General features: G+C 56.0%; 59 protein-coding genes (2 of these 59 cut by a window edge). 46 read left to right on the top strand and 13 right to left on the bottom strand.

Features of this window, described 5'->3' with window-relative positions:
• From ACAM27_RS15030 to ACAM27_RS15020, 3 genes are all read left to right on the top strand, one after another.
• Positions 1-623: the 3' portion of a hypothetical protein gene (locus tag ACAM27_RS15030; protein ID WP_369612239.1), read on the top strand. The gene continues 394 nt to the left of window position 1, outside the view; 623 of the gene's 1,017 nt are visible here — the last part of the coding sequence; its start codon lies off the left edge, out of view; the stop codon is at positions 621-623.
• Positions 624-778: 155 nt separating this feature from the next.
• Positions 779-1,315 carry a DUF3592 domain-containing protein gene (locus tag ACAM27_RS15025; protein ID WP_369612238.1) on the top strand — a complete coding sequence of 179 codons (537 nt, stop codon included), beginning with the start codon at positions 779-781 and terminating at the stop codon, positions 1,313-1,315.
• A 128-nt stretch (positions 1,316-1,443) separates the two neighbouring features.
• Complete coding sequence (locus ACAM27_RS15020; protein WP_369612237.1) at positions 1,444-2,142, top strand: DUF3592 domain-containing protein; 699 nt, start codon at positions 1,444-1,446, stop codon at positions 2,140-2,142.
• 12 nt (positions 2,143-2,154) lie between these two features.
• Here ACAM27_RS15020 and ACAM27_RS15015 read toward each other — a convergent pair whose 3' ends face one another.
• On the bottom strand, positions 2,155-2,541 hold the full coding sequence (locus ACAM27_RS15015) for a thiol-disulfide oxidoreductase DCC family protein (RefSeq protein ID WP_011785615.1): 387 nt from the start codon (positions 2,539-2,541) through the stop codon (positions 2,155-2,157).
• A gap of 201 nt (positions 2,542-2,742) precedes the next feature.
• Between ACAM27_RS15015 and ACAM27_RS15010 the strand changes: the two genes are divergently transcribed.
• The 5 genes from ACAM27_RS15010 (at position 2,743) to ACAM27_RS14990 (ending at position 10,578) form a co-directional block, all read left to right on the top strand.
• Positions 2,743-3,843, top strand: a complete 1,101-nt coding sequence (locus tag ACAM27_RS15010; RefSeq protein WP_369612236.1) for an AI-2E family transporter — start codon at positions 2,743-2,745, stop codon at positions 3,841-3,843.
• A 105-nt stretch (positions 3,844-3,948) separates the two neighbouring features.
• Positions 3,949-5,091, top strand: coding sequence for a zinc-binding dehydrogenase (locus ACAM27_RS15005; protein WP_369612235.1), 1,143 nt, complete (start codon positions 3,949-3,951; stop codon positions 5,089-5,091).
• Positions 5,091-6,164, top strand: coding sequence for a proline racemase family protein (locus ACAM27_RS15000; RefSeq protein ID WP_369612234.1), 1,074 nt, complete (start codon positions 5,091-5,093; stop codon positions 6,162-6,164). The genes ACAM27_RS15005 and ACAM27_RS15000 overlap by 1 nt, the downstream gene beginning before the upstream one ends.
• A 119-nt stretch (positions 6,165-6,283) precedes the next feature.
• The gene (locus ACAM27_RS14995) at positions 6,284-7,465 is read left to right on the top strand and encodes an efflux RND transporter periplasmic adaptor subunit (RefSeq protein WP_369612233.1); all 1,182 of its coding nucleotides are present in this window, start codon (positions 6,284-6,286) and stop codon (positions 7,463-7,465) included.
• Complete coding sequence (locus tag ACAM27_RS14990) at positions 7,462-10,578, top strand: efflux RND transporter permease subunit (protein WP_369612232.1); 3,117 nt, start codon at positions 7,462-7,464, stop codon at positions 10,576-10,578. Before ACAM27_RS14995 ends, ACAM27_RS14990 begins: the two co-directional genes overlap by 4 nt.
• A 17-nt stretch (positions 10,579-10,595) precedes the next feature.
• Here the strand turns inward: ACAM27_RS14990 and ACAM27_RS14985 are convergent, their stop codons facing one another.
• The 9 genes from ACAM27_RS14985 to ACAM27_RS14945 all read right to left on the bottom strand — a co-directional run bounded on the left by ACAM27_RS14985 (position 10,596) and on the right by ACAM27_RS14945 (position 18,212).
• Entirely contained in the window at positions 10,596-11,414 is an 819-nt protein-coding gene (locus tag ACAM27_RS14985) for an ABC transporter permease subunit (protein WP_011785609.1), read from the bottom strand.
• A complete protein-coding gene (locus tag ACAM27_RS14980; protein ID WP_206856332.1) occupies positions 11,407-12,336 on the bottom strand; it encodes an ABC transporter permease subunit in 930 nt (309 codons plus the stop codon). Before ACAM27_RS14980 ends, ACAM27_RS14985 begins: the two co-directional genes overlap by 8 nt.
• Before the next feature lie 4 nt (positions 12,337-12,340).
• Complete coding sequence (gene potA / locus ACAM27_RS14975) at positions 12,341-13,453, bottom strand: polyamine ABC transporter ATP-binding protein (RefSeq protein WP_374730290.1); 1,113 nt, start codon at positions 13,451-13,453, stop codon at positions 12,341-12,343.
• An 8-nt stretch (positions 13,454-13,461) separates the two neighbouring features.
• Positions 13,462-14,568 carry a polyamine ABC transporter substrate-binding protein gene (locus ACAM27_RS14970; protein ID WP_014420855.1) on the bottom strand — a complete coding sequence of 369 codons (1,107 nt, stop codon included), beginning with the start codon at positions 14,566-14,568 and terminating at the stop codon, positions 13,462-13,464.
• Between the two features lie 310 nt (positions 14,569-14,878).
• Complete coding sequence (locus tag ACAM27_RS14965; protein ID WP_014420857.1) at positions 14,879-15,310, bottom strand: hypothetical protein; 432 nt, start codon at positions 15,308-15,310, stop codon at positions 14,879-14,881.
• Positions 15,311-15,417: 107 nt separating this feature from the next.
• A complete protein-coding gene (locus ACAM27_RS14960) occupies positions 15,418-16,146 on the bottom strand; it encodes an anti-sigma factor domain-containing protein (RefSeq protein ID WP_369612230.1) in 729 nt (242 codons plus the stop codon).
• A complete protein-coding gene (locus tag ACAM27_RS14955) occupies positions 16,143-16,688 on the bottom strand; it encodes a sigma-70 family RNA polymerase sigma factor (RefSeq protein ID WP_369612229.1) in 546 nt (181 codons plus the stop codon). Before ACAM27_RS14955 ends, ACAM27_RS14960 begins: the two co-directional genes overlap by 4 nt.
• 8 nt (positions 16,689-16,696) lie before the next feature.
• A complete protein-coding gene (locus ACAM27_RS14950) occupies positions 16,697-17,230 on the bottom strand; it encodes a hypothetical protein (RefSeq protein WP_369612228.1) in 534 nt (177 codons plus the stop codon).
• A 79-nt stretch (positions 17,231-17,309) separates the two neighbouring features.
• Entirely contained in the window at positions 17,310-18,212 is a 903-nt protein-coding gene (locus ACAM27_RS14945; RefSeq protein WP_022993493.1) for an AraC family transcriptional regulator, read from the bottom strand.
• Between the two features lie 143 nt (positions 18,213-18,355).
• Here ACAM27_RS14945 and ACAM27_RS14940 point away from each other — a divergent pair, with 143 nt between their 5' ends.
• The 12 genes from ACAM27_RS14940 (at position 18,356) to ACAM27_RS14885 (ending at position 31,025) form a co-directional block, all read left to right on the top strand.
• The gene (locus tag ACAM27_RS14940; RefSeq protein ID WP_369612227.1) at positions 18,356-19,849 is read left to right on the top strand and encodes a CoA-acylating methylmalonate-semialdehyde dehydrogenase; all 1,494 of its coding nucleotides are present in this window, start codon (positions 18,356-18,358) and stop codon (positions 19,847-19,849) included.
• Between the two features lie 99 nt (positions 19,850-19,948).
• Complete coding sequence (locus ACAM27_RS14935) at positions 19,949-21,115, top strand: acyl-CoA dehydrogenase family protein (protein WP_369612226.1); 1,167 nt, start codon at positions 19,949-19,951, stop codon at positions 21,113-21,115.
• Between the two features lie 28 nt (positions 21,116-21,143).
• A complete protein-coding gene (locus ACAM27_RS14930) occupies positions 21,144-21,923 on the top strand; it encodes an enoyl-CoA hydratase (protein ID WP_153741622.1) in 780 nt (259 codons plus the stop codon).
• Between the two features lie 12 nt (positions 21,924-21,935).
• The gene (locus ACAM27_RS14925; protein WP_369612225.1) at positions 21,936-23,009 is read left to right on the top strand and encodes an enoyl-CoA hydratase/isomerase family protein; all 1,074 of its coding nucleotides are present in this window, start codon (positions 21,936-21,938) and stop codon (positions 23,007-23,009) included.
• 47 nt (positions 23,010-23,056) lie between these two features.
• Positions 23,057-23,944 carry a 3-hydroxyisobutyrate dehydrogenase gene (gene mmsB, locus ACAM27_RS14920; RefSeq protein WP_023012162.1) on the top strand — a complete coding sequence of 296 codons (888 nt, stop codon included), beginning with the start codon at positions 23,057-23,059 and terminating at the stop codon, positions 23,942-23,944.
• Between the two features lie 126 nt (positions 23,945-24,070).
• Positions 24,071-25,720: an AMP-binding protein gene (locus ACAM27_RS14915; RefSeq protein ID WP_369612224.1), complete on the top strand. Its 1,650-nt coding sequence runs from the start codon at positions 24,071-24,073 to the stop codon at positions 25,718-25,720.
• Positions 25,717-26,142, top strand: coding sequence for a PaaI family thioesterase (locus ACAM27_RS14910; RefSeq protein WP_022993499.1), 426 nt, complete (start codon positions 25,717-25,719; stop codon positions 26,140-26,142). The genes ACAM27_RS14915 and ACAM27_RS14910 overlap by 4 nt, the downstream gene beginning before the upstream one ends.
• A gap of 79 nt (positions 26,143-26,221) precedes the next feature.
• Entirely contained in the window at positions 26,222-27,028 is an 807-nt protein-coding gene (locus ACAM27_RS14905; protein WP_369612223.1) for an ABC transporter ATP-binding protein, read from the top strand.
• On the top strand, positions 27,025-27,747 hold the full coding sequence (locus ACAM27_RS14900) for an ABC transporter ATP-binding protein (protein WP_014420871.1): 723 nt from the start codon (positions 27,025-27,027) through the stop codon (positions 27,745-27,747). The genes ACAM27_RS14905 and ACAM27_RS14900 overlap by 4 nt, the downstream gene beginning before the upstream one ends.
• A 72-nt stretch (positions 27,748-27,819) precedes the next feature.
• On the top strand, positions 27,820-29,028 hold the full coding sequence (locus ACAM27_RS14895) for an ABC transporter substrate-binding protein (RefSeq protein WP_369612222.1): 1,209 nt from the start codon (positions 27,820-27,822) through the stop codon (positions 29,026-29,028).
• A 111-nt stretch (positions 29,029-29,139) separates the two neighbouring features.
• Positions 29,140-30,027, top strand: a complete 888-nt coding sequence (locus tag ACAM27_RS14890; protein ID WP_014420873.1) for a branched-chain amino acid ABC transporter permease — start codon at positions 29,140-29,142, stop codon at positions 30,025-30,027.
• A 2-nt stretch (positions 30,028-30,029) separates the two neighbouring features.
• A complete protein-coding gene (locus ACAM27_RS14885) occupies positions 30,030-31,025 on the top strand; it encodes a branched-chain amino acid ABC transporter permease (RefSeq protein WP_014420874.1) in 996 nt (331 codons plus the stop codon).
• A gap of 1 nt (position 31,026) precedes the next feature.
• Here the strand turns inward: ACAM27_RS14885 and ACAM27_RS14880 are convergent, their stop codons facing one another.
• On the bottom strand, positions 31,027-31,749 hold the full coding sequence (locus ACAM27_RS14880; protein WP_369612221.1) for an SGNH/GDSL hydrolase family protein: 723 nt from the start codon (positions 31,747-31,749) through the stop codon (positions 31,027-31,029).
• Positions 31,750-32,220: 471 nt separating this feature from the next.
• Here ACAM27_RS14880 and ACAM27_RS14875 point away from each other — a divergent pair, with 471 nt between their 5' ends.
• The 21 genes from ACAM27_RS14875 to ACAM27_RS14775 all read left to right on the top strand — a co-directional run bounded on the left by ACAM27_RS14875 (position 32,221) and on the right by ACAM27_RS14775 (position 48,395).
• Positions 32,221-33,072, top strand: a complete 852-nt coding sequence (locus ACAM27_RS14875; protein WP_369612220.1) for a tyrosine-type recombinase/integrase — start codon at positions 32,221-32,223, stop codon at positions 33,070-33,072.
• Positions 33,072-34,196: an IS91 family transposase gene (locus tag ACAM27_RS14870; protein WP_369612219.1), complete on the top strand. Its 1,125-nt coding sequence runs from the start codon at positions 33,072-33,074 to the stop codon at positions 34,194-34,196. The genes ACAM27_RS14875 and ACAM27_RS14870 overlap by 1 nt, the downstream gene beginning before the upstream one ends.
• 340 nt (positions 34,197-34,536) lie before the next feature.
• On the top strand, positions 34,537-34,941 hold the full coding sequence (locus ACAM27_RS14865; protein ID WP_127560380.1) for a hypothetical protein: 405 nt from the start codon (positions 34,537-34,539) through the stop codon (positions 34,939-34,941).
• A 92-nt stretch (positions 34,942-35,033) separates the two neighbouring features.
• Positions 35,034-35,648 (top strand): DUF4145 domain-containing protein, encoded by a 615-nt coding sequence (locus ACAM27_RS14860; RefSeq protein WP_369612218.1) that lies wholly within the window; start codon positions 35,034-35,036, stop codon positions 35,646-35,648.
• Between the two features lie 187 nt (positions 35,649-35,835).
• Positions 35,836-36,069: a hypothetical protein gene (locus ACAM27_RS14855; RefSeq protein WP_369612217.1), complete on the top strand. Its 234-nt coding sequence runs from the start codon at positions 35,836-35,838 to the stop codon at positions 36,067-36,069.
• Between the two features lie 97 nt (positions 36,070-36,166).
• Positions 36,167-37,347 (top strand): IS3 family transposase gene (locus ACAM27_RS14850; RefSeq protein WP_369612216.1). Its coding sequence is split into 2 segments (ribosomal slippage): positions 36,167-36,463 and positions 36,466-37,347, totalling 1,179 coding nucleotides; the frame shifts between segments, so codons are not numbered across the junction.
• Positions 37,348-37,435: 88 nt separating this feature from the next.
• Positions 37,436-38,038, top strand: a complete 603-nt coding sequence (locus ACAM27_RS14845) for a hypothetical protein (protein ID WP_369612215.1) — start codon at positions 37,436-37,438, stop codon at positions 38,036-38,038.
• An 89-nt stretch (positions 38,039-38,127) separates the two neighbouring features.
• Positions 38,128-38,565 (top strand): hypothetical protein, encoded by a 438-nt coding sequence (locus tag ACAM27_RS14840; RefSeq protein WP_369612214.1) that lies wholly within the window; start codon positions 38,128-38,130, stop codon positions 38,563-38,565.
• A gap of 122 nt (positions 38,566-38,687) precedes the next feature.
• The gene (locus ACAM27_RS14835) at positions 38,688-39,434 is read left to right on the top strand and encodes a hypothetical protein (RefSeq protein WP_369612213.1); all 747 of its coding nucleotides are present in this window, start codon (positions 38,688-38,690) and stop codon (positions 39,432-39,434) included.
• Positions 39,434-40,921, top strand: coding sequence for a helix-hairpin-helix domain-containing protein (locus ACAM27_RS14830; RefSeq protein WP_369612212.1), 1,488 nt, complete (start codon positions 39,434-39,436; stop codon positions 40,919-40,921). The genes ACAM27_RS14835 and ACAM27_RS14830 overlap by 1 nt, the downstream gene beginning before the upstream one ends.
• Before the next feature lie 115 nt (positions 40,922-41,036).
• On the top strand, positions 41,037-41,447 hold the full coding sequence (locus tag ACAM27_RS14825) for a hypothetical protein (RefSeq protein WP_369612211.1): 411 nt from the start codon (positions 41,037-41,039) through the stop codon (positions 41,445-41,447).
• A 102-nt stretch (positions 41,448-41,549) separates the two neighbouring features.
• On the top strand, positions 41,550-42,473 hold the full coding sequence (locus tag ACAM27_RS14820) for a hypothetical protein (RefSeq protein WP_369612210.1): 924 nt from the start codon (positions 41,550-41,552) through the stop codon (positions 42,471-42,473).
• A gap of 157 nt (positions 42,474-42,630) precedes the next feature.
• Complete coding sequence (locus ACAM27_RS14815) at positions 42,631-42,987, top strand: hypothetical protein (protein WP_369612209.1); 357 nt, start codon at positions 42,631-42,633, stop codon at positions 42,985-42,987.
• 122 nt (positions 42,988-43,109) lie between these two features.
• Positions 43,110-43,739 carry a LysE family translocator gene (locus ACAM27_RS14810; RefSeq protein WP_369612208.1) on the top strand — a complete coding sequence of 210 codons (630 nt, stop codon included), beginning with the start codon at positions 43,110-43,112 and terminating at the stop codon, positions 43,737-43,739.
• 409 nt (positions 43,740-44,148) lie between these two features.
• Positions 44,149-44,745: a glutathione S-transferase family protein gene (locus tag ACAM27_RS14805; protein WP_369612207.1), complete on the top strand. Its 597-nt coding sequence runs from the start codon at positions 44,149-44,151 to the stop codon at positions 44,743-44,745.
• A gap of 69 nt (positions 44,746-44,814) precedes the next feature.
• Positions 44,815-45,723 (top strand): alpha/beta fold hydrolase, encoded by a 909-nt coding sequence (locus ACAM27_RS14800; protein ID WP_369612206.1) that lies wholly within the window; start codon positions 44,815-44,817, stop codon positions 45,721-45,723.
• A gap of 41 nt (positions 45,724-45,764) precedes the next feature.
• A complete protein-coding gene (locus tag ACAM27_RS14795; RefSeq protein ID WP_369612205.1) occupies positions 45,765-46,433 on the top strand; it encodes a class I SAM-dependent methyltransferase in 669 nt (222 codons plus the stop codon).
• A gap of 99 nt (positions 46,434-46,532) precedes the next feature.
• On the top strand, positions 46,533-46,880 hold the full coding sequence (locus ACAM27_RS14790; protein WP_222448274.1) for a hypothetical protein: 348 nt from the start codon (positions 46,533-46,535) through the stop codon (positions 46,878-46,880).
• A gap of 3 nt (positions 46,881-46,883) precedes the next feature.
• Positions 46,884-47,303, top strand: coding sequence for a GFA family protein (locus ACAM27_RS14785; RefSeq protein ID WP_081698837.1), 420 nt, complete (start codon positions 46,884-46,886; stop codon positions 47,301-47,303).
• 194 nt (positions 47,304-47,497) lie between these two features.
• On the top strand, positions 47,498-47,995 hold the full coding sequence (locus ACAM27_RS14780; protein WP_023010739.1) for a PH domain-containing protein: 498 nt from the start codon (positions 47,498-47,500) through the stop codon (positions 47,993-47,995).
• Between the two features lie 103 nt (positions 47,996-48,098).
• Positions 48,099-48,395, top strand: coding sequence for an antibiotic biosynthesis monooxygenase (locus tag ACAM27_RS14775; protein ID WP_014420910.1), 297 nt, complete (start codon positions 48,099-48,101; stop codon positions 48,393-48,395).
• Between the two features lie 72 nt (positions 48,396-48,467).
• Here the strand turns inward: ACAM27_RS14775 and ACAM27_RS14770 are convergent, their stop codons facing one another.
• Together ACAM27_RS14770 and ACAM27_RS14765 are read right to left on the bottom strand one after the other, a co-directional pair.
• On the bottom strand, positions 48,468-48,950 hold the full coding sequence (locus tag ACAM27_RS14770; RefSeq protein ID WP_369612204.1) for a VOC family protein: 483 nt from the start codon (positions 48,948-48,950) through the stop codon (positions 48,468-48,470).
• Positions 48,951-49,024: 74 nt separating this feature from the next.
• Complete coding sequence (locus tag ACAM27_RS14765; RefSeq protein WP_369612203.1) at positions 49,025-49,981, bottom strand: helix-turn-helix transcriptional regulator; 957 nt, start codon at positions 49,979-49,981, stop codon at positions 49,025-49,027.
• A 146-nt stretch (positions 49,982-50,127) separates the two neighbouring features.
• On the opposite strand from ACAM27_RS14765, the gene ACAM27_RS14760 reads away from it, so the two are divergent.
• From ACAM27_RS14760 to ACAM27_RS14740, 5 genes are all read left to right on the top strand, one after another.
• Positions 50,128-50,763, top strand: coding sequence for a glutathione S-transferase family protein (locus ACAM27_RS14760; RefSeq protein WP_014420913.1), 636 nt, complete (start codon positions 50,128-50,130; stop codon positions 50,761-50,763).
• Between the two features lie 229 nt (positions 50,764-50,992).
• Positions 50,993-53,422, top strand: coding sequence for a metallophosphoesterase (locus ACAM27_RS14755; RefSeq protein ID WP_369612202.1), 2,430 nt, complete (start codon positions 50,993-50,995; stop codon positions 53,420-53,422).
• A 176-nt stretch (positions 53,423-53,598) separates the two neighbouring features.
• Positions 53,599-54,327, top strand: a complete 729-nt coding sequence (locus ACAM27_RS14750) for a UTRA domain-containing protein (protein WP_141067544.1) — start codon at positions 53,599-53,601, stop codon at positions 54,325-54,327.
• Between the two features lie 98 nt (positions 54,328-54,425).
• Positions 54,426-55,658 carry an NAD(P)/FAD-dependent oxidoreductase gene (locus ACAM27_RS14745; RefSeq protein ID WP_369612201.1) on the top strand — a complete coding sequence of 411 codons (1,233 nt, stop codon included), beginning with the start codon at positions 54,426-54,428 and terminating at the stop codon, positions 55,656-55,658.
• A 17-nt stretch (positions 55,659-55,675) separates the two neighbouring features.
• Positions 55,676-56,345 carry the 5' portion of a 2-aminoethylphosphonate--pyruvate transaminase gene (locus ACAM27_RS14740; protein ID WP_014420917.1) on the top strand. The gene runs 482 nt beyond the window's last position, so only the first 670 of its 1,152 coding nucleotides appear in the window; its start codon is at positions 55,676-55,678; its stop codon lies off the right edge, out of view.

Raw genomic sequence — 56,345 nt, 5'->3', positions numbered from 1 at the left:
GGGACCTTTATCATGCTAATTGGGATGGTATTGAGGCGGTTGCCTACGAATACAAGATTATAAATCAGTATTCGGGATCGATAGTCCACGGTAATTTGGAAATCATTCTCCAAAAATTTGGCGCACCGGACGAACGGATCGTATTGAATCTGTCAGGTGTGCCGGCAGGCAAACGTTTGCCTGCCTTGATTGGCATTTGGGAGTATTTACGATGCTTTATGACGGTCGGCCCTTGGTTTGATGAAGCGGGCAGGAAAACAGAATCCCGGAACACCTTTATAGAAAAGAGTTTGAAGTCTGGCAGAGTTTCATTTCTTGATCAGTTGCTTCAGGGGAGAAAATTTATTGGCGAAGAGCGTAAAGAAGGAAACGGCATTTCTGGAAGCGCCTTCTTATACTGGTTAGATTCTTATCTTCTCTTCCCATTTGCCTTCGGGATGGAATGTGTCCAGAAAATCGATAGGATGAGAAGCCGAAAGCACTGGCCAGACGTGGTACAGGAACGCCTGGATCCTAACGGCCCAACATCCCGACTGATCGATATCGAAGAAGACTACATGGCGCAAAAGCAGAAGGAGCTGGACGAGCTTCATGAAAGAATGCGCAAAACTCTTCCCCGGTAGGTCTTTTCTCAGCAGAGCCAATCGTTCGCTGCGTTGATAACCAGCCTCAACCCATTAACTAACCTCCCAGCGCCAGAAAAATGCTCAGAAAAAACCACATTGATTGGCCGCTCCTGTGGTCAGCAATAAAAGCTGACCTAGGCATTATGCTAACCATGCTGTGCGTAGGAATAATCACCACCGCTGTGGGTGGTGGCATTTTCTACGTCGACTTTGGCGACTGGGGTGCCATGATTGCGGGAGGTTTCTTCGCATTGATGGGCGCTGGGTTGGTTCTGCTTGCTATCGTCATGACTTACTCGGGTACCAGCTACCTCTACGGCCAGGCCTTGCTACGGAAGCACGGTGTAGAGGTGGACGGCGTACTGACCAAAAAAGAAGCGGATTGTCAGTTTCATCAGGAATACGACCATCGAAATGAGCCACAGGGGGAAGGGCATTATCAGTGTAACCTTCTGATTGAGTTTGATTTTCAGTTTGATGGCCAAAATCACAGCGGGGCCTTCTATCTGAGTAAGCTGGCAACATTCGACAAGTTGCGGGAGGGTGACCCCGTGCCCCTCAAGGTACTCAGGTTTGATCCCTCCGTTCACAAGGTACGAGAGCGGCGTCTGGCAAATATCTTGAAGGGGCGTGAGCCCCAAATGCCTTCTCTCGTTCCCGAAGGCGCCGAAATCAGTCAACTGGTATAAGGAAAGAGAACCCTCCCTTCCTAGCCCAGTAAAGCACCGAAGCCCGTCGATGGCATAGTTCTCAATGGTTCTATAAAATCCCGGCCAACACCTCCCAGGGAAGAACCCAAAACACAAGGATTGAACCATTGAAAACCCTGAATATCCTCAAATACGTCTTCACACTCATTGGCGCCGGTATGCTTGTTGGTGCGGTGATGAGTTACAGCAGTACAGTGTCATTTATCGAGCGAGCTACGGAAGCCACGGGCACGGTCATTGATCTGGAGCGCTCTCGCTCCAGCGATTCGACTACCTATTATCCGGTGGTCGTTTTCGAGGATCTCCGTGGTCGGGAGATCGAGTTCCGGTCGCGCTCCGGCTCAAATCCGCCGTCGTTCAGTCGCGGCGAGCGTGTGTCTGTGTTTTACGAGCCGTCGACTCCGGAGAGTGCTCGAATCAACAGTTTCTTCTCCCTGTGGGGGCTGCCCATGATTCTTGGAGGTATGGGGCTCGTGTTTGGCGCCATTGGCGGCGGGATGCTGTTGTTTGGTTGGAAGAAGAGCCGCTCACAGGCTTACCTGAAAGATCACGGCACCGAGGTGCTCGCAACATTTTCGTCGGTTGAGCAAAACACCAGTCTGACCGTGAACGGTCGTAACCCGTTCCGCATTGTCTGCCATTGGCAGCACCCGCAAACCGGTGAGCTTCACGTATTCCGAAGCGATAACCTGTGGTTCGATCCGAGCAATCATATTCAACAGGAAACAGTGCCCGTGCTGGTCGATGAGGCCAATCTCAAGCGCTATTGGGTGGATACCTCATTCCTGCCCAAGCTGGCCAGCTAGCAGTCTTTTGCCTCAGGTTCCCGGTGGGCACGAGTTTTCGTGGCCCATCGCACAAGCGTATTTACGCCCATACCGTTTGTCGGCCCAGGTTTCATAAATCCGGCTGGCAATCGGGTGAATCACCGGCCATAGCAGTGGCTTGAACAACCAGCCAAAACGGGTGTGGGACCAGGCTCGCACATTGGCGTGCAATCCCGTTACCCACTCCCCGTTCCAGCTCATCAGATGCAATCGCCGAAGCAGTTGCTCCCGGGAAGGGAGTTGCTGGTTGCTCGGGTTTTGTTCGTGAATATCCGCAAAGATCAGGTTGCCGGTCTGCAATCTTCGCAGGGTGCGTATCTCACGCGCGCACAGGGGGCAGGAGCCATCGTAGAACAGGGTATCGTAACGCGGTGCCATGGGTTCTCCGCTGTCAGCTAGTTATTCTGGAGGTATACGGTGTGCTGTGCGTGGATGGTTCAGTTTCCTCAAATGCACTTGGTAATTGTTTGATAATGCGGGTGCTTCCTGTAAACGCTACACTGTGTTGCTAATCGCCAGATTGTTGAGCTGGCGAAACTCCTGTGTCCTGAGCGGCACTCCGACAAGGTAAAACAGCCCATGGATGACCAGAATACAGAATCCCCGCAAACGAATGGCACAGGTTCGCGATCGTTCGCGGATCTCTCCACGCCAATCTACGGGTTGTTCATCCTTGGTATTCTGTACACCCTGTATATTGCTCATCAGATTGTTCTCCCGATCATCCTGGCGGTACTGACCAGCCTGTTACTGGCGCCTCTGGTTAAAAAGGCTTACTTGCGCTGGCATTTACCGCGTGTGGTATCCGCATTGGTTCTGGTGCTGGCGGTCCTTGCCGGAATTCTGGGGCTGGGTGCCGCGGTCGCCACGCCAGCTCTGGAGTGGGCCCAGAAAGCACCGGAGGGGCTGTCTCGCCTGTTGGTGGGGGAAAGTGAGATCATGCGCCAGATCGACAAGGTCAGTCAGTCTGCCGAGCAGGTCGAAAAATCGGTTGAAGAGCTTTCCAAAGATCAGGGCACCAAACCCACCACGGTGGTTCTGCAAACCGACTCCTGGCGCAGTCAGTTGATGTCCAAGGCTCGGAACGGCATTGCCGGGCTGGCGCTGGCACTGGCATTAACCTATTTCCTTTTGGTCAGCGGCGACCGGTTGATTCGCAACTTCGTCAAGCAGTTGCCCCGGTCCCAGCGCAAGACAGTGCTGAGGATCACCCACGATTCCCAGCATCAGATTGCGCAGTATCTGGCGGTGCTGGGGTTGTCCAACACGTCTGTTGGCGTGTTGACCGGCCTGATCTGTTGGGCCATCGGCCTGCCAGACCCGGCCGTCTGGGGCCTGATTGCAGGCCTTGCGCGGTTTATTCCGTACCTTGGTAACATGCTTACCATCACCCTGTTGGCCATAGTCTCCGCCATTTCCCTGGACGTGCTCTGGATGATGGTGCTTGCTCCGATCAGCTTCATTGTGCTCACCACGATTGTCGGATTTTTCCTTGAGCCCTGGATTCATGGTTTCCGGATGGCGATCAACCCCGTGATCATCTTTGTTTCGATCTTCTTCTGGGGCTGGTTGTGGGGGCCAGTGGGGGTTCTCCTTGCTGTGCCCTTGATGACGGTTATCCAGGTGGTTCTCAAGCAGATTCCGCGGTTAAGGCCGGTTTATCGGGTAATCGCTCGGTAAACCGTTTGAGTCTAATGGATATCCGTAACAGGCCCTGACACACCCGGTGATCTTTCCTATTCTGTCTGAGTAGTTTATTCACCAGAACAGGAGGGTCTGTTGCCGATGATCCCATCCTCAATGAAGGCGATGGTTCTGAAAGGCCATGGCGGAATTGATCAGCTCATGTATCAGGATGTACCGGTACCTCAGCCGAGGGAAGGCGAGGTGCTGGTTCAGGTAACTGCCACCGCCAAGAACAACACAGACCGCAAAGCCCGTGAGGGGCTATACCCCACTAAAAAAGGGGAAATGACGTCGTTCCAGATGGGCGGCAAACCTACGCTCACCTTCCCGCGCATTCAGGGGGCCGATATTGTCGGTCGTATTGTTGCTGTGGGCGCGGGTGTCAGTGAACAGCGTATCGGCGAACGCGGCTTGTTGGACTTCAATATCTATGCGGACAACCGCACAGACATCAATCTCACGCCGGATTATTACGGGCATGGCGCAGATGGCGGATACGCCGAGTACGTCGCTTTACCGTCCGATCAGTTCCATCACATTCCCAATCCTGACCTGGCCGACGCCGAGCTCGCTTCCATGGGTATGTGTTCTTATCAGACCGCCTACCACATGCTCACCTCCGCCAATATTCAGGCTGGTGAACGTGTGCTGGTTACCGGTGCCAGCGGTGGCGTGGGTACGGCACTGATTCAGCTCTGCCGGATTATCGGTGCCATTCCCTACGCTCTGAGCCAGAAGGACAAGGCTGATCCATTGCTGAAGCTTGGCGCCGAGGCCGTTCTCGACAGAACCGACATGGATAGCTTTGTCGATCGAGTGAAGGCGGAAACCGGAGGCAAGCCTCTGGACGCGGTCATGGACCTGGTGGGCGGCGACATGACGGACCGTTTCATCGACGCCATGATTTTTGACATGAATGCCCGGAGCACCTATCCGAGGCTGAGTATTGCCGGGGCCAGTGGCGGCAACATCAGCGAAATTCTCTGGACCCGCATCTATCTGTACCAGGTGCAGATTTTCGGTGTGTCCCATGGTACCCGGGAAGAGGCAGAGCAGCTTATGAGATGGATCCGGAGCGGTGATTTGAAGCCGGTACTGCACGGTGCTTTCCGGTTGTCCGAGCTGCACCACGCGGAGGAGTACTTCGTGAACCGAGGCAGCAATTACCTGGGAAAAATCGTGATTGTTCCCGATGCCCAGTGGCAGGAGCACGGGCAACCCTACGAGGTGGAGGCGGACTGATGAAACCGGAACTGACCATTCAGTTGATGGACACTCACGCCGGTGGTGATGTCAGCCGCATTGTTACCGGCGGCATTGACCTGTTGCCCGGCGACACCGTGCGGGCGCAGATGGAGTACCTCCGGGACGATGCTGACGGCTTGCGCAAACTCCTGCTGGAGGAGCCCTATGGCATTCCCGAAATGTCCGTGGATTTGCTGGTCCCCGCCACCGATCCCAGGGCGGCGGCTGGATACATTATTATGGAGGTGATGGGATATCCCATCTATTCGGGTTCCAACACCATATGTACGGCGACGGCGGTCCTCGAGGCTGGCATAGTGCCAAAGCAGGAGGGCAAGCAACATTTCATGCTGGAATCGCCGGCGGGTCTCGTGAACATTGAGGCTATTGTTCATGACGGCGTGGTAGAAGCGGTCACCTGCGAGGGCTTGCCGAGCTACATACACACCTACAATGCCAGTATTAACGTGCCGGGCATTGGCGAGGTTGGCTACAGTGTGGCCTATAGTGGCGGTTTCTACGCCCTGGTGGATGCCAAATCACTGGGCTTTGACCTGACCCTTGATGAGGAACGGGAGCTGGCCCGCACCGCGCATGCCATTGTCGAGGCCATTCAGGCTGCCCGTGGATTCTCCCACTACACCTTGGGTGATGTCGGGCCTCTGCCATTTCTGCACTTTATGGGGCCGGAAGAAAAAGTGGCCGATGGCTATTTCCGCTCACGATCGGCCACCTACGTCCACCCCGGCGTGATCTGTCGTAGCACTACCGGTACCGGCACCTCGGCCAGGCTTGCGTTGATGAACTACGAAGGCCGAATCCAGCCGGGCGACAAGCTGGAAACCGTTTCCCTTCGTGATACCGGGTTCATCGGTGAATTCACCACGGTAGAAACCGAAGGCGACTATCAGGTCGTCAAGAACAGTATTACCGGAAAGGGCTATGTGATTGCCCATTCGGACATCGTCGTGAACTGCGACGACCCCATGGTCGACTGTGATGGTCTGCACCACATTCTCTCAAGTCGCCATCCACAGCGCCCTGCAACCTCGACGGACGCCACCGCCTGAAGCAATGGCTGCATGCACCATCAGCGACTAAGATTGATTCAGTAACTCAATCAGTCGCTATGCGTCGTTAATGGGCAGGCTCCGGCAGGGCCTTGCCCAAGATACAGGGAATGGTGTCCATGCAGCTTCTTGAGATGTTTTATAAAGAGCGACTCCGTGCACTCGGATGGTCGTTGGTGTTGTCTTTGCTGGTGGGGTGCTCCGAGTCTGCGGAGTCGCCATCGCCTCAGCCCGTTGCGGTGTCGGTGGTGGAGCTCAAAACCTCGGAGGTTCGACCTTCCCGGGAATTCGTTGCCCGCACCTCAGCGTCCGCCCGGGCAGACATCACGGCCCGGATCGAGGCCGAAATCCGTGAGGTGCTGTTCAGAGAGGGCGCACGGGTGGAGCAGGGGCAGGTGTTGCTGCGCCTGGAAGATACGCGCGCCAATGCCGATCTGCAGCAGGCTGAAGCGGAGCTGGCTGCAGCACGTGCCGAGCTGGACTCCGCGCGCCGGAATCTGGACCGGGGAGAGGATGTTGCGGGTAAAGGCTTTCTGTCGGCGGCAGATCTCGACAAACTCAAGGACCGGTTCAGCGCTGCACAAAGCCGCCTTCAGACCGCAGAAGCGGCACTTCAGAAGGCTCGCACCAACCTTGAGTACGCGGAACTCAAGGCTCCCTTCAACGGCTGGGTAGGCCGCCTGAATTATGATGTCGGCGCGGTGGTCGGGCCGGCTACTGGTCCCATTACGTCGGTACTGGTGACGGACCCGATGTACGTGGAGTTTCAGGTCAACGAGGCCGAATTCATTGCGTTTCGCCGGGCGGGTGCCGAATCCGCGCAGGCAGTCGCGAAGAGTCTGGACCTTTCACTGACCTTGTCCGATGGTGAAGTCTACGCCCAGCCGGGCACGCTCGACTTCGCCGATGTCCAGACCGACGCCAGTACCGGTACCGTGGCAATTCGTGCCGTGTTCCCGAATCCGGATGCGGTCCTGGTGCCTGGTCTTTACGTCACGCTGAAAGTCTCCGGACATACCGGAGAGGCCCGTGTCCTGGTACCGCAGGTGGCGATTCAGGAGACCATTGAAGGCAAGTTTGTCCTGCTGGTGGATGACCAGAATCAGGTGGCCCAGCGATTCATTAAAACCGGCGCCCGTGACGGAGCATTACTGGTCGTGGAATCCGGCCTGGAGGCCGGGGACCAGGTCATTGTTGAAGGGCTGCAGAAGGTTCGTGCCGGCGTCGCGGTGAATCCGGTCCGCAAAGACATCGATCCAGACACCGGCGTGTTGAGCCAGCCCGGTGAGGCACAGCCATGATCAGCCGCGTGTTTATTCAGCGCCCGAAGTTTGCCTTCGTTATCTCCATTCTCATCACGCTCGCGGGGGCGATCGCGTTGCGTATCCTGCCTGTGAATATGTACCCGGACATGGCGCCACCCCAGGTTCAGGTGACTGCGACGTTGCCGGGCGCCAGCGCCCAGGTGGTAGAGGAGGCTGTCATACGACCGGTGGAGCAGCAGCTCAACGGCGTGGAGGGCATGATTTACATGGAATCATCGGCCTCCAGTGACGGTACCGCCAAAATCACGCTGACCTTTGAAAGCGGGACCGACACGGACATTGCCCAGGTGAATGTGCAGAACCGGGTCGCGCTGGCCGAGCCCTTCCTGCCAGATGAGGTCCGGCGCCAGGGTGTTATCGTCAGCAAGCAATCCGGCAACATGCTGCTGGGCATCAACCTGACTTCCAGCCGGGACGACCTGGACGGTGTGTTTCTCAGCAACTATGCCTCAAACAATCTCGTGGAGGCGTTGGGCCGGGTTGCCGGGGTGGGCTCCGCCGAAGTGATGGGCGCCAAGGATTACAGCATGCGGGTGTGGCTGAATCCCCGCCGCATGGCCGCTCTGGATGTGACGGTTGCGGAGGTGGCCGCCGCGCTGAAGGAGCAGAACCAGATTGTCGCCGCCGGTAAGCTCGGACAATCGCCGGTGCCTGCCGGGCAGCAGTTTGTCTATAGCATCCAGACACGGGAGCGGTTATCGGACCCGGAAGAGTTCGGGCAAACGATCCTGCGGTCGCGGCCGGACGGCGGATTTGTCCGGCTGCGGGATGTCGGCCGGATTGAACTTGGTTCGCGGTCCTACACTTCCACCGCGAAACTGAACAACCGCGACACGGCCTTTCTGGTGATCTACCAGCTCCCGGATGCCAACGCGCTGGATGTGGCAGAAAGGGTGAAAGCCTTGGTCGAAAGTGCCTCGGCAAGTTTTCCCGAGGGCGTGGAATACAGCGTTCTGTACGACACCACGGAGTTTATCAGCCGGTCTATCAGTGAAGTGGTCGTTACGCTGTTTCAGGCGGTTGGCCTGGTCATTCTCGTGGTTTTCCTGTTTCTGCAGAAATGGCGTGCCACCCTGATACCCAGTATCGCCATTCCGGTTTCGCTGATCGGGACCTTCGCGGTGATGTCCGTACTTGGCTATTCCATCAATACAATCACGCTGTTCGGCCTGGTCCTGGCGATCGGGATTGTGGTGGATGACGCCATCGTGGTGATCGAGAACGTCGAGCGCATCCTCAAGGAAGAAGCCTTGCCAATCCGTGAGGCGGTCAGCAAAGCCATGGCAGAGGTGACCGGCCCGGTCATCGCCACCACGCTGGTGCTGCTGGCGGTCTTTGTGCCGGTTGCCTTCATGCCGGGCATTACCGGCAAACTGTATCAGCAGTTTTCGGTCACGATCTCGGTGGCGGTTATCATATCCTCTGTTAACGCTCTTACGCTCAGTCCGGCTCTGTGTGTGGCCCTGCTCGGGCGAGGTGGCGATCAATCTGTCCGGTGGCTTCGGCCCTTTGAGACACTGATCACGCGCAGCACGGGTGGTTATTCCAAAGCCGTGGCTCAGCTTCTGCGCAAAGGAATGCTGGTGGGGCTGGTGCTGCTGGGTGTGCTGGTCGCCGGTGGCGGACTCTTCAAGGTGGTACCATCGGCGTTCGTGCCACCGGAAGACCAGGGCTTCCTGTTTGTAGATGTGCAGTTGCCAGATGCAGCCTCGTTGGAGCGAACCGATGCTGTGCTGGAAAAGGTGACGGACATGGTGCTTGAAGATCCGGCAGTGACGGATTTCATAACCGTGTCGGGTTTTTCCCTGCTGGGAGGCGCCGCATCCAACAATGGTCTCGGCATTGTCATGCTAAAGGATTGGGAAGACCGGGAGACACCGGAGCTTGGCCTGGGCAGCGTGATTCCCCGGCTTTATTCAAAACTCTGGACGGTCTCCGAGGCCCAGGTGATGGTGTTTAATCCTCCACCGATTCCCGGCCTTGGCACATCGGCCGGTTTTGACTATCGCCTTCAGGACAATCAGGGGCGCGATGTCTCGGAGCTGACACAGGTGATGAACGGCCTGATTTTTCAGGCGAACCAGCATCCGGCCCTGTCCCGGGTATACAGTACGTACCGTGCCAATATCCCCCAGTACCTTCTGGAAGTGGACAGAAACAAGGCCAAGGCCCTTGGCATTCAGCTCTCCGATATTTTCTCGACCTTGCAAACCCAGCTTGGCTCCCTGTACGTGAATGATTTCACCCGATTCGGAAAAAACTACCGGGTGTTGTTGCAGGCCGAAGGCGAGTATCGCCAACGGCCAGAGGATCTCACTCACTATTTTGTCCGAAACCAGGAAGGCGACATGGTGCCACTGACAACGCTGGCGTCGTTGGAACCTGTGCTGGGGCCTTCCAGCATTCAGCATTTCAATCTCAAACGCTCGGTCACCCTGTCCGGCGAGCCCGCTCCCGGGTTTGCCAGCGGCGATGCGATCAATGCCATGGAAGCTTTGTCTGAAAGCCTGCCCCAGGGCTATGAGTTCAGTTGGTCCGGTCAGAGCCTGCAGGAAATCCAGGCGGGTAACCTGGCCGCCGTGATCTTTGTGCTGGCCCTGGTGTTTGTGTATCTGTTTCTGGTGGCCCAATACGAAAGCTGGAGCCTGCCTGTTGCGGTTCTCGGTGCGGTGCCGCTGGCACTCGCCGGTGCCATGGCCGGGCTCTGGCTGGTGGGGCTGGCGAACAATATCTACGCCCAGGTGGGGCTGGTATTACTGATCGGTCTTTCCACCAAAACGGCCATCTTGATTGTCGAGTTTGCCATGCAACTGAGGGCATCGGGACTGTCTACGGCTGAGGCGGCTCAGAAGGCCGCCGTGCTGCGATTCCGAGCGGTTCTGATGACGGCGCTGTCGTTTGTATTGGGCGTTCTGCCGCTGGTTTTCGCCAGTGGTGCCGGCGCCGCCAGCCGTGTGAGCCTCGGTATTACCGTGCTCAGCGGCATGGTGGCGGCGACGATTCTGGGGACACTGCTGGTGCCAGTGTTCTATCAGTGGATCCAAAGCATTCGGGATCGGCGAATGGCATCGGGTCAGGGCGCTTTGTAGCCCGGTCGCGGCACAGCTCAGGCCCTGGTTCGTCGCTTGTCTGCTCGCCGCAGCCAGAGCCAGGCGATAAACGCAATCACAGACACCGCCGCGATAATCAGCGTCGCCAGCGCGTTGATCTCCGGTGACACTCCCATCCGAACGGAGGAGAACACCACCATCGGCAAGGTGGTGGCTCCCGGGCCAGACACAAAGCTGGCAATTACCAGGTCGTCCAGCGACAGGGTAAATGCCAGCAGCCAGCCGGAAACCAGTGCCGGAGCGATGACCGGCAGGGTGATGACAAAGAAGGTTTTCAGCGGCGTGCAGCCCAGATCCATGGCGGCTTCCTCAATGGAACGATCCACTTCTCTAAGGCGCGCACTCACCACCACAGCCACGTAGGCGCTGCAGAAGGTGGTATGGGCAATCCAGATGGTGGCCATGCCACGATCCGTCGGCCAGCCGATCAGTTGGGCCATTTGCACAAACAGCAGCAACAATGACAGGCCGGTGATCACCTCTGGCATTACCAGAGGGGCGGTGATCATGCTGGACAGCAACGTGCGCCCGCGCATCTTCTTGAACCGGGTGATCACGAACGCGCACAGGGTGCCCAAACACACCGCCATGCTGGCGGAATAGAAGGCAATGCGCAGGCTCATCCACACCGCCGACAGGATCTGTTCGTTGGCGAGAAGGGCGCCGTACCATTTGGTGGAGAACCCGGCCCATACCGATACCAACCGTGAGGCGTTGAACGAGTATACGATCAGCACCACCATGGGCAGATACAGGAACAGCATGCCCAGCATCAGCATGGTCTTCGAGAAACCGGGGGCTTTTAACCTAACCATTCTTTTCCATCTCCCGGGCCTGGAAGCGGTGGAACAACACAATGGGTACCAGCAGCAGCGCCAGCATCACGATTGCCAGCGCAGAGGCCACCGGCCAGTCTCGGTTGTTGAAGAACTCTTCCCAGAGCACCTTTCCGATCATCAGGGTATCCGGACCACCCAGCAGTTCCGGAATCACGAATTCGCCCACGGCTGGAATGAACACCAGCATGGAGCCGGCCAGGATTCCGGCCCTGGACAACGGCAGGGTAATGGACCAGAAGGTGGTCAGGCTGCGGCAGCCCAGATCCGACGCCGCTTCCAGCAGGCGTATGTCCAGCTTCACCAGATTGGTGTAGATGGGCAGGATCATGAACGGCAGGTAGGCATAGACGATTCCCAGAATCACCGCGAAGTTGGTGTTCAGCATTTTCAGCGGCGATTCGATTACGCCCAGCCACAGCAGGAAGCTGTTGAGCAGGCCCTGGTTACCGAGTATGCCCATCCAGGCATAAACCCGAATCAGGAACGAGGTCCAGGACGGCAGCATCACCATCAGCAGGAACACCAGTTGCCAGTGCTTCGGCGCGCGGGCCATGGCATAGGCCATGGGGTAGCCGATCAGCAGGCAGAACAAGGTGGCCAGAAACGCGGTTTTCACCGAGCCCCAATAGGCGGCAATGTAGAGGCTGTCGGAAGCCAGGAACAGGTAATTGCCAAAGTTCACCACCACCGACAGGGTATTCTCCACCCATCGGAACACCGGCTCGTAGGGCGGAATGGCCATTACTGCCGAGGTCAGGCTGATCTTCAGCACCAGCGCAAACGGCAGCAGGAAGAACAGCAGTAACCAGGCGAAAGGCACACCGAAGACGACCCGTCGGTGAAATACTACCGCCCGCACCCGCTCCGCCAGAGGGGTTGCCAGAAGCTTCTTGGTCATGGCGTCAGTTCCAGAGCAGGATAGGGCTGGAGGCTTCCCAGGATACATAGACCCGGTCGCCCCAGGTGGGCCGCTCGCCACGGCGTTCCACATTGGCCATGGTGGCCTGCACCCGCTTGCCGCTGGCGAGCTTCACGTAGTAAGACGTGATGTCACCCAGGTAGGCAATGTTGTCCACCGTGCCGCAGCTCCAGTTGCTATCGCCTTCGGGCTTCTCGGTCGTCAGGTAGATCTTCTCCGGGCGCAGGGCGATCAGGGTTTCCGTGGTTTCCGCCGGCGTGGTTACACCCCGGTCAATAAACACCGGTGCGTCCAGCAGCTCGCTGGCCAAGGAGAGGCTGTCGGAATTGTCTTCCAGAATGTTCGCCTCAAAGATATTCACGGAACCGATAAACTCTGCCGTCATGCGGCTGTTCGGGCTTTCGTAGATATCAATCGGTGAACCCACCTGAGCGATCCGGCCGTGGGACATAATGGCTATCCGGCTGGCCATGGTCATGGCTTCTTCCTGGTCGTGGGTGACCATCAGGCAAGTCACGCCCACCTTCTCCAGAATATCCACCAGTTCCAGCTGCATTTCGGTGCGCAGTTTTTTGTCCAGTGCGCCCATCGGCTCGTCCAGTAGCAGCAACTTTGGTCGCTTTGCCAGCGAGCGGGCCAGGGCCACACGCTGCTGCTGGCCACCCGAGAGCTGCTGCGGCTTGCGTTTGGCGTAGGGTTCCATCTTCACCAGCTTGAGCATGGCGGCTACACGGTCGGCAATGTCGTTCTTTGGCAGCTTGTCCTGTCTCAGACCCATAGCAATGTTCTGCTCCACGGTCATGTGCGGGAACAGGGCATAGGACTGGAACATCATGTTGGTGGGTCGCAGGTACGGCGGCAGGGCCGTGATGTTCTGACCATCCAGCACAATGCGGCCGGAATCCGGGGTCTCGAAGCCCGCCAGCATGCGCAGCAGGGTAGATTTGCCGGAGCCGGAGCCACCCAGAAGGGCAAAGATCTCGCCCTTGTGGATGTCCAGGCTGACGTCGTCTACCGCCAGGGTGCTGTCAAAGCTCTTGGAAATGCCCTTGATGCTGAGAAGTACCTCCGCTTGCGCGGAGGTATTGTTGGTCACGGCCACCGTCAGCGACCGGATTTCACGCTGGTCCAGGTACGGGTCATCAGACGCTGGGCGTCCTGAGGCCGACCTTCCATGATGTACAGCTTCTTCATCACCTCATCGGTGGGATAGATGCTGGTGTCGTTACGGATTTCTGCCTCCACAAACTCATCGGCCGCTTTGTTCGGATTGGCGTACCACACGTAGTTGGTGACATCGGCGATGATTTCCGGGCGCATCAGGAAGTTCATCAGCTTGTGGGCGTTCTCCACATTCGGCGCGCCGGCCGGAATGGTCATCATGTCAAACCACAGCACCGCGCCCTCTTTGGGGATGGTGTAGCGGATGACGTTGCCGTTCTCGGCTTCTTCCGCGCGGGCAGCGGCCTGCAGGATGTCGCCGGAGTAGCCGGCGGCCACGCACAGGTCGCCGTTAGCCAGATCGCCAATGTAACGGGAAGAGTGGAAATAGGTGATGTTCGGGCGTACAGCCTTGATCACTTCACCGCCTTTTTTGATGTCGTCGGCGTTGTTGCTGTTCGGGTCCAGGCCAATGTAGGCCATGGCGGCACGCACCATTTCTTCACCGGAATCCAGCATGGCAATGCCACAGCCGCCAGCGGCCAGCTTGCCGGTCACTTCCGGGTCAAACACCAGAGCCCAGGAGTCGGTCGGTGCGGTGTCACCCAGAATCTCCTGAATGCGGCCTTCGTTGTAGCCATAACCGTTGGTGCCCCACAAGTACGGCAGGGAGAACTGGCTGCCCGGGTCGACCTTTTCCAGCTGGGTCATCAGGTCCTGGTTCAGGTTGGTCATGTTCGACAGTTGGCCATGGTCCAGCGCGACAAAGGCTTTGGCAGAAATCTGCTTGGCCACGTAGTGGTTGGAAGGCACTACCAGGTCGTAGCCCGAACGGCCAGACAACAGGGCTGCTTCCAGCACTTCGTTGCTGTCGTAAACGTCGTAAACAACTTTGATGCCGGTTTCCGCGGTGAACTTCGCCAGGGTGTCCTCGGCGATGTAATCAGACCAGTTGTAGACACGCACTTCTCCGGCTGCAAAAACCGAAGAGGCACCCAGAGACATAGCAACAGCGGCGGCAAGCGCCTGTGGCTTACACAACTTCAACATTGGATGGTGTCCCTCACTGAAAAGGGATGGATACAAAGCGTGCAGGACGCACGCGGTGTTGTGCAGGTCTGCTGAGGGTGGCCGGAGGTGGCAGGTGTTTGTGAAAACACCGGGGTGCCGCCTTTTGACTCCTTTGAGGCTTATCCTGGAAACGGTGGTGGGGAATCCGACCGTATTCGCGCGATATTTATCATGAGAATTCTGGCCGCGCCACTTTTTTTTTCCGGATTTGATAAGCGCTTGTGCCTACCGTTTTCCGCGGGCCAGAAAAGGCCGCCCGCAGCGTGGCGGGCGGGTTTAAGACGGGTGCTTACTGCACGGTGATGGTTTTTGTGACCAGCTTGCCATTCTTTCGGATAGGTCCGTCTTCCTTGGCGCCTAGCGTGTATTCAAAGATGCCGGTCTGGTTGCCACCGGCTTCGCTATGGACCATAAGCATGAGCATGTCACCGGCGGATACTTCCTCGGTAAGAATCGCCGCCACATCCATATTTTTGCCGGCCCTTAATGGTGCGTGGGCGACTACCGGGCCAGGCTTCATAGCCGAATCGGTACGGTGAACCACCAGCCAGCCGTTTTCCTCGGCAACGACTTTGCGGGCAGAGACCACGCCATTGCCCACGGACTGATCCATGGCCCAGACACCGGCCTTGTGATCCTCGGCCTGGGTGGTCGGGGTAAGCGCCAGTGCCGACGCTACGGTGGCTGCCATAAACAGGATGTTCTTGCTGTGCTTTTTCATTACGTTCTCCTTGCTTCACTTAGGTAAAACCCATCAAGGCTGTTGTTTTCTGATGGGTTACCGACAGCTACGGAGACAACATCCGAAAGTTTCAGGGAATGCGATATTTACAGACGGTTGGTATCAGCACCCTCACCGGTGGGATACAGAAAACCGTGAAGCGCGGGCCCGGTGGGCTGTCCGGTGGGCGATCCGCCCCGGGGCTCCAGACTGATGCCAAACGTCGCGCGACGCAGCAGCTCCGCGTCGTAATTCGTGAGCGCGGCCGGGTCTACTTCAAAATGCTCGTTCAGGACGCCCACGGATCTTGGCGTCGGGCCAAGTTCGTCATCCTTTATCCAGAGTTGGTAAGACTGGTTCCCGGCGGGCCGGGCGGTGACGGGTTGAATGTTCAATTGTTTCCTGGCCAGATCCACCGTCAGCAGGAAAGCCGGCTGTTCGTCATTGTGCTGGAACACAGCCACATAGGGGCTTTCTGTTGGGGTGGGCTCAAGCATCATCACGGCAATCAGAAGTATCGCGGCAATCGAAGCCGCCGCTGTGCTCAGGCGCCACCTGGACACTTGTTGCCGGAGCCTGACCACCTCGTTGTGCTGCGATGAGGCCTGCTCCAGCTGATCAATGGAGCGCTCAATCCGGGCGAAAAGCCCGGGGGCAGGGTCGACCGGTTCGATTTCGTCGTTCAGAGCGGACAGCCGTGATTCCCACTGAAGTATTTGCGCGTCCAGCTCTGGATGGGTGGTCCGCAGGCGCTGAACGCGCTGGCGATCTTCGACCGGCAGGGTCCCCAGAACGAACTCTGCCGCCAGCATGTCCAGGTCGTCTCGTTCGATCATGAGTCCAGGCACCTTTTCAGCTGTTTAAGGGCGCGGTGAAGCCAGGTTTTTACGGTGTTGACCGGCTGTTCGAAATAGTCTGCCAGTGCATCGCGGGTCCAGCCATTCAGATACGCAAGCCGCACCATGTCCGCACGGTCCTTATCCAGTTCTTCGAAACACCGGTTGAGCCGGGCCTGGGCCTGCACATCGTCAATCCGGTCGATCACGTTTGGCGAACCACTTGGGATCTCGTCAATATCGGATTCCTGACCTTCCCGCTCAACCGGCTGTTTGCGCAGCGCGTCAATGGCCGCATTTCTGGCAATAGAAACCAGCCAGGTGATAGGGGAGGAGCGGGTTTCGTCAAACAACGCGGCCCGTTGCCAGACCTTGATAAACGACTCCTGGAGTACATCCTCCGCCCGAGCCCTGTCTTTCAGGATACGCAGTATGACACCCAGAAGTTTCGGGGCTGTGGCCCGATAGAGTTCAGCAAAGGCCGTACGGTCTTTCTCAGCAACCGCGTGGAGCCAGGCCGTGACGGGGTGATCCGATGCCATCACCGGCCTCAGTTAGCCGGCTCGGGGGATCGGCCCGGGGTGCCGATATAGAGATAAACAGAGTGCTGTGAACGGTCCTGAACGCGATGCAGAGAGACGGCCGGGCCGGCCTTGCCGCTGTTCTGATAACGAGTCACTTCACCGGCGGGGCGGCCATCCCTTTCGCGCCCGGCTTCGGTACCTTGCCAGTTTTCCCCAAGACAGGCGCTGAGCTGGTTGTTGGCTTGCTGATACATGGCCGTTGCCACCTCCTGGTTCGGTGCGCCGACCGTGCAGGTGTATGCTGCATCGCCGTTGCCCCACTCCCAGATTTCGCAATGGCCTTTGATTAACTGCTCTTTGGCCCGGTAAAGGGTCACCATGGCGTAGCTTGAGCCATTGCCACGATAGGCATCAAATCCGGTGGTGTAATCGGTAACAACCGATTGCAGGGTTGCACAGGGATCATCGGTTCCGCTGGTGACGGGCCCGAAACTGCTGCAGCCAGACAGCAAAGCCAGCGAGGCAGACAGTGCCAGCATGGGGCGACGGTTCGTGGTCATCGATCATTCCTTGTTCGGGGGAAGTGCCAGAACCCTATTTGAGCCCAACCATCAATGGGATGCAATGCCGGTGCATGAATCAGTGCCGCGCTGTGTGGCGATAGTCTGTGGGCGACTTCCCCATCACTTTTTTGAACAGCCGTGAGAAGTAATAGGCATCGTCATAGCCCAGTTGCCGGCTGATATCGGCGAAGCTCTGGCTGGTGGTATCCAGCAACTCACAGGCCCGTTCCACTTTGAGATGCAGGAAGTGCTGGATTGGCGAGGTGCCGGTCTGCTCCCGATACCGGGTGGCGAAGTGAGCCGGCGACAGGCCGGAAAGCTCGGCCAACTGGTTCAGGGTCAGGCGTTCCTCCAGATGCTCCCGCATGAAGCTGTGCAAGGAGTCCAGCTCGGCCTGCCGGGCCTGGCTGGTTTCGTCGGCGTTGATGGGCACGGCGGCCAGCAACTGTCGTAGCCGATTGCTGGCGTGGATTAACCCACGGGCCCGGAAGCCCGTCTGCCGTACCGACAGCAGGCCGTTGAAATCCACCAGTAACCGGGGCTGTCTGCCCAGATGTCGGATGCGGGTGCTGTCATCAAAGCCCATGTACTGGCCGAAGTCTTCGGCCAGGGGGCCGGTATAGTGAACCCAGTGAATGGTCCAGGGGTTGTCCGGGTCGGCGGTGTACCGATGGCTGGCGCCGGCGGGCAGTAGCAGGAGGTCGCCGGCCTCGACTGTGTGGGGCACGCCGGCGACGTTCAGAAAGGCCTTGCCGTCTGTGCAATAGATCAAAAGATTATCACGGTGGTGTTCCCTATGCATGTGATGCCCGGCCGCTCTCCGATAATGCCCGAAGGCAAGTGGATACAGCTCCCGGGTGAGCGGATGTGCCGCCAAAAGCCGCACAATAGGCTCTGGCACCACATAGCGAACACTGTCGGCTGGCACGGGCCACTGTGAGGTTTGAGTGGCCGGTTTCTTGGCTGGGATCTCAGTCATCGAAAAATAATCCATCATGGGCGAAATTTAGTCAATCACCAACCGTAAATCCGCGTGCTAGTCTTTCTTCAAATCATCGTCGGATCTGCCTTGTTATCGGTAGGCCGGCTCATCCCGGATAACAACAAACAGGGAACATCATCATGAAAAAAGTACCTCAGTTTATTGCAGGGGAATTCGTTCAGAGCCAGACCCAGAGCTGGATCGACGTGACCAACCCCGCCACCAACGAAGTGATTGCCCAGGTGCCCTGCGCCACTGCCGACGAGATGCGTCAGGCGATTGATAACGCCAGTGAAGTGTTCAAGAGCTGGAAGGAAACCCCGGTTTCTGAGCGAGCACGGGTGATGCTGCGTTATCAGGCGCTGCTTAAAGAACATCACGACGAAATCGCCGAGATCCTGTCCCAGGAAACCGGCAAGACCTTTGACGACGCCAAAGGCGATGTCTGGCGTGGCATTGAAGTGGTGGAACACGCCGCCAACGTGGCTTCCCTGATGATGGGCGAGACCGTTGAGAACGTGGCCCGCGAGGTAGATACCCATTCCTGGATCCAGCCTCTGGGGGTGTGTGCCGGCATTACGCCATTCAACTTCCCGGCCATGATCCCGCTGTGGATGTTCCCCATGGCCATTGCCTGCGGCAACACTTTTATTCTGAAACCGTCCGAGCAGGACCCGCTGACACCAACCCGCCTGGCCGAGCTGTTTGAACAGGCCGGCGCACCCAAGGGTGTACTGCAGGTGGTTCACGGGGCCAAAGAGCAGGTTGATACCCTGCTGACTGATCCGGCCATCAAGGCCGTATCCTTTGTCGGTTCGGTTCCGGTCGGGCAGTACATCTACGAAACCGGTACCCGCAACATGAAACGGGTGCAGAGCTTCGCCGGCGCCAAGAACCACATGGTGATCATGCCGGATGCGGACAAACAACAAGTGATCAACGCCCTGGTAGGTGCCTCTGTAGGTGCCGCGGGCCAACGCTGTATGGCGATCTCGGTGGCGGTCTTCGTGGGCGCTGCCCAGGAGTGGATTCCGGAGCTGAAAGAGGCCATGGCGAAAGTGCGCCCCGGCGCCTGGAACGATTCCGGTGCCAGCTATGGCCCGGTGATCAGTGCCAAGGCCAAAGACCGCATTGAATCGCTGATCGCCACCGGTGAAGCCCAGGGCGCCAAACTGCTGCTGGACGGCCGTGGCTGCACCGTCGACGGGTTGCCGGAAGGCAACTGGGTAGGGCCGACCCTGTTCAGTGAAGTCACGCCGGACATGGATATCTACAACGAAGAGATCTTTGGCCCGGTGCTGTCCTGCGTCAACGTTGACAGCCTTGGTGATGCCATCGAGCTGATCAACGCCAGCCCGTACGGCAACGGAACCTCCATCTTTACCAGTCATGGCGGCGCGGCGCGTCGGTTCCAGCACGAGATTGATGTGGGCCAGGTGGGTGTGAACATTCCCATTCCGGTGCCCCTGCCGTTCTTCTCGTTCACCGGCTGGAAGGGTTCGTTCTACGGTGATCAGCACGCTTACGGTAAACAGGCGGTGCGCTTCTACACCGAGACGAAAACGGTGACCTCCCGCTGGTTCTCCAGTGAGGCGACCTCATCCGAGGCCAACTTCTCCATCCAGCTTCGTTAATCTCGTTGTCGGTGAGGTTATTGGGCCGGTTCCCCCACCGGCCCCTTTTTTCCGCTTCTTCAGTGGAAGCCCCGACCGTAACAACCAAGGAGCCTGACGATGGATTTTAATCTCACTGAAGACCAGCAGGCGTTTCGGGATGCTGCCCGAGCCTTCGCTGAAAAATCCATGGCGCCCCATGCCGCCCAGTGGGACGCCGAGCATATTTTTCCGGTCGATGTCATGAAAGAAGCCGGAGCCATGGGTTTTATGGGTATGTACACGCCCGAATCCCTGGGTGGTATGGGCTTGTCTCGCCTGGATACCGCGGTGATTGTGGAAGAGTTGGCGGCAGCGTGCCCGTCCACCGCCGCCTTCATCACCATCCACAACATGGCCACCTGGATGGTGGCAAGTTTCGCCTCTGATGATCTTCGCCAGGAAATTGTCCCCAGGCTGGCCAGTGGTGAATGGCTGGCTTCGTACTGCCTGACTGAACCCGGTGCCGGCTCCGACGCGGCCAGTCTCCGCACCCGCGCGGTTCGGGATGGCGACAGCTATGTGATCAATGGCAGCAAAATGTTCATCTCCGGCGCTGGCGCAACCGATATTCTGGTTCTGATGGCGCGCACCGGAGACGCCGACAGCGGTTCGAAGGGCATCTCTACCTTCGTGATACCAGCGGATGCCGACGGTGTCTCCTACGGCAAGAATGAGGAAAAGATGGGATGGCATAGCCAGCCCACGCGCCTGGTTACCCTGGAAGACGTTCGCGTGCCTGCCAGCAATCGGGTGGGTAATGAAGGCGATGGCTTTGCCATCGCGATGAAGGGCCTGGACGGCGGCCGCCTGAATATCGCCACCTGTTCCCTGGGCGGTGCCCAGGCGGCTTTGCTCCGGGCCCGGAATTATATGCACGAGCGCCAGCAGTTTGGTAAGCCGCTGGCCGCCTTCCAGGCGCTGCAGTTCAAGCTGGCGGACATGATTACCAACCTGGTGGCTGCCCGGCAGATGGTGCGTTTGGGTGCGTTCAAACTCGACAGTGGCGACCCGGAGGCTACGCTGCATTGTGCCATGGCCAAACGATTTGCCACCGACGCCTGCTTTGAAGTGGCCAACGAAGCCCTGCAGCTGCATGGCGGCTACGGTTACATCCGGGAATACCCGCTTGAGCGTTACCTTCGGGATTTGCGGGTACACCAGATTCTGGAAGGTACCAACGAAATCATGCGCCTGATCATTGCCCGCCGGCTGCTGGACGACGGCGTTGCCGAAGCGATCCAGTAACCGGCCACGGACTATAGAGGAATTTGTGATGAGTGAACTGATTCAACTGGAAAAACGCGGCCACATTGCGGTATTGACCATCGCCAATCCGCCGGCCAACACCTGGACGGCCGATTCCCTCGCCGCGCTGAAGGCGACCGTGGAAGAGCTCAACGACGACCGGAACATCTTCGCGCTGGTGGTGACTGGCCAGGGGGAAAAGTTCTTTTCCGCCGGTGCTGACCTGAAAACCTTCGCCGACGGCGACCGGGCTCGCGCCAACGACATGGCGCAACGATTCGGTGAAGCGTTCGCAGCGCTGACGGCGTTCCGTGGCGTATCGATTGCCGCCGTAAACGGTTATGCCATGGGTGGTGGCCTGGAATGTGCCATGGCCTGTGATATCCGGATTGCAGAAGAGCATGCCCAGATGGCCCTGCCGGAGGCCAGCGTTGGCCTGCTGCCCTGTGCCGGCGGCACCCAGAACCTGCCCTGGCTGGTGGGTGAGGGTTGGGCCAAACGCATGATTCTGTGTGGTGAGCGGGTAACCGCCGCCAAGGCCCTGGAAATCGGGTTGGTGGAAGAAGTGGTGCCCACCGGCAACGGCCTGGAAGCCGCCCTGAAACTGGCGGAAGGTGCCTGTAAGCAGAGCCCTTCGTCCATCGCCCGCTGCAAGCAGTTGGTGATGAGCGCCCGCGACGGTCGCAGCCATAGCGACGGCTGGCGCATGGAGCGTGAATTGTTCGTGGAGCTGTTCCATACCGAAGACCAGAAAGAAGGCGTGAATGCGTTTCTGGAGAAGCGCAAGCCCGACTGGAAAAACCGATAACCCGGATTCGCTATGAGTGATCAACCAATCGTATTTGAAGAATGGAAAACCGCTGATGGTGAGCTGATTGCCGTGGCACGGCTGAACACGCCGCGCAATCTCAACTCACTGTCGATGGATATGATCAGCCTGCTCAAGCCCCAGCTCAGCCGCTGGGCCGAGGATCCCAAGGTTCGGGCTGTCTGGCTGGAAGCCGAGGGTGACAAAGCCTTCTGCGCTGGCGGCGATATCGTCTCGCTGTACCGGGCCATGACCGAGCCGGGCAAGCTGGCGGAGGGCGAGCGCTTCTTTAACGAGGAATATGAGCTGGATTACCAGATCCACACCTACCCGAAGCCCATCGTTTGCTGGGGCAACGGCATTGTGATGGGTGGCGGTATTGGTCTGATGGTGGGTGCTTCTCACCGGGTGGTGACCGAACACTCGAAGCTCGCCATGCCGGAAGTCAGCATCGGCCTGTACCCGGATATCGGTGCCGGCTGGTTCCTGAACCGCATGCCCATGCGCACGGGCCTGTTTCTGGGACTGACCGGTGCCCGCATGAACGGCGCCGATGCATTGTTCGTGAACATGGCCGACCGGTTTATCTCCCATGGTCTGAAAGACCAGGTTGTGGATGCCCTGAAAGCGGCGGATTGGCAACGAGCGGAGGCGCAGGCGGTGGTGAGCGCAGTGCTGCGGCAGTTTGAACAGCAGAGCCGTGAGGCCTTACCCGCGTCTCCCGTGCGTGAGCATTTTGAGGACATCCAGCAGGCCACCGATGCGGATTCTCTGGAGCAGGTGGTGGCGCAACTGGACGAGCTGGGGGCTCGGGAAGATTGGCTCGGCAAATCGGTGAAGGGGCTGAAGGCCGCGTCTCCGACCTCCCTGGCCCTGATGTGGCAACACTACCACCGCAGCCGCCTGCACAGTCTGAAAGAGGTGCTCGACAACGAGTTGGTGATGTCCCACAACAGCCTGAAGAAAGGTGAATTTGCCGAGGGCATACGGGCATTGCTGATCGACAAGGATATGCAGCCCCGCTGGCGCTATGCCTCACTCAGTGAAGTGGACAGCGCCTGGGTTAACGGATTTTTCAGCCAGTAGTCTGCCTTTGTGCAGCGATGACCCGTACAACAACAAGGAGAAGCAACATGGCCAAGATTACCTTTATCGGCCTGGGCAACATGGGTGCGCCAATGGCGGCCAACCTGCTCAAGGCCGGCCACGACGTTACCGTGTTCGATTTGTCCAAGCCAGCAGTTGAGGCCCTGGTGGCTGAAGGTGCCCGCACGGCGGATTCCGGCAAAGCCGCCGCCGAGGGAGCGGAATGCGTGATCACCATGCTGCCGGCCGGCAAGCATGTGGAGGCGGTCTACCTGGGTGACGATGGCCTGCTGGCTGCATTGCCAGCAGGCACGCTGGTGATCGATTCTTCCACGATTGCCCCGGAAACGGCCCGCAACGTCGCCGAACAGGCGGCTGAGCGAAAGCTTGCGTTTATCGATGCCCCGGTATCCGGAGGTGTGGGTGGTGCCAAAGCCGGCACGCTCACCTTCATCTGTGGCGGCGACGCGAGTACCTTCGAGAAAGCCAAGCCGATTCTGGAAGGCATGGGTAAGAATATCTTCCACGCCGGCCCCCATGGTGCCGGGCAGGTGGCCAAGATCTGCAACAACATGCTTTTGGCGATCCTGATGGCCGGCACCAGCGAAGCCCTGGCCCTGGGTGCCAAAAATGGCCTGGACCCTGCCGTGCTCTCGGAGATCATGAAACAAAGCTCTGGCGGTAACTGGGCACTGAATGTCTATAACCCCTGGCCGGGGGTGATGGAGGGAGTGCCAGCCTCCCGCGATTATCAGGGCGGTTTCCTGGTGAACCTGATGGCGAAGGATCTTGGCCTGGCGTTCGACAACGCGGTGACCAACCAGGCGTCGATTCCGATGGGCTCCCTGGCCCGAAACCTGTTCCAGCTGCATGCCGGGCAGGGCAACGGAGAGCTGGATTTCTCCAGCATTCTGCGGCTGTACAAACCGGAGTAAGCAGGGGAGGGCGATGGCAGGTCGCCCTTTCTTTTTAGCCTAAAGTTTACCTTTACGTAAAGTGAAGGCTATGCTAAACCTGACTAAATCTTGTGCAACCAACAACGACAACAAATGGAGTGTACGATGAGCCTACCGCACTACAACGAGGTGTATGACAACTTTGATGCGGCCGCACTGGAAGCGGAAATCCTGGACGGGCGCCTGGACAGTGGCCTGAACGTCTGCCACGAAATCTGTGATAAATGGGCTTCCGACCCGCAAAAGGTTGCGCTGTTTTACGAGAAAGTGGGTGGTGGTGATGGCGTGCTTACCTTCGCAGAGCTGAAAGCAGCCTCGGCCCGCTTCGCCAACTATCTGAAATCCCTGGGTGTTGCCAAGGGCGACCGGGTAGCCGGCCTGCTGCCACGGGGCCCGGAACTGCTGATCGTGATTGCCGGCACCTTGCGCCTGGGTGCGGTTTACCAGCCGCTGTTTACCGCGTTTGGCTCCGGGGCCATTGAATACCGCCTGGAAAAAGCCGGCACCAAACTGGTGGTTACCGATCCGGACAATTATCCCAAGCTGAACGACGTGAACAACTGCCCGCCGGTGTTGTGCGTGAACGCCGCCGCCACGGGCGAGGATGTTGCAGACTTCCAGCAGGTGCTGGACCAGCAGTCAGACCAGTGTGAGCCGGTGATGATCACCGGGAACGATCCGTTCCTGCAGATGTTCACCTCCGGTACCGTCGGCAAAGCGAAAGGCGTGGCCGTACCCGCCAAAGCCCTGTTGGCGTTCTATGTGTACATGAAGTACGCCATTGAACTGCGCGACGACGATGTGTTCTGGAATGTGGCTGACCCCGGCTGGGCCTATGGTCTGTACTACGCCGTTACGGGCCCGCTGTTGATGGGCCACGCCACGCATTTCAACCCCAACCCGTTCACCCCCGAATCCACCTACGACATGATCCGCAAGTACAAGATCACCAACCTGGCGGCGGCGCCCACGGCGTATCGGCTGTTGAAGGCCAACGATCAGGTCTTGCCGGAAGGGGAGAATCTGGGGCTGCGGGTGTGCAGCAGTGCGGGTGAACCGCTGAACCCGGAAGTGGTGAACTGGATTGCCCGCCGGTACTTCTGCCCGGTCAAGGATCATTATGGCCAGACAGAAACCGGTATGACCTGCTGCAACTTCCATGGCCTGGAGCACACCATTCGCCAGGGCTCCATGGGGTACTCGTCGCCCGGGCATCGCGTGGTGGCGTTGAACGAGAAAAACGAAGAGGTGGGGGCCGGCGAGATTGGCCAGTTGGCGGTGGATATCAAAGCCTCGCCACTGTTCCATTTCGATGGCTACACCTGGGGTGAGAAAGACCCGTTCGTGAACGGCTACTACCTGACCGGTGACATGGTGATCTGCCATGGCGATGGCGGCTATTCTTTCAGTGGCCGGGACGATGACATCATCACCACCGCAGGCTACCGCGTAGGGCCTGCAGATGTCGAAAGTACCTTGCTGGAACACGCCGCTGTTGCCGAATCCGGTGTCGTGGCCAAGCCCGATGAAAAGCGCGGCTCGATCATCAAAGCCTATGTTGTGATCAAAGCTGGCCAGGAGCCGGTGGACGACCAGGCGCTCAAGGAGGAGTTGCAGGAACTGGTCCGCCGTCGTCTGTCCACCCACGCCTACCCCCGTGAGATCGAATTCGTGGATGAACTGCCGAAAACGCCCAGTGGCAAGATCCAGCGCTTCGTGCTGCGCAACCGGGCCCAGGATGAGGTGCCGGCATGAAAGTGACCTTCGAGGAGCTGAAAGACTTCCTCGAGGTTCAGTTCCCCCAGGGGGCCGCATACGGCTCCCTGGAGGCACTGGGTGACGGCTGGGCGGAAATGACCCTGGCCGTGGAGGATGATCACCTGCGCCCGGGCGGGACCGTATCCGGGCCTGCGATGATGGCGCTGGCGGATGTCACCATGTATGCAGCCTTGCTCAGCCGGATTGGCCTGGTGCCGTTGGCGGTGACGACGAACCTGAACATCAACTTCCTTCGCAAGCCGGTGGCGCATGCTCCGATACGGGCACGGGCGACCCTGTTGAAGGTGGGGCGCACCATGGGCGTGGGCGAGGTTTTCGTCTATTCCGATGGCATGGAAGACCCGGTGGCACACTCCACCATGACCTATTCCATACCGCCCGAGAAATATCAAAATTAGTTCTTGACGTTTACGTGCACGTAAATCTAATCTGTGTGCTAGTTGCGAAATACAACAATAACAAAAGGTGAAGTGGCTCATGAGTGAACAGTACGTTCTCGAGACCCGTAACCTGGTCAAGGAATTCAAGGGGTTTGTCGCCGTTAACGACGTCAACCTCCAGATCCGTCAGGGGGATATCCACGCCCTGATCGGCCCCAACGGTGCCGGCAAGACCACCGTATTCAACCTGTTGACCAAGTTCCTGATTCCCACCCGCGGGCAGATTCTGTACCGCGGCGAAGACATCACTCCCCTGAAATCCGCCGCCATTGCCCGTAAAGGCATTGTTCGCTCCTTCCAGATCTCTGCCGTGTTTCCCCACATGACCGCGCTGGAAAACATTCGCGTGGCCCTGCAAACCGCAGAGGGCTCCTCCTACAGCTTCTGGAAATCCGGCAACTCCCTGCACAAGCTCAACGAGCGCTGCATGGAGCTGTTGGAGTCTGTTGGCCTGGCCGAGTTCGCCAATACCACCACGGTAGAGCTGGCCTATGGCCGCAAACGGGCGCTGGAGCTGGCCACCACCCTGGCCATGGAGCCCCAGCTGTTGCTGCTGGACGAACCCACTCAGGGCATGGGCTCGGAAGACGTTGACCGCGTAGTGGAACTGGTGCGCAAGGCCGCCCAGGGTCGCACGGTACTGATGGTGGAGCACAACCTGAGCGTGGTCAGCAAACTGTGCGACCGCATCACCGTGCTCGCCCAGGGTGCAGTATTGACGGAAGGCGATTACCAGACGGTCTCCGCCGACCCGCGTGTGCGTGAGGTGTATATGGGCAGTGATGGCAGCGGCGAGCGGGGGTCACAGGTCGCCGCCAGCGAAAACGTGGAGGCGGCCCAATGAGCAAGAATCCGGACCGCGAATACGAGCAGCTGCGCATTTCCGGCCTGCACGCATTCTATGGCGAATCCCACATTCTGCACGGCATCGACATGGTGGTTCAGCGGGGCGAACTGGTCACACTGCTCGGCCGAAATGGCGCAGGGCGCAGCACCACGCTGAAAGCCATCATGAACATGGTGGGCCGGCGCACGGGTTCCATCATGATCAACGGCGAAGAAACCATGCAGTGCGCACCTCATCATATTGCCAGGTTGGGTGTCGGGTATTGCCCCGAGCATCGGGGCATTTTTTCCTCCCTCAGCGTGCAGGAAAACCTCACCCTGCCGCCGGTGGTGCGCAGCGGTGGCATGAGCCTGGAAGAAATCTACACCATGTTCCCCAACCTCTATGAACGCCGCTTCAGCCAGGGCACCAAGCTCTCTGGTGGCGAACAACAGATGCTGGCCATGGCCCGCATTCTGCGCACGGGCGCCAACATGCTGTTGCTGGATGAAATCACCGAAGGCCTGGCCCCGGTGATTGTGGAGAAACTGGGGGAAGTCCTGATAGCTCTGAAGAACAAGGGCCTGACCATTGTTCTGGTGGAGCAGAATTTCCACTTTGCCGCGCCGTTGGCCGACCGACATTACGTGGTGGAGCACGGCCAGATTGTGGAAGAAATCAGCGCCAACGAACTGAGTGCCAAACAGTCGGTGCTGGATGGCTATTTGGGGGTCTGACCCCGGATAGAACGAGAGTAATAAGAGCAACAACAACCCGAACCAACGCAAGACAGTAGCGGAGAAACAACAATGACAATGATGAAAAAGCTTCTGACCTCAGCCGTTGCATCAGCTCTGATGGCCAGTGGTGCCCAGGCGGCAATCTCGGACAACACCGTAAAAATTGGCTACCTGGCCGATATGTCCGGTACCTATCGAGACCTGGCCGGCCCCAATGGCCTGACCGCCCTGGAAATGGCGATCAAGGATTTTGGCGGCACCGTCAATGGTGCCAAGATTGAAGTGGTAAGTGCTGACGACCGCAACAGCCCGGATACCTCCTCCAGCACCGTTCGCCGCTGGGTGGAAAACGACAAGGTGGATCTGGTGGCCGGTATGGTGGCTTCCTCGGTGTCCATCGCCGTGAGCAAGATCCTGGAAGAGAACGACCGGCTGGGCATCATTTCCGGTTCGGCGGCTTCCAGCATCACTAACGAACACTGCACACCCAACCACATTCACTATGTGTACGACACCTATCCGCTGGCCAATGGTACGGCCAGCGCTGTGGTGAAGGAAGGCGGCAAGACCTGGTATCTGCTGACAGCAGACTACGCCTTCGGCCACGCCCTGGAAGCCGATGTTACCCGCGTGGTTGAGGCCAACGGCGGCGAGATTGTGGGCAGCGTGCGCCATCCGTTCCCGACCCAGGATTTCTCTTCGTTCATCCTCCAGGCCCAGGCCTCGGGAGCGAATGTGGTCGGCCTGGCGAATGCCGGTGCGGACACCACCAACGCCATCACCACCGCCAGTGAGTTCGGGGTAACCCAGGCGGGCCAGACACTGGCGGCGTTGCTGTTGTTCCTTACCGACGTCCATGCCCTTGGTGCGGAAACCGCGCAAGGCATCCAACTGACGACCGGCTGGTACTGGGACATGAACGACGAAACCCGCGAGTGGTCTGATCGCTTCATGAAAGAAACCGGCGTACGCCCGACCATGGTTCATGCCGGCATTTACTCCAGCACAATGCAATACCTGAATGCGGTGGCTGCCACCGGCTCGGATGATGCCCAGACCGTGCGCAAGCAGATGATGGATACACCCATCAACGACATGTTTGCCAAGAACGGCAAAATCCGGGTAGACGGCCGTATGGTGCATGACATGTACCTGGCGGAAGTGAAAACCCCGGCGGAGTCCAAGAATGAATGGGATCTGTACAAGATCCTGCGGACGATTCCGGCGGATGAAGCCTACCGCCCGCTCTCTGAGAGCAAGTGCAAGCTGGTGAACTAAGCAACGGGGAATTACCCGGTGCCCGGTCTCTAAGCGCGACCGGCGCCGGGTACCCGCCCGGACGAACACCCCAACAAAAACAACGTCTGCGCTGCTTGTGGAGTTAGCAACATGACCATGATTTTCGGCGTCCCCCTTGCTGTGCTGTCTGGCCAGCTGCTGATCGGGATTATCAACGGCGCCTTCTACGCCCTGTTAAGCCTTGGCCTCGCGGTTATCTTCGGTCTGCTGAAGATCATCAACTTCGCCCATGGCGCCATGTACATGCTCGGTGCCCTGGTCACCGTGGTTCTGTTTGACCTGCTGGGCGTCAATTACTGGGTCGCGCTCTTCGTCGCTCCCGTACTGGTTGGCGCTTTCGGTATGCTCATCGAATACTTCCTGCTCCGGCGCATTGCCGGCCAGGATCATATCTACAGCCTGCTGCTCACCTTCGGGGTGGCCCTGATCATCCAGGGCGTGCTCACCAATATCTACGGCGTGTCCGGGCTGCGCTATTCCATGCCGGACATGTTTAAAGGCGGCATCAACCTCGGCTTCATGTTCCTGCCGTACTACCGGGCCTGGGTGATCGTGGTGGCCCTGCTGGTGTGTTTCGGCACCTGGTTCATCATCGAGAAAACCAAACTGGGCTCCTACCTCCGGGCGGGGACAGAAGACTCACAGCTCATGCAGGGCTTCGGCATTAACGTACCCTTGCTGGTGAGCCTGACCTACGGCTTCGGCGTCATGCTGGCCGCCTTCGCCGGTGTGCTGGCCGCGCCCATTTACTCGGTGACCCCGGTGATGGGGTCCAACATTCTCATCGTGGTCTTTGCGGTGGTGGTGATCGGGGGCATGGGCTCCATTGGCGGGGCGATTATCACGGGCATCCTGATGGGCGTGATCGAAGGCCTCACCAAAACGTTTTACCCGCCGGCGTCTTCGGCCGTTATCTTCCTGGTGATGGTCCTGGTGCTGATGATTCGACCCACCGGCCTGTTCGGTAAGGAGGCATAATCATGAACCAGCCTGTTAACCCTGCCGATATCCACAAGGCCATTGTCGAGCAGCAAAAGATCCAGGACCGCAAGAAACTGATGGTGAACGGCGTGCTACTGCTGTTGCTGCTGGCCGCGCCCTTCGTGATGTACCCGGTTTTCCTGATGAAGATCCTGTGTTTTGCCTTGTTTGCGGTCGCCTTTAACCTGCTGTTCGGCTTTACCGGCCTGCTGTCCTTCGGCCATGCGGCCTTCCTGGCCACCGGAGGTTACACTACGGGCTACCTGCTCAGTCATTTCTCCGGCCTGACCACCGAGATGGGCATCATTGCCGGTACCGCCACGGCCACCTTATTGGGACTGGCCTTTGCGTTATTGTCGATCCGCCGGCAAGGCATCTACTTTGCCATGGTGACCCTGGCGCTGGCACAGCTGGTGTTCTTCTTCTTTGTGCAGTCGGAATTTACCGGCGGCGAAGACGGCATGCACGGCATCCCCCGGGGCGAGCTGTTTGGTCTGATTAACCTCGAAGACAACCTCAACATGTACTACTTCGTGCTGGTTGTGTTTATCGCCTGTTACCTGCTGGTGCAACGCATTGTCAGCAGCCCGTACGGGCAGATCCTGAAAGCCATCAAGCAGAACGAACCGCGGGCGGTCTCGCTGGGTTACAACGTGGATCGCTACAAGATCCTGGCCTTTGTGATTTCCGCCGCGCTGGCGGGCCTGGCCGGCTCCATGAAATCCGTGGTGTTCCAGCTGGCGTCTCTCAATGATGCCCACTGGCATATGTCGGGCGAGGTCATCCTGATGACCCTGGTTGGCGGCATGGGTACGCTGCTTGGGCCGGTGGTGGGCGCCACCTTTGTGGTAAACATTGAATACCAGCTGTCTCAGGGGCCGCTGCGCGACTGGGTAGACCCGATCCTCGGCGGCATCTTTGTGCTGACGGTACTGGCCTTCCGCAGCGGGATTGTGGGCGAGCTGCAGAAATTCATGCGCAAGAACCTGGGATGAGTTACGGGGGCGGCAGCCCCCAGTCCTGTTCGGCCAACGCCTGCGCGATAGCGCGGTAGCCCTTGTCGCTCGGGTGGTAGCCGTCCCGGGCGAGCAGGGCAGGGTCTGACACGGTGGAGTAACCCAGATACCGGAAATCTTCCGGGTTCCTTGTCGCAAGCACCTGATACACGCTGTCCAACTGCCGCGCCCGCCATCCCATAACCTGGCGCAGGGGTGCCGGCAACGCCGAGAATTTGTCCATGGGCGGCACGCTGAGCAACGTAATGGGCGCCTGATACCGGGCTGCCAGGGTTTCACGGAGCTGAATCAGTTGCCGGCGAAACCGGAACCGTGGAGTGAAACCGGTAGTGTCGTTTACTCCCATGCTCAGTAATACTGCATCTGCCGGTGGCAAGTCGGCGGAGCCCAGCGCATCAAGCAGCGCACCCAGCCGAACACCATTCACCCCAAAGGTAGACCAGCCAATACAGAGCCCGGTGCGTTGATGTAACTGCAACGCCAACTGGCTTGCCAGACCCTGGGCGTGGTTTTCAACCCCCACGCCCGCCGCAGTGGACTCGCCCAGTACCAGTAACCGGAAAACGGGCTCTCCCTCGCCGTACTGGCCTGCGCAATCCCCAGTGGCCTCTGGCAGCCGTGGCGTCACCCGCCGGGCGCGCTTGCCTTGATAGAGCAACACCGGAAACAGCAAAGCCGTAGTCAGCCAGAAAGGCGCGTGCATAAAGGAGTCTCTTTCAGCGAGGGTAAAGCCCAAGTATTGCAGGATTCCCCCATGCCAAACCAGCCAGAAACAACATAAAGCCCGGAGTTATACGAACGCGTTCGCAAAACTCCGGGAAGGTACCGGGAAATGTTGCTAACCTTCTGATAAGTTTGAAAAGGAATATCGGGGCGTGCGGAGTTATACGCCCCCAATCTGGAGCAGGGGTGGCTCGAACACGGGCGTATAACTCCGGCGGTAGCCGTGGTGGGTTCAGGTAATCTGCTGATTTTATTGGTGAAGCTGGGGTTTTTTAGGGCCGCGATTTTTGGAGTTATACGAATGTGTGTTATACGAACGGGTTCGTATAATTAGCTGTTGAACTAAACCGCTTCGCGGTAGCGGTGAGACTGAGAATTTCCTCAGAGTGAGGGTGGTTGGCGGATACTTTTGAATGGCCCAAGTGGGCCAGTCAAAAGAGGAGATGCCGCCATGACACCGTTACGTCAGGCTATGATCCAGGCCATGCGTCAGCATGGCTTTTCCCCGAAGACCCAGCAGAGTTACCTCTACGTCGTCACCGATTTGGCGCGGTATTACCGCCGATCCCCGGACCAGTTGGCCGTTGGGGATTTGCAGACCTACTTCAATCACCTCGTCCAGGAGCGTTCCCTAGCGCCGGCCAGCTGTCGGCTGTACTTGCACGGTATTCGATTCCTGTATCTGCAGGTGCTGCATTGGGCAGACTTTGATGTGAACCTGGTATTGCCCAAGCGACCACAGCGTATCCCCGAGTTACTGACTCGCCAGGAGGTTGCACTGATATTGGAGGCGATTCAGAACCCCAAGCATCGCGCACTATTATCCGTGACCTATGGCTGTGGCTTGCGCGTGAGTGAAGCGGTGACGTTGCAGGTAAAGAACATTGATGGAGAGCGTCGCCTGCTCCATGTCCAGAACGGAAAAGGAGGCAAGGATCGTATGGTGCCCCTGACGGGCATGCTACTCGACGTGTTACGGGCGTATTGGTGCCTTGGGCGCCCCACGCTCTGGTTGTTTCCAAGTGAAAGGCTCGTCGGTCAGCCTGTGACCGTTACCACGGCTCAGAGGGTTTACCGTCACGCCAAGCACCGCAGCGGCGTGAAGAAATATGGCGGTATCCATGGTCTACGCCACGCTTATGCGACCCATCAGTTGGAACAGGGTTTACCGCTCAACGAGTTACAGAAGTATTTGGGCCACAGTGAGCTGCGCACCACCGAGCGTTACCTGCACTGGTTGCCCGGCGTATCCTCCCAGAACCGTCCGCCCGCCGACTTGCTTGCGGGGCTGGGAAGGGCGTGATGGCCGGCTCTGTCACGGTCCAGTCAGCACTGAACCAGTTTCTCTCGACAGACTCCCTGGACAGCCATCGTCGCAAGGTGTGCCGCCGACTGATGGACTGCCGAACCGCCCGAATGGGCGGCATGGAGATGCGTTGCGATCACTGTAAAGCGCGAACGGTGCATTACTACGGTTGCCGTGACCGGCATTGCCCGCAATGTCAGGGACGGGCCAGTCAGCGGTGGTGTGAACGACAGCGCCGATCACTGCTACCGGTACCGTACTTCCATCTGGTGTTTACTGTGCCCCATGCCCTGAATGGGTGGGTTCAGGTGCACCCGGACGTGGTTTACCGTCGCCTGTTTGAGTCGGTGTGGGGCACGCTCAGCCAGTTTGGGTACCAAACCAAACACTTGCAGGGGGAGTTGGGCATGACCGCCGTCCTCCATACCTGGGGGCAGAACCTGAGTCGCCACGTTCACGTGCATTGCCTGATTCCGGGCGGTGCACTGACAGAGGCGGGAGAGTGGCATCGTGCCAAGCATCAGTATCTGTTCCCGGTCAGGGCGCTGTCCCGCCGCTTTCGTGGCCGAATGGTGTCGTCCTTGCGGCACTCGGTCAGGACCGGCGAACTTCACAGGCTCCAGGATCCGGATGCGATCGACGGCATACTCAACGAAGTCATGCAGAAGGAGTGGGTGGTTTACGCTCGCCATTGCCTGAATCAGGCGGAGACAGTGGTGGATTACCTGGCTCGCTACAGCCACCGCATTGCCATCAGCAACGCTCGTTTGGTGTCACAGGATGGCGACCGGATCCTACTCAGGTATAAGGATTACCGGGAAGACGGGCGCCAGAAGAGCCTGCAGATGGAAGGGGCGGAATTTATCCGGCGCTTCCTGATGCATATCCTACCCAAGGGATTCATGCGTATCCGCCACTTTGGCTATCTGAGTAACCGAACCCGCGGGCGAAAGCTGACTGTCATTCATCAGGCCCTTCAAAAGCCACCCGAGGCCGATGTTGACGTGGCGAATGGCTCAGAGTCTCAACGCAGTTGGCCGTGCCCTCGGTGCGAGGACGGCGTGGTTCATATGGTTCGGCAGATTCCCCGGTTTAACGTCAAGGGACTCGTGACGGGTTAGCCGCTGTTACTGGCGGCTTGTGGTGAGTTTTACAGTTCCGGAGGAGCTGGGCCCCAACTCGGGTTGTGACTGGAAATTACAGAATCAGCGGGGTAGTCTGACCAAAACTATCCAGGGAAGAGGCATGTTATGGCGACCATCAGGACGATACACACTTCCGGCAAGCGCACTTACCCGCTCGGGTTGCCGCTCCATCGCCTGTCCAATCTTTACTTTACCCTTATACGTTGCCCGCAGGCCTCGGTGGCAGCGGCTTAGTCCAACGCACATTTAAAGGTCATGCTGTGCACGACCTTTAAATGCTTCAGTGTTAGGCCAAAACCAAATCCTAGGATTCCGAATGGAAAATCGTGTTCCGCTGCCGACTGACAACATCTACAAGTTCTATGCATTGTTTGGGCTTCTCCTGACCGTTTTCTCAATCGGTGCAATGCTTTATGTGAATAAGTCAACTAATGATTTGGCATTTGAAGTAGCAGTTGAATATGAAACGTTGAAAGCCGATCCAGTGCGCTCCGTGCCAGAAGAGGCGCGATTTTTGGTGTTAGACCGGAAGCTAGAAATTGCAACCATCAACAAGAGAACGTTTATGGTTTGTCTTGCGGTAATTCTCGCAGCTGGACTTGGGATGATGTGGTACGGATTCAAGAAATGGCACACTGAGGTTCAGCCGGTGCAAGATGAAATTGCGCGCCTGACTCTAGAGAAGTTGAAGCGAGACGTTGGAGGAGGCATCGATGCCTAACCAGTGCAGGCACGGCGACGCCCATTACATTGCGCCTTCGGCTCCATTCCATGGGCGCGCATGCTGCAAGCGTTAGCTTCTGAGGGAATGTGATGATCATTGAGTGCAACTACTGCAAAGCCAATGTGGATGCGAAGGTCATTGCGACACATGAGGCCTTTGATCCGGAGGAAGATCCAGGTCCCTTCCATGTCTCTTTATTGGAGTGTCCCTCGTGCAAAAATTCTTTGGTGGCAGGCCAATACGAGTGGCCGGTAGGTCCGGAAGGCGATTATGTTTTGGAGAAGCCTGATCGCCTTTGGCCAGAGCAGAAAAAATATATTTCTTTAGTGATCCCAGAAGGGATACGTACTTCGATCGAAGAAGCCCAGAGGTGCCTATCCGCTAATGCCTATATTGCATCCACTGCTATGGCGGGAAGGGCACTGGAAGGAGTATGTCGACATTATAAAACCAAAGGGAAAAGTCTCAACGGCGCACTCGCGGAGCTCAAAGACAGAGAAATAATTGACAGCCGTCTTCATAACTGGGGTAAAGAGCTCCACAAGCATAGGAACATTGCAGCGCACGCCGGTGACGAGAAAGTTAATCCGAAAGATGCCCGCGATCTTTTGGATTTCGTCGTGGCAATATGTGAGTATGTCTTTGTTTTGACAGAAAAGTTTGACAATTTTATGGCCCGGACAGAGAAAAAAGCTAACAAATAGTTGTAGTTCGTTCCGGGCCTCCGGCCCTACACCGGACGCCCATTTCGCTGCGCTACATGTGCGCCGCTAAACAAAAGCGTTATATCTTTAGGTGAGCAGTATGCCTACTCCGTACAACATGGCTTTTGCGTGCCTTTCATGCTGCAAGTCGTTCAAGCGTGAGTTCAATTTGGCAGAGGAGTGTCCATTGACACTGACTTGCCCAGACTGCGGTGGACCTGCCCACAACTTTGGTCGCCATTTTAAGGCCCCCAAAAAGTTAGATAAAAAACAATGGGCCAAGATACAGTTCCTGTTTGAGCATGGGTTTCGCTTCCAGAAAATCCGTGTTGGAAATGGCCACCATGACACCGTGCCTTATCCAGATACCTTGGAAGAGGCTCGTGAGTTTGTCGTCAAATACAAGGACCACGCAATCTAGGTGTGGACGCCAAGATATAACAAGGTGGTCAACGGGACGCTGGACTTCCCCCACTTCAGTAGACACGCATCGATAACTCCGAAGAGGGAGAAGAACGATGCCTGCAATGAACACGGGGAAGAAGACCCAAAGGTACAGCATTGAGTTCAAGGTCAAAGCGGTGGAATGGAGCTACCAGGCGCACCGGAGCGTGAAAGGCGTAGCGGAAGCGCTGGATATACACCCCTTCATGCTGTCACGCTGGCGAAAGGAATACCGAGAGGGAAAGTTCGCCATGAAACGGGTCAAGAAAGCGCCTGATGAAGCCAAAAAGCTGATGAAAGAGAGGGATGAAATCAACCGTCTGAAACGCCGGATAGCGGAGCTTCAGGAGGAAAATGACATCCTAAAAAAGTTTCAACGTTTTCAGGCAGAGGAACGACGGAAGCGTTCAGATTCGTCTGGAAACACCGAGGACAACACGGAGTAAAGGCGCTGTGTCGTCACCTGAACATCTCTCGGTCTGGCTACTACGCCTGGGCAAACCGCAAGCCCAGTCAGAGAGCTGCTGAGAATGCTGATTTACTGTTGAAGGTTCGAAGAGTCTACAACGACAGCAAAGGCCGCTATGGCAGTCCACGGGTCTACCAGGCTCTGCGTCGAGAGGGGCTGGTTGTCGGCGAGAACCGGGTTGCGAGGGTCATGCGGGAATGGGGAATGAAAGCCCGTGTTGCTCGCGTGTATCGCCGAATGAGGAAGCTGAGGGAAGACCTGAAAGCCTTGCCCAATCATCGACTGGAGGCCGACAAACCGGTCGCAGCGAATTTGCAGTGGAGCAGCGATGTCACCTACATCAAGCTGGGCAAGAAATATGTGTTCCTGGCGGTTGTGCTGGATCTGTATTCCCGACGCATCATCAGTTGGCGGCTTGGTGAGAATCTGAGCGCAGATTTTGCCAGGGCAACGCTCAGGGAAGCCTTCGCGAGCCGGAAACCGTCCCCGGGCCTATTGTTCCATACGGATCGTGGTATCGAATATCGCGCTCATAAGACCCAAGCTCTGCTGAATCGATACTTGGTACGGCACAGCATGAACCGCCCAGGACAGTGTACGGATAATGCTGAGGTGGAGTCCTTCTTCAAGACACTGAAGGGCGAGTTGCTGCACGCCACGAGCTTCGTGACGATGCGGCAATTACGGAACTATATAAGTAACTATATTGAGAGCTTTTATAACAGCCAAAGGCTGCACAGTGGTCTTGGTTACCGGACTCCGATAGAGTTCGAAGGAATCCATTGATGGGGCGTGTCCATTTTATTGGGGGAAGTCCACGCCAACTACGCTGCGCTCCGTTGGCGCCCATTACCACTGGCGTTAAGGGGTAGGCATGGATGAACATGTGAAGTCAGTATTCTCGATGGAGCTAAAGAAACAGTGTGAGTTCGCAATAGGCGCTATCCACCAGGTGAACTCTGCACTTCAGGCCTCGCGCGGCCAAGATCTGACTTCAGACCAATCAAGGTTTCATCACAGCGAGGTTTTTCGTGGGCTTCACAGTTTTTTGACGCACACTAGCAATATCTCCCGAATTCTTTGGCCTCCACTACCCCAAAAACGGAAAAAGGAGAGTTCCTCAGATTTCTCCAAAAGGTGTCATAAGCTCCCGAGAGTGGCGCGCGCGAAGGCGCTGAAGGCTGTTTTACAACTTGATGATGCTCATCTCCTTAAAGACCGCAGGCTGCGAGACCACTTAGAACACTATGATGAAAGGCTGGATGACTGGGAGGCAAACAGCCCAAGACGCAACATAGTTTCGGACATGATTGGGGATCCTAAGGCCATCGTGGGTATTGACGACAAGGACAGAATGAGGACATTTAACCCAACTGGAGCCCGGTATATTTTTCGAGGTGAAGAGTTCGATGTCCAAGAGATGTTGAATGAGGTCGAAAAATTACAAAGCCAGCTTAACAAGGAAGGGGTGCTATAAACCCCTTAACAAAAGCAGGTTGTCGGACAGTTACTCCGTTGCACTGCGTACCTGCCGCAACTGCAAGCGTTAAACACAAAGGAGAATTGGTGAGTAAATCGGATTTCGTTAAGTCGATCGTTTGGGCCTCTTATGAGGTGTTCTTGGCTATTGTCCCCGTCATGATTTGGATTGCGATCCTGGCGTTTTCTGTGCCGAATTCGTCGGTCAGTTTTCACCTGCCGGCATTCTCCTTCTTTTGCGTATCAATCTGGGCGTCTTGCATCCGTGAAGTACCAAGGGTATTCGCTGGCGAGAATGTAAAAGATCGATACGAGCGGGAATGCGGGTTAGCTTTGTCCCTGATTGGGCTGATATTTTCAGTAATTTGCCTAGTAATGGCGGTGCTCAAAAGCACAGGTGCCATCACGACTTTGTGGGGACCATTCTCTGCGGCGGTTGTCACCCTGATGATTTTCGGCACATTGATGCTTTTTGCAATTATGACCTTCAAAATCCAGCGCAAAGAATTTCAGAGGGTTGTTTAACAAAGTGGTGAACGGGAGGCCAACTACGCTGCGCTCCTTTTGCGCCCATTACCACTGGCGCTAACTGTAGTTATTCAAGGAATCGAGAGCATAGGCTTTATAGGTGAAAAAATGGGGTATTTATGGCTGAGTGCTTAGCCAAATTACTTTGCAATTATGAGGATAGCGGTGCTGATATTGATCAAATACTTTCGCACCTACAATCATCAATAAACAAAGTAGTAAGAGAAATCCAGGATTTACCAAGTCAACCTGATGAAAAATTGACACTCTATGGTCCCTACCTTGGTCGAGCACTGATGGAGTTAGCTACTACTGCAATGTTGGCCAAATTAGATCCATTAAGAATATTGATAACTAAAGGTAGACAAACTCAACCAGACTATGAACTTGAGCGACCTCAGAAAGCGTCACTTAAGTGGCAGGGTGATGTCATGGGAGAGAAAGTATCTAATTTATGGGATGATAAATCTCTTGCCAACCCCACTCGCGCCATTCTGGGCAGATATAGCGTCGATCTGGTGCTGACGAACAGTGCGCAAAATCTATTAGATGAAGCGACTGAAGATGCAGTTGGAGAATGGCATCAAGAGCTTACAAGCTTGGAAGCTAAGCCACTTGTTATGAAAATGATAACTCAACTTAGTAGCTTATACTCTACGTTGTCTAAAGGGATCCATCACGAATTATTGATTCCAATTGATTCAGTTCTAGATAGAGATACCGTTGTGAGCAGGCTCAATGAGACTATTTATGTGGTGGCAACTCTTGGCCTGATAGTTTCTTTCGTTCCTCATGCGTATGCTAGGAACGATATGCCTACCAATTTTTCATTATATAAGTCAGCTAAAGAATTAGAGGTTAACTGATGGAACATGATGCACATGAAGAAAACTCTCTTGTCTTGGCTGCAGAAGATTTTGATTTAAATAGCTTTGAAGAGCTTCATTTTTTTACAGCCCAAGATCGTAAAAATATATCTAAGTTGAGAGCTCACGGTCCAGTTTTGCTCAAGGGAGCGAGGGGGTCTGGGAAAAGTGCGCTAATGATCGAAGCGCATTTAGGTCTATATCCAAAAAATGAAGATAGTAATGTTATTGGAATTTATGTAAGTCTAAGACATCTAGACTTATTAAGAGCAACTGGTGACGCCTACATAAAACTTCTTTGCAAGCTGATAGCCAGAGAGGCTAATAGAAGCTTTGATAAAGAGGTTTTATCTACCGACATTCAATCCATAGTCGATTTGCAAGATGAGTTGACTACGCTATCTTCCGAAGAGGACAAACGACTAGTTCTTTTTTTTGATGATGCCGCCCACATTGGCAGAGAAGCTAACCTCAATGATTTTTTTGACGCATTCAGGACTCTTTCAAATAGCTACATTTCATGTAAAGCATCTATCTATCCTGGTGTAACTCGTTTTGGCACTAGATTTGATGTCTATAATGATGCGACAGTAATTGACGTGAATCGGTCGGAAAAGTTGCCTGATTTTTCAAAAGTCTTTGAAGAAGTTGTTGAACGGAGATTTAGCAATTCGTTGAGTCCGGATAGGTTCTCAAAATCTTTACCTAAGCAAGATTTTTGTGATCTCGTCGGCCAGTCTGTCCTCGGGAATATGAGGGCTTTTCTATTCGCTTGTAATGAAATTATTAGCATAGCGTCTGAATCAAGAAGTATTGCGTTTTCACATATATCCGAATCATTTAAGCAATTGTCAAGTAACTATTTTTGGCCTCTTTTAGAGGAAATTAAGCCCAAGCTCGGTATGTATGAGGCAATGGTTGGCCCAGCTGAAGAAATTGCCTCGTTATTGTTTGAAAAAGTAGGTGCCAGCAATGAAAGAACTGTAATCATACTGAGAGAGGTTTGCCATAAATATAGCAAGCCTATTGAGATATTGGAGTATATTGGATTTATTTCACGTAGAGAAGTTTCTCGGGTTATGAAATCTCGAGGACGTGGAACCCGGTATATGCTTAATGCATGCATACTTTCTGAGTATATGCCAAATGGAAGAATCAGTTCTGATGATTATGCAAAATGGAAGCAAGGTGATGATAGAGCTTTAGAGTTTCATCGAGGTAGCGAGTTGCTAGATATAGAGTTACCCGACGTTGGTGAAGATCATGACCTTGATATATTAAGAAAACCGATCAAAATCCTCTCCAAATCTAACGCCTACCCATATGGGTTGACAGCGTTAATGATTCAAAAGCTCGAGGAAAAGGGCATAGGAACTATTGAAAATCTGCTCGAAACTCCTGACGAGGAAATAACTGAGATTGAACGAATTGGCGAGAAAACTTTGAAACGAATTAGAAGTACGACGAACCAAGCAGTATGGATGTAACACGGTTAACAAGTGGTTGCAGTACGTTCCGGCCCTATCGGGCCTCTACCGGACCGGTTTCGGCGCGGTGCGCCTCCAAACCGGCCGCTGAACATTGGCGTTAATTGGTAAAAATATGGAAGTTGTCGTCCAAGAAGAAGTGACGGGTTGTGGCATCGCGGCCTCCGCTGCACTGGCGGGTCTCAGCTATGCTGAGGCCACAAAGAAAGCCAGCGCTCTTGGCATTCACGCATCAGACACATCACTCTGGTCCGACACGGAGTACGTCCGAACCCTTCTGCGAGAATTCGGTGTTTACGTTTCTTCCAAAGAAACACCATTCGAATCGTGGGAGCAGTTGCCAAATAAGGCCCTTCTCGCCATTAAATGGCGAATAGAGCAGGGCAAGCCATTTTGGCACTGGGCTTTGTTCGTTCGAGAAAATGGTGAGGCAAAGGTGCTCGACTCCAAAAAGACACTGAAATCAAACGTTCGCCGGGATTTCGGGCGCATCAAGCCCAAGTGGTACATTGAGGTATCCAATTAACAAGGCGCAGCAGTTCGCGGCCGGTGGCCGCCGGACGCCCTTTACGTGGCTCCTTCGTCGCCACTCCAAGGTCGCCGCTGTGCTTCGGCGTTATGTGGTGATATGAACTATTTTCTCGAACCGCTGATTCCTGACAAGAATCAAAATATCCAGATTAGCCCTGAAGAGTACAAGGCTTATTTGGAAGCCAAAACGCAACTGATAGAGACTATTTTGTTTGAAGAGAAGATGCAGTATCTCCTTTCAAACTATAGGGACTATGAGGAGTGCCTCTTGAAAGCTGCGCTTACAGATTTAATGGGTGAGAAAAAGACCTACCATGAGTTCCAGCGAGAGCGGGGTGAGATCAACCGTATGGTAGTAAACTTTCTCGCTTCGGCCAGAGCCTATTTGGACCACGGAGGGCATCACCTGAAGAAAATACTGAAAGCAGATGCTGTTCCTGATTTCTTTCCTTCAACAAAAGCGAGTCATTACGATAGTTCATTTTCCTACCGAATGATGGAGGCGTTAAGAAACTACACGCAACATAGGGGCTTCCCGGTCCACATGGTTTCTTTCAAACGCTCCTGGGTTGGAGAAAGTGAATTAGAGAAGAATCTTGAGTTTACGATTGCGCCCAAGATCCGTGTCGAAGAGTTGATAGCTGATAAGAAGTTCAAGAGGTCAGTGGCTTCAGAGTTGGAGGATAAAGGTGAACGATTGGCACTTACTCAGATGCTTCGGGATTATGTCGAGCGGCTTAGTCACATTCATGGTGTTACCCAAAAGGAAACACAAGAATCATCTCAGCAAGCTCTCAATATGGTCTCGTCCGCCTTAGATCGTGTGAAACATAAATTTGGTCCAGACGCTGTAAACCCCGGCATTGCCATCATATGTCGGTCTGATGGTGGTCGCAGCCACAATGAAGCTAGCTCTTCACTTATCCCGGAGTTTGCAGAACGTTATCGCCTTCTTACAGATGCAAATAAGCCGATCAAGAATTTGAGTAAACGCTATGTGTCGGGAAAAGCGGAGAAGTAACCACATAACAATGCCAGTCACGGCGACGGCTACTACATTGCGGCTTCGCCTCCATTCCGTAGCCGCGCATGCTGGCTGGCGTTAGGGCAATTGCAAGATGTTGAGACGTAGGCTCGTCTATTCCGGATTCACCGCTTCTGCGATTTACGGGGTCTTCTTGGCGGTGGTCGTTGTGGGAGCTGATAACTCCCTCAAGCCCTGGGTGGAAGCTCTTCCGGCAGCGCTTGCGGGCTTGGCCTTTGCTTTCGTTATTGGTGCGACACTTTTCGGATTTATTCCACATTACATGGGGATTTTCATGTCTGGTTCATCGAGCGTGCTCGATCTTATCAATAGGATCTCACTGGCAGTTGCCCTATGTTCAGTGCTGATTGGAGTCATTTCGGGTCTATTGCTGATCTTTGGCTCAAGCGATGCCATTAAACCATTGCTCGTTGCAATCACGCTTTTCTTAGGGGCGTCTGCGACAATGTGTTCTCTGAAGTTCTTCTACATCAATCGAGGCGCAGACTAAGCCCTAACAAATTGTTGTAGTTCGTTCGGGACTGCGGCCTCCGCCGGACGCCCTTTCCATAGCTCCTTCGGCGCCATGGAAAGGGCGCTGCCTTCAGGCGTTAGTTTTCAGGAGAAAGATTCATGGCGATCGAATCATGGATGGCGTTTGTCGTCGCATCGGTTGTTCTATTGGTGATTCCTGGCCCGACGATTCTGGCCGTCATCAGCTATTCAGTAACCCATGGTCGTCGAGCCAATGTTCCTCTGGTAGCGGCCGTTGCACTTGGTGACTCCACCGCGCTGTTTGCTTCGCTCGTGGGTTTAGGGGCGTTGCTTGCTGTATCTGCTTTTTGGTTCACAGCCGTAAAAGTAGCAGGTGGTATGTACCTGCTCTATCTTGGTATCAAATTGTTCAGGGCAGGATTTTCACCCACTGCAATGGCGGAGCCCACGTCTGACGCCTCGCACTTGAAGTTGTTCACCAACACGTATCTGGTAACTGCGCTCAATCCAAAGGGGATTGTTTTCTTCATGGCCTTTTTACCGCAATTCATTACGCCGGGCGAAAACGGGGTACTCCAATTGTGGTTGCTTGCAGTCACCTTTGTAGCTTTGGCGACAATCAATGCCACGCTCTATACGGTTTTCGCATCGTCTGCTCGCCGGCTGCTTGTATCGACCAAAGCGCAGCGTAGGTTTAATTTTGCTGGTGGAGCTCTGCTTTCGTCAGCTGGTGTGTGGGCGTTGCTAGCCAAGCGTCCAGCCGTGTAGACGCCAATAAATGGCTATTGTCGGACGCACCTTCGCTGGCTCTGCGGTATGTCTCAAAGCCCGGGCGATATGCGGAGTTTTTCGGGAACAAAGGAGCAGTGCAATGGAGTTTGAGATGCTGCCGCCATGGCTGAAATATCCTGAGATTCCTCTGGGGTCAATCGGCTGCCGAATGAGCCCAGCCTAAAGTGCCAAAGGAGCGATTGATGAAAGGTGAGTGTCTCTGCGGAAACGTGAAGTTCGCAATTGAGGAGGAGATTCGAAACTTCTATCAATGCCACTGCTCGTTATGCCGCAAAGCTACTGGATGGCGGGCCTGACAGCCTGGAATCACTTAACAAGTTATTGTAGTTCGTTCCGGACTGGAGCATACATCGGGTGCTCCTGTGGGGCGCGGTAAGGAGAGCAGATGAAAATTTACGGTGATGCCAAATCCGGCAACTGCTACAAAGTTCAGCTGGTGTGTAACCTCCTGAACATCGACCACGAGTGGATTGAGGTCGATATTCTGGCTGGCGACACCAGGTCCGACGAGTTCTTGCGAAAGAACCCCAATGGCAAAATACCTCTGCTGGAGCTCGATGGGGGCGAGACGCTTTCCGAGTCCAACGCCATTATCAACTTCCTGGCAGGCGGGTCGACGCTCTACCCCGAGGGTGGGCTGGCTCAAGCGCGCATTCTGCAGTGGCAGTTTTTCGAACAATACAGCCATGAGCCCTATATCGCGGTAGCCCGCTTCATCAATAAGTACCTTGGGCTGCCTGATGACAGAGCAGAGGAATATGCGTCGAAGCAAGCCGGCGGCCACAAAGCGTTGCGAGTGATGGAGCAGCAGCTTCAGAAAACGCCTTATCTCACAGGGGAGCATGCGACCACGGCAGACATCTCGCTTTATGCCTACACCCACGTAGCTCACGAGGGCGGCTTTGAATTGGCAGACTATCCGGCGATTCTGGCATGGCTGAAGCGTGTGGCTTCGTTGCCAGATTTCAAGCCGATGGTCTGAGGCCATTGGCTTTTCTGAGCTTTCCAATCCAGTGAACCGGATGCCCGCGTCGGGCGCTTAACAACAGCCTTGTATGAACTAAAGGGATTGTTTATGCATAAATCGATAGTGTTGGTTTTGTTGTCTTTCCTCCTGCTGACAGGCTGTGCCTCTCACCAGATACCTGTCAGGCACAAGGTTGCCCTGTCTTCTGACTCAGAACGAATCGCTTATGACGTGGTCGGGAGTGGAAAAACGGCTCTGGTGTTTATCCACGGCTGGAGTTGTGATGGACGCTACTGGCAGCAACAAATACCGGCGTTTGCCGGCGATTATCAGGTGATTACGGTTGATCTGGCGGGCCATGGGCACTCATCGGTTGGCCGCTCTGATTATTCGATGGTGGCTTTCGCTCACGATGTGAAGGCCATTGTTGATCAAGAGCGCATTGAACGTGCCATTCTTGTAGGGCATTCGATGGGCGGTGCGGTGATTGCCGAAGCAGCCAGATTGATGCCGGCCAGAGTTGTTGGTGTGATAGGGGTTGATACCTTACAGAACGTTGCGGAGCGAATTCCCCAAAGTGTCGTTGATGAAATGGCTCAGCCCTTTGAGGCTGACTTTACGACGGCGGTAAAGGATTTTGTCGCACCTATGTTTCCTGAAGGTGCCGATGAGCCATTGGTTTCCTGGGTGAAAGAAGATATGTCTTCTGCGCCAAAGGCCATTGCCTTGAACGCTTTCCGAAACTATCTCGGGCGATATGTCACTGGCGAAGCGGCCACTGCGTTTGATGAAGTCAGGGTGCCCGTCATCTCGATAAACGCCAGGTTATGGCCGACAGCGGTGGAAGAGAATAGAAAACACATTGATGATTACCAGCTTATGTACATTGAGGATGCTGGCCATTTCCCGATGTTGGAAAGGCCTGAGGCGTTCAATGAGCTTTTGAAACAGGCCATTGATTCGATCGAGGAAAAGGGCAGTAAACCCATTTAACTGCCGGGCAGGGCATGCTTGGTGGCACGCGGGAATTCTGAATGAGCAGCAGCTCCAATAAACCATCCGAGTTGGCGCAAAGCTGGATAACGAATGCCGAACTCTGGACCTCGGCGGTCCGCGATGGCGATATCGAGAGTCGCCGCCTGGTGACTGACCAGGCCATGGTCAACGCCGTGCTCGCCCAACATCCGAGGCGGGTGCTTGACTTGGGGTGCGGAGAAGGTTGGCTGGTACGGGCGCTCGCCAGTCATGGTGTTGATTGCGTCGGGGTGGACGGCTCCCCCGGGTTGATTGAAGCGGCCCGGTCCCTTGGGGGAGGACGATTCCACGTCTGTACCTATTCTGAGCTTGTCGACGATGCCCGGAAGATAGGCCACGACTTTGATGTGGTGTCTGTGAACTTCGCGATCCTCCATGAAGACGTGGCCGGGTTATTGCGGGCTCTCCGGCCGTTGCTTGCTCCTCGGGGAAGAATGGTCATGCAGACGGTGCATCCCTGGTTGGTGAGCGGCCCCTATCTCGACGGTTGGCGCAATGAGGATTTTCGGGATTTCCAAGGAACATGGCAATCCATGCCCTGGTATTTTCGCACGCTCGGCTCCTGGGTAGCGTTGTTCCGGGACTGCGGTTACTCCATCATAGAACTAACCGAGCCTCGTCACCCATCCACGGAGCTGCCTTTGTCTCTTCTGGTCGTAGTGGAATAAAAAAAGAAGAGCAACACCGCAATTTTATGAATAACTGAAGACTATGCTGTGAGTTCAGAACTGGTAGAGGCCCCTCGTAATCAACGGGTTAAGCCGCATATGAAAAAGCTCATTGTCATCGCTTTTTTTTCGTTTTCTGCCTCGGCGGCGGAGCTGGCAACAGAGAGGTTCATCGTCAATATAGAATCTCGCTGCGCTGAAGGCGAGGTTTCGTGCAACCAAATGACCTATCACGGTACAAGCAAGGCAACAGGAAATAGCATCATGCTGGAAGGGAGTTCCTGGCACACACTCTGTGCCGACGGCGATACTCCCTGCCGTTTTCTCGGGTATAAGTTTGAGAATGGAAATACCACGTACTACGTGCATCAGGATGGATTGCTTGAAGTTATACGTAACCGGGATGAGGTATTAGTCCGGGAACGGGGTAGCTGGCGAAAGGAATGATCTATGAAAGGCGAATGTCTCTGTGGAAGTGTAAAGTTTGAAATCACAGAGGAAATCCGAAACCTCTATCAGTGCCACTGTTCGCTCTGCCGAAAAGCCACTGGAGCGGCGGCGAATGCCGCAACTTTTGTAAATGAGCATGCCTTTCGTTGGGTTTCCGGTGAGAGTGGTATACGCAGTTACAAGAAGCCCAGTGGGTTCAGAAGCGATTTTTGTTCGGTCTGTGGTAGTCCGGTTCCTAATAGTCTGAGGGACAGCGGGATGGTCTGGATTCCTGCTGGTTTGTTGGGAGAGACTCTTACGTCGAAGATATCTGTTCATCTTCACACAGAGTCTGCTGCATCCTGGGAAGAAGAATCGGCTCGGTGTGTGCGATTGGCCGGCGGGCCTGAAAGCTTGGAAACGCTTGATAGTATGTTGTAGCCCGTTCTAGCCTCCACTGAACTTTTTGATAGCAGCAACATCGATTTTTCCCATGGTCATCATGGTGTCGAAGGCAGGCTTGGCAACAGCGGGGTAGGTAATTGGTAATTCCATCTCCAGGTTCGGGGGGCATTGAGCCGCTGAAGGTGTTCTCAGGGTTCTCCCGCCTGTAACTATTTGGATTCAAAGCAAACATGGAAGTCTTGGCTAAGATTGTAATCAGCGTGGTGGGTAGTTTTCTGACCTACTATATCGTCAGCAATGCGGCAAAGAGATCATCAACTGCTGAGACCGGCGGTAAGCTTTTCTTCGGTTGGTTCCTTATATTGACCAGCTTGGCGTCTACGCTGATTGCGGCAGGAATGCTCTGGTTGTTGTTTTTTGTTGACCATGGCGGTCAGGATATCCCCATCATCCTGATGTTGGAGATGTTTGGGGCCTTCGCGATTTATGGATGGGCCGAGGTGATCTGGACCAGAGGTTGCTTTGATGATGAGTCTTTGACGTTTCAAAGCCTTTGGCAGGGTAAACGGCGGTTTACGTGGAGTGAGTTAAGAAGCATAAGCTTTAACAAGCATCTGCATTGGTACGTTCTTCGTTTTCGCCATGGGAGGACGATTAGAATCTCAATCTATCTAAACGGCCATGGATTGCTGCTCGATAAGATCGAGAGCATGGGATATGACGTCTAGTAAAATCCACGTGGACGGGTTTAAAAAGGTTGTGCAGTGGCCGCTCAGGACTCCTGAATGACCAAAAGCTCCTCGGGATTTCCAGGGAACTGCAGGAGGCAGTATGATTCGGGTTGTTTATCGTTGGAAAGTTAAGGAAGAGAACTTCGCGGACTTCAAGAAGGTTTGGGTTCGCACCACCAACCATATCCATGAAACCGTGCCCGGAGCCCTGGGTAGCTTTATGCTCCGCAGTCCTGAGGACAAAACCGAGGTGCTCACCGTCGCGAAATGGGATTCCGTGGAAAGCTGGAAAGCATTCTGGAGCGGGGAAAACCCTGCGCAGATGGTGGGCATGCGGGCACTGGGGGAGCGCGTTTCAGTGACGCACTATGAGGAAGTCGAAGACTTTACCCGTTAGCTCTGGCTGCAAAGCGTCAATCGACCAGCCAGTGGCGTTTCTTGCTCCCATCAATTGCTCCAGGTGTGGCTCTCAGGGGGCAACCGCTGCCTCGATAGCAGCAATATCGATTTTTCCCATGGTCATCATGGCGTCGAAGGCACGCTTGGCAACACTGGGGTCCGGGTTATTGATCGCCTCGGTAAGGGCCACGGGGGTTATCTGCCACGAAAGTCCCCACTTGTCTTTGCACCATCCGCACGCACTTTCCTCGCCCCCGTTATCGACTATGGCATGCCAATAGCGATCTGTTTCTTCCTGATCCCAAGTCGCAATCTGGAAAGAGAAGGCCTCGTTATGCTGGAAGGCGGGGCCGCCGTTGAGCCCAAGACAGGGAACGCCAAGCACCGTAAATTCAACCGTTAAGATGTCGCCCCTGGATCCGGCGGGATAATCACCGGGTGCGTGCAATATCCTGCCGACTGAGGAATCGGGGAAGATGCTGGTATAAAACTGAGCGGCCTCCTCAGCCTGGCCGTTGAACCAGAGGCAAATGGTATTTCTCGGATGTGTCATGGCAATAACCCTCCTGGACGTTTGGTTTGTGTCTATGAGTCTAGTCGGTTGGGAATGGTCGAAATCGACAACGGCTATTGGCAACTATCCAGAAGGCGAGTGGCGTGCGCCTTTACCGCGTGTTTGAGCTCAGCAGGGGAATGTATGGTGAAAGTAAAGGTCAGCTGGGCGAGCCAGCTGGCGAACCACTCGAAGCTGTCGACGTGGGTTTCCATCAAAAGCCCATCGGCAGTTTGCTGAATGCCATCACGGCAGTATTCGCCAGGATCAAATAATGAGGCTAGCGTTGCAGGATCGGTATGAAAGGTCAGGGATACCGCGTGGGTATTGTTCCAGGCCATGAAGCTCTGGTGCAGGAATTCTGCGGCATCAAAATCTGCAGGCCGTGTGAAGCGGTCTGCGAGCAGCTGAACCTCGCTGATTCGGTCCAGTCGGAATGAGCGCATGGCCGACCGGAGATGGCAAAATCCCGTGACATACCAGCGCCCCTGTCTGAAAACCAGGCCGTAGGGGTCGATGTTCCGCTCCATTTCGGGGTGTTGTGGAGCGTGGTATATGAAATGGACTGAACGAGCGGTTTCTGTGGCAGTGGCCAGTGTGTCCAGTGCATGTTCATCCAAATTGGGCTCTTTGCGCGGCAGGATTACTCTGGCTGTCTCGCTGATGGCCCGAGCCCGACCTTTTAGCTTGTCGGGCATTACCCGCTCAAGTTTGGCCTGAACACTGGCAATAGCGGGCGCTGCATCGGTCAATCCAAGTTGCTTCGCGGAAAGCAGGCCCAGCGAGATCGCCAGCGTTTCCTCGTTGGTGAACATCATCGGCGGTAGTTTGAAGCCCGCCACCAGTCTGTACCCACCGTAGCGTCCCTGTTCTGTCATCACAGGGATACCCAGATCCTCCAGTATCCGGATGTAGCGCCGAACCGTGCGCCGGTTTACGCCCAGCCGTTGCGCTAACTCCCCTCCGCCCAACTGGCCATGAGCCTGAAGTAGTTCCAGAACAGTCAATACACGGGTGGTTGGGCCAGACATGGGCGCCTCCGGGGAGCTGAATCAGCCGTCAGATGATGCCACGAATTATTTCATTTATTTAGGACGGATTCTTGCCTAATTGCCGCATAAGCTGGCGCTGCAGTACACACAATCATGAAAACAACTGGCAGGAAAAGGAGATCAATATGTCAGATCTGACGCTTTATACCCATCCCATGTCCCGCGGGCGCGTGGTTCGATGGATGCTGGAGGAAGTGGGTGCCGATTATACGGTGAAAACACTGGAGTTTGGCGGGGATATGAAAGGGCCGGAATACCTGGCCATTAACCCGATGGGCAAGGTGCCCGCTATCAAGCATGGCGACGTGGTGGTGACTGAAGTCGCCGCGATCTGTGCCTGGCTGGCCGATCGGTTCCCGGAAAAGAATCTGGCTCCCGGGCTCCACGCACCGGAGCGTGGCGGGTATTACCGCTGGCTGTTTTTTATGGCGGGGCCTTTTGAAATGGCGAGCAGCGCCATCGCTTATGATTGGCGGATCGATAGCAGCAACGAGCAGGCTGTAGGATGTGGGCCAGTCAACGACAGTATTAAGGTACTGGAACAAGCGCTGGCAAAAACTCCCTATATCTGCGGTGATCAGTTCACGGCTGCAGATGTGCTGGTGAGTAGTTACCTTTGGTGGGAAATGATGCAGGAAAACATCCCCAGGCTCGATGTGTTCCGGGAGTACACCGACAGACTGGAAAGCCGGCCAGCGGCCAGACGTGCCAACGCACTGGACGATGAACTGGCAGAGCAGCTCAAAGCCGCAGTGGTCTGATTTTGCCGGCTCTGAGATACGGGGCATGACAACCGTGCCGGGCAGGCCTGCTTGAGACGGCCCGGCACGGTTACAGGCATCACCGGAGTCGTTCGCAAGGGGGCATCTGGTATGTACCAGTTGTCATGAATCTTTAAGGTGACCGCAACACAATAATCACAGGACTGACACTTTCTCCCTCTATTTTGGTAGGTACCAAAACTGGTATATACCAATAAAGGAGAGTTTCATGTCTTCCCCCTACCGCATGCTGCTGGCAGCCGGTGCCTCGGCCCTGCTGCTGACAGGTTGTAACGATTCCAGTTCGAGTTCTGACGCAGCTCCGGCCCCTGGCACTGAGCAGCCGGGCAACCCAGACCCTGTGGTGGTGCCGGCGCCTTCGGCAGAGCAGCCCCCCGAATTTATTGTCAGGCCGTATTTGCAGGCACCGGGTAGCGATACCATGACGGTGATGTTTGAGACCGAGAACACGCAGCCGCAGGTGTGGGTGCGTCCTTTCGGCAGTTCGGACGAGTTTCAGAAGATTGACGCTGGCGTTCACTCCGAGGATGGCCTGGTGTATCGGGCGGTCATGTCGGGGCTCGAGTCAAATCGTTTGTACGAATACTACGTGCTGACGAACGACGCAGGCGGAGTGGGGCGGGTGACGCAGGCCTTTGCCTTCAAAACCTGGCCAGATGCGAGCGACGATGTTGATCAGGCGCGGTTCATTGCGATCAGTGACACCCAGCTGGATCGGGAGATCTACGAGGTGGTGCTGAACAACGTGGTGACAGATGGTTTCATGACCGAGGAATGCAACGGTACTCAGCCCGAGACCTGTGCCGAGAACATTGCTGCCATCACTATCTCCGGGGACGTGGTACAAACCGGCGGCAACCGTTCCAACTGGCGGGACCAGCTGTTCGGGCGAATGGCAGATATCACACCCTACGTGCCACTGATTACGGTTCCGGGTAACCATGACTACTACTCGAATGCGGAGCTGGAGCTGTATCGAACTTACATGTCGCCACCGGAAAACGGATCGGTGGGCTATGAGGATCACTGGTATTTCATCGATTATCTGGACCTTCGGTTGATTGGGCTGGACAGCTACCCGATCTCGGGCGCCCACGGCAGTTTCAATCGCGAGACCTTGGCGGTTCAGCGCCAATGGCTGCGGGAAACGCTGCTTGATGCCGAAATCCAGCAGAAGACCTTCGTGATGGGCATGTTCCATCACGGCTGCCTGTCTGAGATGTGGAATGTGGGGGAAAGCATTGGTTCCTGCGAAATTGTGTCTGAGCTGGAAAAATACAGCGACCGCACCGGTGCGGTCACCGGCCATTTCTTCGGGCACACTCATTCCTATTCCCGCGGGCAGTCGTTAAACACGCCGCACCTGTGGCTCAACGCAGCCAGTGCCTCAGGCTACATTGAACCACTCGACAACGCCGATCATCAGAACAATCAGATCAGCGACTACGATACCTTTGAGGTCAGCCGTAGCGAGTTTGGTTACAGCGTGCTGACGTACCGTTTTGGAGCGGACGCCTCGGTGACGTTGCAGCGGAAAAAAGGCGGGTATGACGGTGATACCGAATTTGAGGTGGTGGATGAGGTAACCTTCGCCAGTAAACGCAATGACAACCTGCCGCAGGCAACCGCGGGAACGGGTGAGTTGCCGGCCACGGATATTCAGCTGGCGGTGAACGTGGGTGCGCCTGAGCAGGTGCACGAAGTGCAATGGCAGATCTCCGAGAATGAGCAGTTCGAGGGGGTCGTGTTTGACGTATGGGGTAACGAAACCCGGCGCCACAATCTGTTCTATGATGAAGCCACTCAGGTGGGCGGTGATGAATATCAGGGCTATGAAGCCATTGATACCCAGCAGGGCGCCGATATCTTCCGCCTGAATCTGTCGGAGCTGTTAAGCCTGAAGACCGTCCGTCCGGGGGGGGATGACTACTACCGCTGGAACAAACGGTTTGCCTCTCAGAATACGCACGTTTCCTCCTACGATGCCTACGGCGGACAGCCAAGGCCCACTCTGGGGCTGAAACCCGGCACCACCTATTACTGGCGGGCCCGGGTGAGAGACTCGCAGATGAACTGGTCGTCCTGGAGTGAGGGCTACAGTTTCAGCCTGGCCGGCACCCGCACCCCGAACCTGCTGACCAATGGTGATGCAGAAGCCGGAGACCTGTCGGCCTGGACGCTGTCGAGCGGACTGGTCAGTGCCATCACGGCCAACAACAACGGGGGCTTTGGTGCGGCCGAGGGCGACTACTATTTCGCGGGCCGAGGGTTCGGCCAGGGGTTGCCTGGCGACTGCTGCACGGATTCGGCGTTCCAGCAGGTGGATATTTCGTCCTACGGGCAGGATATCGACGCCGGTAAGGTGTATCTGGATCTCTCGGCGCAAATGACCACCTGGTCGGCGGATGATATACCGGAATTGAGGATTGAGTTGCGCGATGCGAACGATCAGCCGGTGGCGTGGAACCAGTCGCCGGAGCGTACCAGTACCTCCATCAAGAGCTGGGAAACCCAGTCAATAGAGGGCTTTTTACCGGCCGGTGTCCGCAGCGTGGTGGTGCACATTGGCGGTGAGCGCAAGGCCGGCAACGACAACGACGTTTACTTTGATAACGTGTCGCTGAGTTTGCTGTACTGAGCGATCTCTGCTCATTGAAAAGCAATAGACCGAAACCCCGGGCCGCCGATGTGGCCTGGGGTTTCTTGTTTTAACGTACCGGGTTCAGGAACTTACGCCCTTCGCCCGTGCTCTGTCATACTGTCGTCACAGTGCCGGCTTAGCGTGGCAGGTTTTGTGGGTGACAGGAGCGGAGTATGCAGCAGCAAGCGTTTGCGGAGGGTACCCTGCCGCTTTATCTGAGGGTGCGAGATCAGTTAGCGGGGCAGATCGACAAGGGAGTGCTGACCCCGAATACCCGATTACCTTCCGAGCGAATCCTGGCCGAACAATTCGGCACTACCCGCGTCACCACCCGTCTCGCGCTCGCGCAACTGGAAGCAGAAGGAAAGATCTACCGCTCCAATCGCCGTGGCTGGTTTGTTTCTCCGCCCCGGCTGATCTACAAGCCAACGCACGATTACAGTTTCTCAGACAACGTTACCGCTCAGGGGCGAGTGCCCGAAACCGAAACCCTGGATGTCACCGCGACCGAGGCCAATGCCTGGCTTGCCACAAAAACCGGCCTGGCTGTCGGCGATCCGGTGATCTGGCTTCGTCGGCGCCGTCAGATTGATGGCCGGCCAGTGCTGGTTGAGAACATTTACCTGAATGCGACCCGCTTGCCGGGCATTGAGACATACGATTTCAACCGCTCGCTCTGGAAACTTCTCCGGGAGCAATACGGCGTGGAACTGAAGGGTAAGCGAATTGAAATGTATCCCACGGCGTTGGTGGATCCTCAGGCGAGTGCCATCGGTGTAACGGCTGGTACCGCAGGGCTCTATGTCACCCGTTGCAGTCAGGACGGTCAGGGAGGCTTTATCGAGTTCGATGAAGAGTTCTGGCTGCACGATGCCTTGAGTATTCAGGTTGAAGTGAGCTGACCACTCCGGCATATCGTCTCCGGACTGTCATCGGGTCTTCATAAAACCGTCACAGTTCCTCGGCAAACTGGTCTATACCAGATGAGCGAGGAGCTACCATGCCCACACCCCATCATCCGGATGTCGTCATTATTGGAGGCGGCATCCTCGGATGCGCGATTGCCCGATATCTCAGTCGTTTACCCGGCCTCAGCGTCACTGTGGTTGAGCGACACGGCCTGGGAGAGCAGACCACCAGCTACGCGGCTGCGCTTCTTACCCGTATCCGTCCGCATTCGGCCTTGACGGCTTTGGCCATGGAAACCTTTCGCGCCATCGAGGAAATGGGGCAGAGCAGCGGTGAGCCCTTACCGCTCAGAAGCGTTGGCAGTCTGCAGGTGTCTGCGCGACCAGACGGGCTGCGCCAGCTCGAAGAGACGGCCCGGCGAGCAAAAGAGGCCGGCGTGACTGCAAAAGCGATTGCCGTGCAAGATGCCATGCAACTGGCTCCGTGGCTTGATTTGACACCCGATACTGCCGCCCTCTGGTTGCCGGACGATGGCTATATTGATCCTTATTCGTTGTGCATGGCTTATGCCGCTGAGGGGCGCCGCCGTGGTGTTCGGTTCCGTCTGAAGCAAAGTGTCAGCGACCTGCTTATGCAGGGTGGCCGGGTAACGGGTGTTCGCCTAGGGCATGGTGAAGTGCTCTCGGCCGGCCTGGTGGTTGATGCCGCCGGCCCCTGGAGTACGGCTTTGGCCAGGCAAGTGGGTGTTCACCTTGGCATGGCGCCGGTGCGCAGTCATTACTGGATATCCGCACCTGACGCTCGTATTCCTGCCCATGGCCCGATGACGATATTGCCCGACAGTGGCGCTTATGCGCGGCCAGACGTGGGCGGTTTGCTGTTCGGTCTTCGGGAGGCTCAGGACGTGGTTGCAGACCCGGCGGCCCTGCCCGAGAGTCTGCAGGGCTTCCGCTTCGATACCGATCCAGCGGGTGAGCACGCCCTTGAGGACGGGTACGCGTCACTGCGGTCTCAGCTTCCCCTGCTGGACGAACTCCGGTTGGCCCACTACGTCAGCAACGTTTCCAGCTATACCCCGGACGGCTTCTACCTGCTGGGCCCCATGCCTGGCATTCAGGGTTTTATCGCTGCAACCGGCTGTTCCGGTGCCGGCATTGGTATGTCGGGAGGCATTGGTCGATTCATCAGCGAACTGATAGCCGGCCAGCCGACCTTCGTCACTTCCGAGCCGTTTCGCCTGGACCGGTTTGGCGCCATTGATCCCTTTGATCCTGATTTTATCCACCGCTGTGCTGCGGCACGAGCCCGCAAACGCACTGGCTAATTCCGTTGGAGACTCCAATGACCCCGAACGATCCGTATTTACTGACCCCCGGTCCGCTGACCACCAGTCTGTCTGTGAAGCAGGCCATGTTGCACGACTGGGGCTCCTGGGATAACGACTTTAATGAGCTCACCGCAGAGGTGTGTGCGCGTCTGCTGCGTGTGGCCGGTGGCCAGGATAGTCATGTGTGCGTTCCCATGCAGGGTAGCGGTACCTTTGCGGTGGAAGCCACGTTGGGCACGCTGGTTCCCCGGAACAGCACCACGCTGGTACTGATGAACGGAGCCTATGGACAGCGAATCAGCAAAATTCTTGATCGCTTGGGCCGTCGATGTCTGGCCATCGACAAAGGAGATTACCATCCGCCGCGGGGTGACGAGGTGGCACGGACACTTCGACAGTACCCGGAGATTGATCAGGTGGTGGTCGTTCACTGCGAAACCAGTTCGGGCATTCTCAACCCGATTCCTGAAATCGCCGAGGTTTGTGAAAAGGCTGGCAAGCGCCTGATTATCGACAGCATGAGCGCGTTTGGCGCGTTGCCGGTCAACGTGGCGGAGTTACCCTGTGCGGCGCTGATTTCGTCCGCCAACAAGTGCTTTGAAGGTGTGCCGGGCTTCGGTTTTGCCATAGTGGACAAGACCCTGCTGTCTGAGTCCGAAGGGCAGTGCCACAGCCTGTCGCTGG

It is taken from the genome of Marinobacter sp. RI1 (genome assembly GCF_041155085.1).
In the GTDB taxonomy this organism is placed as follows: domain Bacteria; phylum Pseudomonadota; class Gammaproteobacteria; order Pseudomonadales; family Oleiphilaceae; genus Marinobacter; species Marinobacter nauticus.
This window is presented reverse-complemented; position numbering and strand designations above follow the sequence as displayed.

What these genes read in the sequence shown, in the direction of transcription:
- ACAM27_RS15025 (WP_369612238.1), top strand. Translation starts at nt 779, where the DNA reads ATGCTGTGCGTAGGAATAATCACCACCGCTGTGGGTGGTGGCATTTTC.
- ACAM27_RS15015 (WP_011785615.1), bottom strand. Translation starts at nt 2,541, where the DNA reads ATGGCACCGCGTTACGATACCCTGTTCTACGATGGCTCCTGCCCCCTG.
- ACAM27_RS15010 (WP_369612236.1), top strand. Translation starts at nt 2,743, where the DNA reads ATGGATGACCAGAATACAGAATCCCCGCAAACGAATGGCACAGGTTCG.
- ACAM27_RS15005 (WP_369612235.1), top strand. Translation starts at nt 3,949, where the DNA reads ATGATCCCATCCTCAATGAAGGCGATGGTTCTGAAAGGCCATGGCGGA.
- ACAM27_RS15000 (WP_369612234.1), top strand. Translation starts at nt 5,091, where the DNA reads ATGAAACCGGAACTGACCATTCAGTTGATGGACACTCACGCCGGTGGT.
- ACAM27_RS14995 (WP_369612233.1), top strand. Translation starts at nt 6,284, where the DNA reads ATGCAGCTTCTTGAGATGTTTTATAAAGAGCGACTCCGTGCACTCGGA.
- ACAM27_RS14990 (WP_369612232.1), top strand. Translation starts at nt 7,462, where the DNA reads ATGATCAGCCGCGTGTTTATTCAGCGCCCGAAGTTTGCCTTCGTTATC.
- ACAM27_RS14985 (WP_011785609.1), bottom strand. Translation starts at nt 11,414, where the DNA reads ATGGTTAGGTTAAAAGCCCCCGGTTTCTCGAAGACCATGCTGATGCTG.
- ACAM27_RS14980 (WP_206856332.1), bottom strand. Translation starts at nt 12,336, where the DNA reads ATGACCAAGAAGCTTCTGGCAACCCCTCTGGCGGAGCGGGTGCGGGCG.
- ACAM27_RS14970 (WP_014420855.1), bottom strand. Translation starts at nt 14,568, where the DNA reads ATGTTGAAGTTGTGTAAGCCACAGGCGCTTGCCGCCGCTGTTGCTATG.
- ACAM27_RS14965 (WP_014420857.1), bottom strand. Translation starts at nt 15,310, where the DNA reads ATGAAAAAGCACAGCAAGAACATCCTGTTTATGGCAGCCACCGTAGCG.
- ACAM27_RS14960 (WP_369612230.1), bottom strand. Translation starts at nt 16,146, where the DNA reads ATGATCGAACGAGACGACCTGGACATGCTGGCGGCAGAGTTCGTTCTG.
- ACAM27_RS14955 (WP_369612229.1), bottom strand. Translation starts at nt 16,688, where the DNA reads ATGGCATCGGATCACCCCGTCACGGCCTGGCTCCACGCGGTTGCTGAG.
- ACAM27_RS14950 (WP_369612228.1), bottom strand. Translation starts at nt 17,230, where the DNA reads ATGACCACGAACCGTCGCCCCATGCTGGCACTGTCTGCCTCGCTGGCT.
- ACAM27_RS14945 (WP_022993493.1), bottom strand. Translation starts at nt 18,212, where the DNA reads ATGACTGAGATCCCAGCCAAGAAACCGGCCACTCAAACCTCACAGTGG.
- ACAM27_RS14940 (WP_369612227.1), top strand. Translation starts at nt 18,356, where the DNA reads ATGAAAAAAGTACCTCAGTTTATTGCAGGGGAATTCGTTCAGAGCCAG.
- ACAM27_RS14935 (WP_369612226.1), top strand. Translation starts at nt 19,949, where the DNA reads ATGGATTTTAATCTCACTGAAGACCAGCAGGCGTTTCGGGATGCTGCC.
- ACAM27_RS14930 (WP_153741622.1), top strand. Translation starts at nt 21,144, where the DNA reads ATGAGTGAACTGATTCAACTGGAAAAACGCGGCCACATTGCGGTATTG.
- ACAM27_RS14925 (WP_369612225.1), top strand. Translation starts at nt 21,936, where the DNA reads ATGAGTGATCAACCAATCGTATTTGAAGAATGGAAAACCGCTGATGGT.
- mmsB (WP_023012162.1), top strand. Translation starts at nt 23,057, where the DNA reads ATGGCCAAGATTACCTTTATCGGCCTGGGCAACATGGGTGCGCCAATG.
- ACAM27_RS14915 (WP_369612224.1), top strand. Translation starts at nt 24,071, where the DNA reads ATGAGCCTACCGCACTACAACGAGGTGTATGACAACTTTGATGCGGCC.
- ACAM27_RS14910 (WP_022993499.1), top strand. Translation starts at nt 25,717, where the DNA reads ATGAAAGTGACCTTCGAGGAGCTGAAAGACTTCCTCGAGGTTCAGTTC.
- ACAM27_RS14905 (WP_369612223.1), top strand. Translation starts at nt 26,222, where the DNA reads ATGAGTGAACAGTACGTTCTCGAGACCCGTAACCTGGTCAAGGAATTC.
- ACAM27_RS14900 (WP_014420871.1), top strand. Translation starts at nt 27,025, where the DNA reads ATGAGCAAGAATCCGGACCGCGAATACGAGCAGCTGCGCATTTCCGGC.
- ACAM27_RS14895 (WP_369612222.1), top strand. Translation starts at nt 27,820, where the DNA reads ATGACAATGATGAAAAAGCTTCTGACCTCAGCCGTTGCATCAGCTCTG.
- ACAM27_RS14890 (WP_014420873.1), top strand. Translation starts at nt 29,140, where the DNA reads ATGACCATGATTTTCGGCGTCCCCCTTGCTGTGCTGTCTGGCCAGCTG.
- ACAM27_RS14885 (WP_014420874.1), top strand. Translation starts at nt 30,030, where the DNA reads ATGAACCAGCCTGTTAACCCTGCCGATATCCACAAGGCCATTGTCGAG.
- ACAM27_RS14880 (WP_369612221.1), bottom strand. Translation starts at nt 31,749, where the DNA reads ATGCACGCGCCTTTCTGGCTGACTACGGCTTTGCTGTTTCCGGTGTTG.
- ACAM27_RS14875 (WP_369612220.1), top strand. Translation starts at nt 32,221, where the DNA reads ATGACACCGTTACGTCAGGCTATGATCCAGGCCATGCGTCAGCATGGC.
- ACAM27_RS14870 (WP_369612219.1), top strand. Translation starts at nt 33,072, where the DNA reads ATGGCCGGCTCTGTCACGGTCCAGTCAGCACTGAACCAGTTTCTCTCG.
- ACAM27_RS14865 (WP_127560380.1), top strand. Translation starts at nt 34,537, where the DNA reads ATGGAAAATCGTGTTCCGCTGCCGACTGACAACATCTACAAGTTCTAT.
- ACAM27_RS14860 (WP_369612218.1), top strand. Translation starts at nt 35,034, where the DNA reads ATGATCATTGAGTGCAACTACTGCAAAGCCAATGTGGATGCGAAGGTC.
- ACAM27_RS14845 (WP_369612215.1), top strand. Translation starts at nt 37,436, where the DNA reads ATGGATGAACATGTGAAGTCAGTATTCTCGATGGAGCTAAAGAAACAG.
- ACAM27_RS14835 (WP_369612213.1), top strand. Translation starts at nt 38,688, where the DNA reads ATGGCTGAGTGCTTAGCCAAATTACTTTGCAATTATGAGGATAGCGGT.
- ACAM27_RS14830 (WP_369612212.1), top strand. Translation starts at nt 39,434, where the DNA reads ATGGAACATGATGCACATGAAGAAAACTCTCTTGTCTTGGCTGCAGAA.
- ACAM27_RS14825 (WP_369612211.1), top strand. Translation starts at nt 41,037, where the DNA reads ATGGAAGTTGTCGTCCAAGAAGAAGTGACGGGTTGTGGCATCGCGGCC.
- ACAM27_RS14820 (WP_369612210.1), top strand. Translation starts at nt 41,550, where the DNA reads ATGAACTATTTTCTCGAACCGCTGATTCCTGACAAGAATCAAAATATC.
- ACAM27_RS14810 (WP_369612208.1), top strand. Translation starts at nt 43,110, where the DNA reads ATGGCGATCGAATCATGGATGGCGTTTGTCGTCGCATCGGTTGTTCTA.
- ACAM27_RS14805 (WP_369612207.1), top strand. Translation starts at nt 44,149, where the DNA reads ATGAAAATTTACGGTGATGCCAAATCCGGCAACTGCTACAAAGTTCAG.
- ACAM27_RS14795 (WP_369612205.1), top strand. Translation starts at nt 45,765, where the DNA reads ATGAGCAGCAGCTCCAATAAACCATCCGAGTTGGCGCAAAGCTGGATA.
- ACAM27_RS14790 (WP_222448274.1), top strand. Translation starts at nt 46,533, where the DNA reads ATGAAAAAGCTCATTGTCATCGCTTTTTTTTCGTTTTCTGCCTCGGCG.
- ACAM27_RS14785 (WP_081698837.1), top strand. Translation starts at nt 46,884, where the DNA reads ATGAAAGGCGAATGTCTCTGTGGAAGTGTAAAGTTTGAAATCACAGAG.
- ACAM27_RS14780 (WP_023010739.1), top strand. Translation starts at nt 47,498, where the DNA reads ATGGAAGTCTTGGCTAAGATTGTAATCAGCGTGGTGGGTAGTTTTCTG.
- ACAM27_RS14775 (WP_014420910.1), top strand. Translation starts at nt 48,099, where the DNA reads ATGATTCGGGTTGTTTATCGTTGGAAAGTTAAGGAAGAGAACTTCGCG.
- ACAM27_RS14770 (WP_369612204.1), bottom strand. Translation starts at nt 48,950, where the DNA reads ATGACACATCCGAGAAATACCATTTGCCTCTGGTTCAACGGCCAGGCT.
- ACAM27_RS14765 (WP_369612203.1), bottom strand. Translation starts at nt 49,981, where the DNA reads ATGTCTGGCCCAACCACCCGTGTATTGACTGTTCTGGAACTACTTCAG.
- ACAM27_RS14760 (WP_014420913.1), top strand. Translation starts at nt 50,128, where the DNA reads ATGTCAGATCTGACGCTTTATACCCATCCCATGTCCCGCGGGCGCGTG.
- ACAM27_RS14755 (WP_369612202.1), top strand. Translation starts at nt 50,993, where the DNA reads ATGTCTTCCCCCTACCGCATGCTGCTGGCAGCCGGTGCCTCGGCCCTG.
- ACAM27_RS14750 (WP_141067544.1), top strand. Translation starts at nt 53,599, where the DNA reads ATGCAGCAGCAAGCGTTTGCGGAGGGTACCCTGCCGCTTTATCTGAGG.
- ACAM27_RS14745 (WP_369612201.1), top strand. Translation starts at nt 54,426, where the DNA reads ATGCCCACACCCCATCATCCGGATGTCGTCATTATTGGAGGCGGCATC.